The organism is Flavobacterium plantiphilum (genome assembly GCF_046000495.1).
Lineage (GTDB): Bacteria > Bacteroidota > Bacteroidia > Flavobacteriales > Flavobacteriaceae > Flavobacterium > Flavobacterium plantiphilum.
This window is the reverse complement of the sequence record NZ_JBELQA010000004.1, coordinates 230,687-288,357: the sequence shown is the minus strand read 5'-3', so window position 1 is coordinate 288,357 and position 57,671 is coordinate 230,687. Positions and strand designations below refer to the sequence as shown.

The window sequence follows — 57,671 nt, the reverse complement described above, 5'->3', positions numbered from 1 at the left end:
GCAATTACTAATTGCTTCTGCTGATATTTTAATCGAAATTTATATGGCCGAATCTGCTATCCTGAGAACAGAAAAGTTAGCTAAGAAACTCGGAGAAGACAATATAAAAGAACAAATTGCTATGGCTAAATTATACCTTTATAAAGCTGTTGATATCATCACTCAAAAAGGGAAAGAAAGTATTATTTCTTTTGCCGAAGGCGATGAACAACGCATGATGTTAATGGGATTAAGACGTTATACTAAATACACCAATATGCCTAATATTGTAGAAATAAGAAGAACTATTAGTGCTAAAATAATTGCCGAAAACAGATATTGTTTTTAAGTTTTAGCATCATATTAAAGCATAAAAAAACGTCTTACTTTATTGTTAAGACGTTTTTGTTTTTATACTATTTATTCTTTCTTTTCTTCTTCTATGGCTGAAATAGCGCCAAAATAATTAATAGGACTTCGGTTATTGCTTATAATTGACAAAGTAGCACTTCCCTGAGAAGAAACTGAAAGTGTCATGTTAAAAAAATCCTGCTGCCCTTTGACCTCAACATCAATCTGATAGCCTTTTTTAACTTTCTTCACCTCAAACTTTTCTGGTTTTCCTTCAAATTTAAGTCCGGTATCACTACTTCCATATCCCAAACCACTAAAACCTCTGCCAAAAAAAGGCATTTCGCTTTTTATAAAATCCGGTCTAAATCGGACAAAATTAGGATTTGCCGTCAAATCAATAAATCTAAAAATTTGTGAATTGGAATTTTGAGCTACAAATTCAAATGCTTTAGCATCTATTAATTTTTCTATTCCTTTTTGCTTTTCCAGCTTTTGCTCAGTTCTGAGTTGTTTTTTGCTTTTTTCCTGAGCAAAAACAGTAAAAAAACTAAAGAAAAAAACAACAAAAACTATATGTTTATATGATTTCATATTTACTGATTTTAAATTTCACAATACCTTAAATACTGATTTACAACATTCAAATTACTTATAAATGTACTACTTCTAATAAATAAATTGTCATTATAAAAAGTAAAATTTACTTTTTTGAAATAACAAAAATTGTTCCTATTTTAGAAAAAAACAAAAACGCATGAAAATATTAGGCATCGGTTCCCGAATTGCACACTCAGAATACGGAAAAGGAGTAATTACTAATGTATCATCAACCGATTATTGGGTTACATTTATAGAAAACGGCTTAGAAACAATTCCTCTAAATGATAACTTTGAAATCATTGAAGCAGCTGAAAATGAAGTTGACACAGTGAGTTTTTCCGAGGTGGAAAAAAGTTTACGTGATCTTCTGAAAAAATGGTCGGATGTTTCCGAAATTGTACCTATTGGTGATAAGTGGAAAGGCGGAAAAATGATTTTAGAACCCGGACAAGCCGGATTAGCTTCTAAGGAAATACCTATTGACACCTTTTTTCACAAAATTGTAATGGTTCGGGACCGGATTCGGGTAATGGAGCAAAAAATCAATTCCAGTAAATTAGAAGAAAGTGAAAAAATAGACTTACAACAGTATATCACCCGAATTTACGGAAGTTTAACTTCTTTTAATATTTTATTCAAATCACCTACAAACCATTTTGTGGGAGAAAAATCAAAATAGAGTTTAAAGATTAGAATTCTCGCTACAGAAAACATACAATAAAAAATTAACTAAAATTGATTATTAATTAAAGATAACTTCTAAAATAAAACGAGAAAAACATATAGCTTTGTAGCATCAAAATAAGAGTATGATTAACCCTTCTGCATCTGGTTGGATTGATAAGTTTTTTATCACGCAGGAATTCACAAAACAAGATGTTTTGCTGAATACTGATTTATTTTATAAAAAAATCAGAGCAACCGGCTTTATCTATGGGCATATTATTGCATTTGAAACTCCTAATCCTATTGATACCACAGGATGGGTACAAAATGAAAAGCCTAAAGTATCTCTTTTAAATACTTTATACGGTATTTATGTATTAACTACTCATGATTTGGACTGCCAGACTTTTATCAAAAAATGTCTTGATTTTTATGATAAAATGCATCCTCAGGGTTTCAATCTGTTTAAAAAAGTTTTACCTAATGGTTCCGCATCTTTAAATCTGGAAAAAATTATTGATAACCGTGTTCAGACGAATGTTGATATTATCAATAAAAATTTTTCACATATTGTAACTAATGCGCTTCTTTTTATAGACGTTTTAGCTTTCAGACAATATTTAATCCATGGTGAAATACCTGAAAAATATCTGAAAAAAATTGAAGAAGCCGTAATCAGTGTGGTAAGCTTAGCTTTAAAAATAAAAACTAATAAATCGAATTATGATGATTTATTAATCAAACTCTTTGAAGCTTCAGTACGCTACAGCAAGTTTTCTAAAATTAACGCCTTTAATTTAGAGGATCTAAATTTAGACTATTTCAGTGCTGATTTAGAAAAATATTACCTGGTTGATATGGCAGGAATGGCTTTATGGAGTGATGGTATAATTGAAAATGAAGAAATTTATTTTTTACATAAACTGGCTCAAAACACTAAGGTTTCGGGTGATTTTGTATCTGAAAGTATAAAAAACACAGATACTTTTATAAAACAATATCAAAAAGAAATTCCGTATTTTAATTACTCCAATCCGGTAAAACATTTTTATGATCAAACGACACAAAATGTGATTACGCTCATTAGTCGCAATAAAAACAGATTAATCAAAGAAATAGTAGGCAGTAAGGAATTAATGCTTTTATTAGCTTATTCCACCCGTAGAGATTTGAACGAAAAAGAAAAAAAGAAAGTAAAAAAACAATTATTGGATATTTGCAAAACAATTCCATCCCTAACTATTTTTTTACTTCCCGGCGGAAGTTTATTACTTCCTATTCTTATAAAATTTATCCCTACATTACTTCCTTCAGCATTCAACGAAAATTTAGATAATGAATAAAAAAAAATCGCCCTGATGGCGATTTTTTTTCATTATAAAGTCAATTGATAAACTTCATCCAGTTCAAGATTAGAACTAATATTGACATTCAAATCTGTAACAAATCCTGAATTTAATCCGTAAACCCAACCGTGTAAAGTTAAATCCTGACCGTTTTTCCAGGCAGCCTGCACGATTGAAGTTTTAGCTAAATCAAAAACCTGTTCTTTCGCATTGATTTCAACAAAAGCATTAAAACGCTCTGTTTCGTCTTTGATTGAATTCAAATACACATTATGCATACGATAAACATCTTTTATATGTCTGATCCAGTTATCAATAATTCCTATTGATTGATTTCCCATCGCTGCTTTAATCCCTCCACAGCCATAATGTCCGCAAACAATGACGTGTTTTACTTTTAAAACATTCACGGCATAATCCAGTACACTCAACATATTCATGTCAGAATGAACAACCATATTCGCGATATTTCGGTGTACAAAAACTTCACCTGGTTTAGCTCCGATAATTTCATTAGCCGGCACACGGCTATCAGAACAACCAATCCATAGCAATGGAGGTGTTTGTCCTTTAGCCAAATCCGCAAAATAATTAGGGTCTTTCGCTAATGCTTTTTCAACCCATTCTTTATTATTATCTAATATCTTTTTATAAAAATCGACCATCTTACTTTAATTTTATAGGTTTTATTAAACTTGTTTTCTGTCTGCTTTCGACAGAATTTTAAAAAATTTCTTTCTTCACAATAACTCTTTTAGCTACATCATAATAATGCTCAATAGTAACATGATTAGGAGTTTCCTCAGTATTTTCTAACTGATATGCTTTCTTAAAACCTTTCAGCTTGACTTTAATATTTTCATCTACAGCTCTGGTCGATTTAAATTCATTAATTAAATCTAAAATATCATGAGCTATATACACAGTATCATGAGCTGAAATTACCACTTTTGAATTTTCAGGAATTGATTTTAACGTACTTTTAATTGCCGCTTTATTCAGAAACGAAACTTCTTGTGCCAGATCAATATGAATGATATCACCATCCGCATATTCTTCTTTTTTAAAAGTATAAGCTCTTTTTAAATTTCCTTTTAAAACAAATATGATACTAATAATTATTCCCAGCATTACTCCTTTTAATAAATCAGTAGCAACAACAGCAATCATTGTCGCTATAAAGGGAACAAACTGATATTTACCTTTATCCCAAAAATGTTTAATGGTAGCGGGTTTAGCCAGTTTATATCCAATTAAGATTAATATTGTTGCTAAAGTTGCCAACGGAATTTTATTTAAAATTACCGGGATAGTCAGCACACTTATTACCAGTAAAATCCCGTGAATAATTGTTGACATTTTTGATTTTGCGCCAGCATTATTATTAGCTGATGTTCTTACAACAACTGAAGTCATTGGCAACCCTCCTAATAATGAACTAATAACATTCCCTACTCCCTGCGCTTTTAACTCCACATTTGTATTAGTATACCTTTTTTGTGCATCTAATCTGTCGGCGGCTTCAATACACAGTAAAGTTTCAATTGAAGCCACTACCGCTATAGTTACGGCAATGGTCCAGACTTTAGGATTAGTAAATTGTGTGAAGTCAGGAAGTATGATAATTTCTTTAAAATCATCAATGGACTCAGGAACAGGCAAGGAAACCAAATGTTCATTCCCAATAGCTAAAGAACTACCTGCACTAATAAAAATTTCATTTAAGCCTATACCTGCGATAACAGCGATAAGTGCTCCGGGAACTAATTTAAATTTCTTTAAAAACGCTACTTTTTCCCATGAAATGAGTATTATTAAAGAGACAATAGTTACTACTATAGCTCCTAATTGAAAATGATCGAAAACTCTGAATAAGGATGAAAAAGTATTGTCACCATCCATTTGAGAAAACGACTGATCTCCTTCAAAATCTGCATCATAACCAAAAGCATGCGGAAGCTGTTTTAAAATAATTATAATTCCGATACCTCCAAGCATACCTTCGATTACATTTGTAGGGAAATAATTGGAAATACTTCCGGCTTTAATAAAACCTAATATTAACTGAATGATTCCGGCTATAAAAACGGCAGATAAAAAGATATTAAACGCTCCTAAATCGCTAATGGCAGTAAGAACAATTGCTGTCAAACCGGCTGCAGGTCCGGAAACACTAATATGTGACTGGCTCAAATAACCTACCACTATCCCTCCTACTATACCGGCAATAATACCTGAAAAAAGTGGCGCACCCGAAGCCATTGCAATACCTAAACACAACGGTAGTGCTACCAAGAAAACCACTAAACCTGAAGCAAAATCAGATTTAAGATTGGCAAAAAGATTAATTTTTTTTGTCATAATACAATTATATTTATAATATGAATTGAAACTGTATTAGCTAATACAGTTTTTAATACAATTCTAATGTTTAATAAAAGTGTTATGCTCTGTCAGGAGGAGGAGTAAATATGGTTTTGGAAACATTATCATGCTTCGATAGATTTTTAGAAAGAATTAAACTTTTTACAAGTGTTTTTTTGAATTCAAACACTATAGCAGAAGTCTCTACACAAACTAAATTTTTCACTTCTTTTTTTACATGCTCTTCCTCTGACAGACTATAAAACATAGTCGTATCAGTAGACTTTTCTATCAATTTCACAATAGTGGGAGTAGATAAAAAAGCAATGAAAATAAATAAAAAAATGTGAGCTATTAATTTCATAGTGGTAAAATTAAACTTAAAAAAACAAATTAATTACAATGAAACAATATTTTTTCAAAAAAAATAACATTATAAGACATTCATTTTTTTACCAATAAAATTAAAAAAGCCACCCCTCTGAATCATAAATTAAATTGATTGTTTTTATATTTGTATCAAAAACATCTATTTATGACAATTACCCAACTTAAATATGTACTTGCTGTAGCCGAACATAAAAATTTTACACTTGCTGCTGAAAAGTGTTTTGTAACCCAACCTACACTGAGTATGCAAATTCAAAAAATTGAGGATGAACTGAATATCCAAATTTTTGACCGTACTAAAAAACCCATCCAGCTTACTGATATTGGTCAAAAAATTGTAACTCAGGCTAAAAACATTGTAAATGAAGCCGATAGAATTCAGGATATTGTAGAACAACAAAAAGGTTTTATTGGCGGTGAATTCAGGCTGGGTATCATTCCTACCATAATGCCCACGTTGTTGCCGATGTTTTTAAATAATTTTATAAAAAAACATCCCAAAGTAAAACTTATTATTGAGGAACTCAATACCGAAGAAATTATTACCAAACTTAATAACGGTCATTTGGATGCGGCAATTGCTGCAACTCCGTTAATGGAAGAAAAAATAAAAGAAATCGTTTTATATTTTGAACCTTTTGTAGCCTACATCCCTGAAAGCCACCAGCATTTTCAGAAAAAAGAGATTGAAGTTGAGGATTTAAATATTGATGAAATTTTATTATTACAGGACGGTCATTGTTTTAGAGACGGAATTTTAAATTTATGCAAAAACAACAGCCGTAACGAAGGGAATCATTTTCAAATAGAAAGCGGCAGTTTTGAAACCTTAATAAAACTTGCTGATGAAGGTCTGGGAACCACATTGCTACCTTATTTGCATACTTTAGATTTAAAGGAATCAGATAAAATTAAACTTCGCCATTTTGCTGAGCCAAAACCGGCCAGAGAAGTGAGCTTGATTTTTCCAAAAAGCGAATTAAAAATTCAGATTATAGAAGCTTTGAGAAGTACTATTGCAGGGGTAATAAAAGGAGCCATTGTTTTTCAGAATGTTCAGATTATTAGTCCGCTTCAAAAAAAACAGAGTCAAAAATTTTAAACTTTTGACTCTGTTTGACAATTTTTATTTCTCTCCACTACAGAAAGGCATTTTTGCAATTCAGGCTTTTCTTTTGTATAATAGTTAAGCCAGTTTTTAAGATGCTCTAACTCATAAGGCAATAAATTCTTAACAGCTTTTTTTAGCTCTTTGACAAATAAGTCAGGCGCATAACTCACTCTTTCCAGTATCGATTTAGTATAGTCATATATCATTCTTTGCATATCTTGAAATGGGTTTAAAGTTATAGTTAATTAAGATATCGTAATTTACAAAAATTAAGCCCTTTTCTGAAACCTGAAATAGTTAAAAAAGATACAAAGTTACAGTTTGATTTTTTATTTTTTTTAACGACATACACAACCATCATCAGCCATAAAAAAAAAGCTGTTTCATCAATTCGTGAAACAGCTTTAAGTTTTTTATTCAACCCTGTAAAACAAGTATAATTCGGAATTATTATTTTCTAAAAAATTGGTTTTTATTTAAATTACCAAACACTTGAATTTAAATATTCACAATCATTAACGAAGGCTGAAGTTCCGGTTTTTCTATGATAAAAGATGTTAACCATTCTTTTAATTGTTCTAATTCATAAGGCAAGAGTGTTTTTATGGCTTTTTCTAATTCTTTACAAAAGAGAACAGGATCAAAACTAACTCTTTCTAATATCGATTTTGTATAATCAAACATGATTTTTGACATGATGCATCAATAATTTTTAGGTTAAACATCAATTTTAAGGCTTTGTAAAAATATACATTTTGAAGACAGTTTTTTATTTTTTTAACGTATTTTTTTGATTTATATTATTTTCGTTAAAAATTATTTCCCACATTTTTAAACATCACTTAAATGCTCTGAACATTTCTCTTTTACCCGGAGGACCTGCCAGTTTTTCAACTCTGAAACCTACTTCTATCATACTCCTTTTCACTACTCCACGTGCTGCATAAGTGACTAAAACTCCGTTTTCTTTTAATGCATCATACATCTTTTTAAAAATTTCGGTACTCCATAATTCAGGTTGTACTCTGTAACCAAAAGCATCAAAATAAATTAAATCAAATTGTGCCACATCATCAATATCCTGAAAAAACTGTTTCCTCTTAGTCAGCGAGAAAGAATCGCTCAATTTAATTTTCTCTCCCCATTTGCACTGATGCATTTGTTCAAATTCCAGCATTCGATCAGCAGCATTCAGTTCACCCACATAGTTCATCAGCACCACTTCCTCGGGTGGCACAGGATAAGCTTCTACACCGGTATAATCAATTGTCTGTTTGTATTTAGGTGCTTCTAAAAAACTTATAAAACTATTAAGCCCTGTTCCAAAACCAATTTCTAAAATGGAAACAGCTTTGTTTTCAAACAACGAAAGACCGTTTTTTATAAAAACATGATATGCTTCCTGAATAGCTCCGTGTTTTGAATGATAGCTCTCATTCCATTCCTCTAAATGGATTGTCGTAGAACCATCTTTTGTTTGTATAATTTCTCTCTTCAAATTAATTGTTTTTACAATGACTGATAATGTTTCCCAAAATTACTTAAAACATACGGTTTAAAATGGCAAAAAGCATTGATTTATTGCATATTTAACAGAAAAGATTGTGTTTTTTTTTATTTTTTTTTGAATATACGAAAATCATATTCAATAGTAACAATTATTAAAGTTTTAGCAAGCATTTTGTCCTTTTTTATTTAATTTTGCATTAATCAAAGTTTAGTTCATCATAAAGTGAAATTTTATACTTAAGTATACATTCAAAAAAATAAAAACATATTATTATGAGTACCACTCAAACCAGCAAAATTGAAATTCTAAAAGCCCCAAATACAAAAATTAACGAAGTAGATTTTGATAACATTAATTTTGGTTCAGTCTTTACTGATCATTTATTTGAGTGTGATTACAAAAATGGTGAATGGCAAACTCCTACTATCAAACCTTATGCTCCTTTTATGATGGATCCTTCTTCAAGAGTTTTTCATTATGGACAGGCAATTTTTGAAGGTATGAAAGCGTACAAAGATGATAATGATGACATTTGGCTTTTCAGACCGGATGAAAACATAAAACGTTTTAACAGTTCTGCTGTTAGAATGGCAATGCCTGAAGTTCCGGAATCTTTATTTACCGAAGGATTAAATCAGTTATTAAAATTAGACGAAGCCTGGATAAAAAAAGGAATAGGAAATACGCTTTACATCAGACCTTTTATGATAGCAACCGGTTTTGGAGTAGTAGCAAATCCTTCTGATGAGTATAAATTCATGATTATCTTATCTCCTGCAAAAGCTTATTATTCAGGAGAAGTTAAGGTTCTTGTTGCTGAACACTACAGTAGAGCTGCTAATGGAGGAATTGGTTCAGCAAAAACCGCAGGAAATTATGCCGGACAATTTTATCCTACCAGCTTAGCGAATAAAGAAGGATACCAACAAATTATCTGGACTGATGACGCAACACATACCAAACTGGAAGAAGCAGGAACAATGAATGTGTTTTTCAGATTCAACGATACCTTAGTAACCGCGCCAACCAGCGAAAGAATTTTAGACGGTGTAACCCGAAAAAGTCTTATTGATATGGCTAAAAAAGAAGGCATCAACATAGAAGTTCGTCCTGTTTTGATTTCTGAATTAATTGAAGGAATCAAAGACGGTAGTTTAAAAGAAATTTTTGGAGCTGGAACTGCAGCAGTTGTGAGTCCTATAAAAGGATTTGCCTATAAAGAAGAATATTTTGAATTACCTAAAATTGAAGATTCCATTGCATTAAAATTAAAAGAAAAGCTAACAAATATTCAACATAAACTAACCGAAGATCCATTTGGCTGGACGGTTAAAATATAATTTTTTCTTTAAAAGACAGAAAGAAGCGATTTTCAGATTTGAGAATCGCTTCTTTTTTTGCTTAAATATCAGTTAGTATTTTTGAAAAATCCGGTTTAAAATAATTAGGACCTTTCATTACTTTTCCGTCTTCACGATAAACCGGCTGCCCATCTTCCCCCAGCTTACTCATATTACTTCGTTGAATTTCATCAAAAACGGCTTCAATTTTATCCTGAAGTCCGTGTTCGATAATCGTTCCGCATAAAATATACATCATATCACCCAAAGCATCAGCTATTTCTACTAAATCATTATTTTTAACGGCTTCGAGGTATTCTTCATTTTCTTCTTTCATTAAATGATAACGAAGTATTTTTTTAGCCTCTCCTAAGTCGGCAACTGGAACTTCACTGTGTCCTATCCCAAATGCGGTATGAAATTCTTTAACGGAATTGATTTGCTTTTGCATAATTTATTATTAATTAAATGAAATGCAAATTAGCAACTAATCCTAAACATTTACTTATTTTTGTACTAAATTTTTAAAATTATGTTTAGCCAGGGTCAATTCGTATTTGCTGTCTGTTTTCTTATCGCTTTTATCATCGTTATGATTTTTTCTTACCGAAAAGACATTCAGACACATAAGATATTCTACAAAGGGAACTACAAAATCCTAATTGGATTCTTTATTTTTATTGGACTTTTATTTGTTATAAAAATATTTTTCAGACATTAAAAGTACAGCAACTGTTTCTTTTTTATGACTTCCAAAACACAAAATAACACAACCGGTCAAATATTAAAATACAGAATGACAAACCGTTACGATTTTGTTATTTATTTGTATTAATACTTTCATTGCATACCGTTAAAAATGCAAATTTTAAAAAACACACAATTATTTGATTTCCGAATACTGTGCAAAGTCCCGCTTTTTTTAATTTTCAGACTCATAGTCTTGCATATTGATAAAATTTCTAACTTTACATCATAAAATAATCAATTAATTATGAGAATTTTAAAATATATCTTTCTTTTATTACTACTAAGCCTCGTGGCACTATCGATATTTATAGCTACTCAAAAAGGAGATTTCCTTGTAGAAAGAAGTAAGATTATTAATTCTCCCAAATCCTCTGTTTATAATTATGTAAATGATTACAGAAACTGGAGTGATTTTGGTTCCTGGACAAATGATGATGCAGAAATTAAAGTAAATTACCCTCAAAATACTATTGGCAAAGGAGCTTCTTACAACTGGGAAGGAAAAAATGGTGAGGGTGAAATGCGCACTATCCGCATTAAGGAAAACGATAGTATAGTACAGTCCATGAAATTTGAAGGAACACATTCAACCGTATACTGGCATTTTAAAGACACTATCGGAGGAACAAAAGTAACCTGGAAAACTGAGGGAAAAATGAGTTTTCTTTTTAAAATCTATGCTGCTTTAAATGGTGGTACCGACAGGGTGATAGGAGCAATTTATGAAAAAAGCTTAGTTAATTTAGACCGGGCATTAGATTATGAAATCAATACGTTTTCTACTATTGATAATGGAATCGTTAAGAAACCCATGCAAAATTATATTGGACAAACATTTACAAGTGAATTTGCCAAAGTCAATAAAAACTTCAAAATTGTAATCCCGAAACTGATTGCTTTTTGCAAAAAAAATGACATTATAATTAGCGGCAAACCTTTTATTATTTATCATACTTATGATACCGCTAAGGAACTGACTAAAATCACTATCGGAATAGGCATTCGTGAAGCCATATTTCTAAGTGCCGGAAGTGATATCGTTTCCGGACAACTGGATGCTTTTGAAGGTGTAAAAACAACTTTAACGGGAGATTATTCGCATTTAAAAACAGCTTATAACAAAACTGTTAATTATTTAAATCAAAACAAACTAACTCCAAATCCTGTTTTTTCACATCTGGAAATTTATAGTTTAAGTAAAAACGATGTCAAAAACCCGTCAAAATGGGTTACCGAAATTTATATTCCTGTAATGCCTAAGGAGATTCCTCCTGTAAAAACATATTCTCCTGCAACAGCAGCTCCGACCACAACTGCACCAACAACAACGGCTCCTGTAAAAGTGGCACCGCTAAAAGCAAAACCTGCTGAAGAGTCAAAACCAAAAGCAATAGATGAGGAATTTGAATTTTAATTTTTTATCAATTAAACCATCCATTTACTTTTATATCTAATCAACAAAAAACTTTGCTGGACGAAAAGGAATTCATACAACAATTATTAAATCCGAAAACGCAGAATGAAGCTTTTCAGAAATTGTTGCATACCTATCAAAAGCCATTGTACAATCATATTCGGAATATTGTGCTGAATCATGATGATGCGGATGATGTTTTACAAAACACATTTATTAAAGTTTTTGAAAATCTGAAAAAATTTAAAGGAGAGAGCAAATTATTTTCCTGGATGTATCGCATAGCTACTAATGAAGCACTGAGTTTTTTAAATCAAAAAGCCCGAAAAAGCGGTATTTCCTCCGAAACTTTACAAAGTAAAGCCATTGACAATCTTAAATCTGATGTTTATTTTGATGGAAATGAAATCCAAATTGCTTTGCATAAAGCCATTATTACACTTCCTGAGAAGCAACAACTGGTCTTTAAAATGAAATATTTTGAAGAATTAAAATACGAAGAAATTTCAGAAATTCTGGGTACATCCGTAGGAGCCTTAAAAGCATCTTACCATCATGCCGTAAAAAAAATAGAATCTCAATTAACAGCAAATTAAACCTTTTCCATTTGATTCAGTCTAATAGCTATCATGAAAGAATTTAAATTAAATACCATCCCTAAAATTGATTCCGGATTAAAAACTCCGGAAGATCTATATTTTGAGAAATTTTCTGAAACCATTTTAGAGAAAACAACTCATAAAGAGCCTAAAACAATTTCACTGTTCCGGAAAAGGAAAACTATTATTATGATGGTTGCTGCTGTACTTGTATTAGCATTAACAATACCTGTATTTATGAATCAGGCTAATCATTCAGAAGAAATTGATACTGAAACGCTGGAAAATTACCTAAGTTATCAGTCGAATGTAAATCAGTATGATTTAATAAACGCACTTGACGAAGAAGATATTAACAATATCAAACCAAATATTGCTCTGGAAGACAATACAATTGAAGAGCTGCTGATTAGTAACAATAATTTAGAAAATTATATTTTAGAATAATAGTACATAAATAGAGAGAAGATGAATTTTAGAAAATTATTACCCATAATCCTGTTATTTACCTGCAGCTTTTATGCTCAGGAAAGCATAAAAGATAAGAAAGAGCAAATCAGATCCTTTAAAGTAGCGTTTTTCACTTCTGAATTAGACCTGAGTTCACAAGAATCAGCAAAATTCTGGCCCCTTTATAATGCTTATGACGACAAACAATTTGAAATAAGACATAAAAAGATGAAGTTTTTTAAAAGCAAAATGCACGGGGATGCGCTAAACAAAATGAGCGAAAAAGATGCTGCTGCTTTATTATACCAAATGGATGCTGCCGATGAAGAGCTATTCTTGTTACGAAAAAAATTCAGTAAAAATGTGAGAGCTGTTTTACCGGCTGTAAAAATTTTAAAATTAAAAAAAGCAGAAGACGATTTTTATCGAAAATTACTCCAGCAATACGGTGACCGGGGAAAGAAAAAATAATTATTTTTTTTTTTAAAAGCACAAATGCCGCTTCATTAAATTGAAGCGGCATTTTTATTGAATACTATAAACTGATTTTATGCGTTTTAACTCCAAGCCTGAAATAAAACGACACCACTGATAATTGAATTGGCACAGTAATTGAATATTGCAAATTATCACTCTAAAAAACAGTTTGCCATGAAAACTAAAATTATATTCCTTAGCCTTTTAGCTGCTTTGTTTATCACAAAAGCAGACGCCCAGAGCAGCACTACAGTTAATGCAATGAGTAACGAAATTAGCGACAATCTTGATTTAAGAGCTGTTGCATCAATTTTTGGTGACTCTGAAAATCTGGAAGATTTTGAAAGACGTTTAAACGATCCTGAAATACAAATTTCTAATTTAGATTTAAACAATGATAATGAAGTCGATTATTTGCGTGTTATTGAAACTGTAGAACAAAACACCCATGTGGTTATTATCCAGTCGGTATTAGACCGTGATGTTTATCAGGATGTAGCGACCATAGATATTGAAAGAAACAACAACAGTGTGCAGGTACAGTTTGTAGGGAATGAATACCTATACGGAGCCAATTACATTTACGAGCCGGTTTATTATTCCACACCGGTAATCTATGCTTCTTTCTGGAGCGCTAATTACCGTCCTTATGTGTCAAATTGGTATTGGAATTATTACCCATCTTATTTCTATGCCTGGAATCCTTATCCGGTATACCGATACAGAAACAATATTCATATCAGTTTAAATTTCAATAACAGATACAACTATGTAAACTACAGAAGAAGCAACATAGCTGTTTCACTTTACAATTCCAGACGCTCTAATGCCTATGAAAAACGTTATCCTAACTATGCTTTCGCAAAAAGAAATACGAAGTATTCAAATCGTTATGATTTAGACAGAAACAGAAGGTACAGCAGCACCGCAAGCAGAAACACCAGCGGAAGAAGATACAGCAACAGCACTTCAGGAAGAAATTATTCATCTGACAGAAATATTCCTTCCAGAAACTACAGCCAGACTAATAGTAACCGTTCAAAGGAGAATTCAACTAAAAGAACTCCAAGCAGAAGCTACAGCACCAACAAGGCTAACAGTTCAGGAACCAATACAGCCGAAAGAACGCCTGGCAGAAATTACAATTCAAACAGAGCTAACAGAACTTATACCCCGAACAAAACTAACAGCGCATCTGAAAATAAAGCCCAAAGAACAGCAGGCAGAGATTACAATCAAAACCGGGCTAATAGTGCCAGACAAAATACAGCACCGCAACAACAAAGCGCGCGAACTTATACTCCAAGACAGGATAACAGTACGCAAAGAGCAGTACAAAGATCCGGAAACAGCAATCAGAACCGGGGAACAATTTCCAGACCTGCTACTCCGTCAGCGGCTCCTCAAAGAGCTGAATCCGGTAGAAACAAAAGCGGTAATCAGAGAAACAACAACTCATCCGGAAGTAACAACCGAAGAATATAACAAAATAAAATGCGATTATTAAAAACACGATCATTTGGTCGTGTTTTTTTGCTTTTTAAGAATAATAACTTTCGAATTGTTTAAAAATGAGTAAATTTGGGGCGTTTACAAAAATATACATGAGCGCATCACATAAAAACTTACATAGCAAATTAACATTAGGAGGTTTATTAGTTACACTAGGAATTATATATGGCGATATTGGAACTTCTCCATTATATGTAATGAAAGCAATACTGGGAGAACATACCATCGATGCAGATGTGGTCCTTGGAGGAATTTCGGCAGTGTTCTGGACATTAACATTACAAACTACTATAAAATATGTAATCATTACTTTAAATGCAGACAATCATGGTGAAGGCGGAATTTTTGCCTTGTATGCTCTGGTCAAAAAAACAAAGATCAAATGGCTTATTGTCCCCGCCATTATTGGAGGAAGTGCGCTATTAGCGGATGGAATCATCACTCCGCCCGTTTCTGTATCTTCGGCAGTAGAAGGAATCCGTACCTATTATCCTGAAATAAACACCGTTCCCATAGTTATCGGAATCTTATTTGTACTGTTTACTATTCAGCAGTTTGGAACAAAACTCGTTGGAAGATTCTTTGCCCCGATGATGCTGGTATGGTTCAGTATGCTGGGGATATTGGGTATTATCCAGATTGTACATCATCCTGAAGTTTTCAAAGCTATAAATCCTTATTATGCTTACCATTTACTGACTATTCATCCGGATGGATTTTTCGTATTGGGCTTCGTTTTCTTATGTACAACAGGAGCAGAAGCTTTGTATTCTGACATGGGACATTGCGGGAGAAAAAATATCAGAATCAGCTGGATTTTTGTTAAATCTACACTGGTACTGAATTATTTCGGACAAGGAGCTTATCTGATTCATCATAGTGGTGAAACACTACAGAGCTTGGGCGGTAAAAACGGAAACCCTTTTTACTTAATCATGGAAGACTGGTTCCAGCCTTTCGGAATTGTAATTGCAACAATGGCTGCCGTAATTGCTTCACAAGCTTTAATAAGCGGATCATTTACGCTAATAAACGAAGCCATGAGACTGAATTTCTGGCCTAAGGTAAAAATAAAATACCCTACCGAATTACAGGGACAACTGTATATTCCGTCAATCAACTGGTTGTTATTCTTTGGCTGTGTGGGAATCGTTCTCCATTTTGAAGAATCAAGCAATATGGAGCATGCTTACGGTTTAGCGATCATTCTGTGTATGATTATGACGACCATTTTACTTAATTTCTATTTGATTATGAAAAGAGTAAAATTGTATTTTATGGTGCCGTTAATAACCATTTACCTCTTAATCGAATTAAGCTTTTTAGCAGCAAATATTACCAAGTTTACCGATGGCGGATATGTAACTTTAATGATTGCTATTATCTTGATAGGTATCATGTCTATCTGGAATTCAGCCAAAAAAATCAACAAGATTTATACTAAAATTGTAAAAATTGGAGATTACAAAAAAGTATTGAGCGAATTAAGTGCCGATTTAAGTATTCCTAAATACGCCACGCATCTGGTTTATATGACCAATGCAGGCCGTGCAGATGAAATAGAAGAAAAAGTAATGTACTCTATTTTGCAAAAAAGACCTAAAAGAGCCGACATTTACTGGTTTGTTCACGTGAACATCTTAACCGAACCTTACAAAACAGAATACCGCGTTACCGAGATAATGAAAGATGATTTGTATCGTGTGGACTTCAATTTAGGTTTTAGAGAACCCACAAAAATCAATCTTTTGTTCAAAGAAGTAATCAGAGACATGGTTAAAAACGGTGAAGTAGATATTAGAAGCCGTTACGAATCACTGAACAAAAACAACATCATTGGTGACTTTAAATTTGTGCTTTCTGAGAAATTTTTATCGAATGACAACGACTTAAAATGGCACGAAAACATCATTATGAACTCGTATTTCTTTATCAAAAAACTGAGTTTATCTGAAGAAAGCGCTTTTGGTTTAGACAGTAGCTCGGTGAAAATAGAAAAATTCCCGATGATACTGCACACACCGGAAAACATTGATTTAACCCGTTTAGACTCCCGAAGCATTCTGGATTAAGAATCTTTTAAAATTTCAACAACAAAAAGCACTAGTGACATAGTGCTTTTTGTTTTTTTATTAAGCTTTTGAATTATTGCCAACAGGGACACGGAGTTCGTATCAGGACATTTTTTTATTTCGAACGCTCTATTTTACTGGGTGGAGGATAAAAATAGTTCTAATAAGCTAAAAAAAATACTCCAGCCAATATCAGGAAACAATTAAAGCAGTAGCTTAGCTACAATACAAGACCATTCACGGACGTTAATAGCTTATTTTAAAATACTATTAATGATTTTTCATTGTAAGAAATATTTTTATATTTGTAAGTGTACGAAAAAAAATTAATACACAATAATAACCACCAAAATAGGCGCATAACATGCCAATCAAGCTTAAAACTAGTTCAATTTATGCGCATATGAGCTAGTTAGACGAAATACAAAAAAACTGAATGAATATACAAGAAACAAAAAATCAATTCGAAAATTTAAAGTCTTCTTATGACAGTTTGGGAAGAAATGTGATTGAATCACTTAAAATTTTGTTGCAAAATGAAAACATTCAGACACTTTCTATTTATTATAGAGTTAAAAGTTCTGAATCTTTTTTAGAAAAGATTACTCGAAAATCATATGAAAAACCTTTTGATGAAATTGAAGATATTTGTGGAATTAGAATAATATGTTATTACCAAACTGATATTGAAAAGATATCAAATATAATTAATAAGGAATTTAATGTTTCTGAATCCGAAGACAAAGAAACAACTCTTGACTACAATCAATTTGGTTATCGTTCCTATCATCTAATTGCTTCTGTAAATTCAGAATGGGAAAAAACACCAAATTTCAGAGGCCTTTCTAATCTAAAGTGTGAAATTCAAATTAGAACAATTTTGATGCACGCTTGGGCTGAAATTGAACATTCATTAGCTTATAAAACTGAACTTCAAACTCCAATAAAATTTAGAAGAAAACTTCATAGAATTAGCGCAAAATTAGAAGAAGCTGATGAGCAGTTTGAAGAATTAAAAATTGAAAGTAAAAAATACCAAATTGAAGTTAGTGAAAAAGTAAAGAAAACGACCGACGATAAATTGGAATTAAATATAGACACTTTGCAAGCCTTTATGGATGCTAATTTTCCTAGAAGACATAAGAATCTTGATTCTACAGGAGAATTACTCGACCAAATGGTTCACTATGGTATTACTTTAGATGAATTAAGTGGACATTGGAAGAAAATTAAACCAAAATTTTTAGATATTGAAAAAGAATATTTATTAGAGAATAAAGGAGGATTTACCAAATGGGCACAACCCGGAATCGCACGTTTTGTATTGGATTTATTTAATGAGAATTTTAGAAAACGTTTAAAAAGTGAGCAAACAAGAAATAAAATTAATGAATATAAAGAAAAGTACTTTGCCTAACAGCCACTACAACGGATTTGGGCATTAGGTTTAATTTGAAGTTGGTTTTGTATTTGGAAGACTTGGCAAATCCGAAATAGGTTTTAATTTAACCCCAATCCCAATAGCGCGGAAATATTTTCCGTGCCCGCAACAATGAGCAAATAATCAATACAAAACATAACAAACTAGTTTGTAAAGTTACTGGCTGAGATTGCTTCGTTCCTCGCAATGAACTGTACTAAAAACCAATCGCTTGGAAACAGCTAAAACTTAGCAAGATTATAACCAAAAAAAAAGCCCCAAAAAGGGGCTTTTTCAATATTTAAACCTAAGTGCTTATTTACTCAGGTACATTTTTCTTCTGGAGTACAATTCGTAGAATTGGTCGTCTTTTAAGTCATCAATAAACAAGATGCTTTCTCCTGTAGATTTCATTTCAGGTCCTAAAGCTTTGTTTACATTCGGGAACTTACTGAAAGAGAATACCGGTTGCTTGATGGCATATCCTTTTAATTGTGGATTGAAATCAAAGTCCGTTACTTTACTATGTCCTAACATTACTTTAGTAGCATAGTTTACATAAGGCTCTCCGTAAGCTTTAGCAATAAACGGAACCGTACGGGAAGCTCTTGGATTCGCTTCGATAATGTAAACTGTATCGTCTTTAATAGCAAACTGGATGTTGATTAAACCAACTGTTTTCAAAGCGATAGCAATTTTCTGAGTATGGTCTTTAATCTGTTGCATCACAAATTCTCCTAAGTTAAAAGGAGGCAATGTAGCGTTAGAATCTCCGGAGTGTACTCCACAAGGTTCAATATGCTCCATAATTCCGATGATGTATACATTTTCACCGTCGCAAATGGCATCTGCTTCTGCTTCAATGGCACCATCAAGATAGTGGTCTAAAAGCAATTTGTTACCCGGAATAGTTTTCAGCAGGTTTACTACGTGCTCTTCTAACTCCTGCTTGTTGATTACAATTTTCATTCCCTGACCCCCCAGTACATAAGAAGGACGAATCAATAATGGGAAATCCAGCTGGTCAGCAAGCTCAGAAGCTTCATCAGCGGTTTCAGCGATTCCGAATTTAGGGAAAGGAATTTCTAATTCAGTCAGTAAATCAGAGAAACGTCCTCTGTCTTCGGCTAAATCCAGTGCATCAAAACTGGTTCCGATGATTTTCACTCCGTATTTAGATAATTTTTCAGCTAATTTAAGCGCTGTTTGTCCACCCAACTGAACGATTACCCCTTCCGGTTTCTCGTGCTGGATAATATCATAGATATGTTCCCAGAATACCGGTTCAAAATATAATTTATCTGCTGTATCAAAATCAGTTGAAACGGTTTCAGGATTACAGTTAATCATGATCGTTTCGTATCCACACTCTTTAGAAGCCAGGACTCCGTGTACACAAGAGTAGTCAAATTCGATTCCCTGCCCGATACGGTTAGGTCCTGAACCTAATACGATGATTTTCTTTCTGTCAGTAACCACACTTTCATTGTCTACAAAACGGGTTCCATCTGCTTTTTCAATTTCTGCTTCAAAAGTAGAATAGTAGTAAGGTGTTTTTGCTTTAAACTCTGCAGCACAGGTATCAACCAGTTTAAACACACGGTTGATGTTCATGTTCATACGCAAAGCATGTACTTCACTTTCCAGACAACCCATCATGTGGGCGATTTGTCTGTCGGCAAAACCTTTTTGTTTTGCTTCAAGCAAAAATTCTTTTGGTAAAGTTGTTATTGTATATTTAGCAATCTCTTTCTCAAGTGTATGTAATTCTTCGTATTGTTTTAAGAACCACATATCGATTTTAGTGATTTCGTGAATTCTGCTCAATGGAATTCCCATTGCGATAGCATCATAAATCACAAAAACTCTATCCCAGCTTGCGTAAGTAAGTTTTTCAATAATTTGCTCGTAGTTGGTGTATCCTTTACCATCTGCCCCTAAACCATTACGTTTAATCTCTAAGGATTGAGTAGCTTTGTGTAAAGCTTCCTGGAACGAACGTCCAATACCCATAACCTCACCTACAGACTTCATCTGAAGACCTAAAGTTCTGTCAGAACCTTCAAATTTATCAAAGTTCCAACGTGGTATTTTCACAATTACATAATCCAGTGTAGGCTCGAATAAAGCAGAAGTAGATTTTGTAATTTGGTTTTGTAATTCATCTAAAGTATAGCCTAAAGCTAATTTTGAAGCAATTTTAGCAATCGGGTAACCGGTAGCTTTAGAAGCTAATGCAGAAGAACGGGATACACGAGGGTTGATTTCGATTGCCACGATATCTTCTTTATCATCCGGTGAAACTGCAAACTGTACGTTACAACCTCCGGCAAAGTTACCGATACTACGCATCATCAGGATAGCGTAATCACGTAATTTTTGGAATGTTGTGTCTGATAAGGTCATCGCCGGTGCAACCGTAATAGAATCTCCGGTATGGATTCCCATTGGGTCCATGTTTTCGATAGAACAAATAATTACAACATTGTCATTTTTATCTCTTAAAAGTTCTAATTCGTATTCTTTCCATCCCATCAAAGCTTTATCAATTAAAACTTCGTGAATTGGTGATGCTTCCAGACCGGCAGTTAATAATCTGTCAAAATCTTCCGGTTTGTACACAATAGATGCTCCGGTTCCTCCCAGAGTAAATGACGGACGAATAACAAGCGGGAAACCAAATTCCTGAGCAATTTCTTTTCCTCTTAAGTAAGAAGTACAAATTTCAGCAGGAGCTGTAGGTACATCTATTTTTTTAAGCAATGCTTTAAACTGATCTCTGTCTTCAGTAATATTAATGGCGTTTACATCAACTCCTATCAAACGTACTCCAAAATCTTCCCAAATTCCTTTGTCCTGTGCTTCCAAACACAAGTTAAGCGCTGTTTGTCCACCCATGGTAGGCAATACAGCATCAATTTGCGGGTGCTCTTTTAGAATTTCGATAATCGACTTTGTTGTTAAAGGCTTCAAATAAATATGATCCGCCATAGATGGGTCGGTCATAATTGTAGCAGGGTTCGAATTGATAAGAATAACCTCAATTCCTTCTTCGCGAATAGAACGTGCTGATTGTGATCCTGCGTAATCAAATTCGCAGGCTTGACCAATAACAATAGGACCTGAACCTATAATTAAAACTGATTTTATTGAAGTGTCTTTTGGCATTATATGATAATTATTGTTTTAATGAAGTAATTTTTTTTACTCAATTCTGTTGTTTAAAAATGATGCAACTCACTAATAATCTTAATCTTGAGTCTTATTTTACCGACAAGATATAAAAAAAGGCGGTACTAAAAAAAGTAACGCCCTTATTTATGCTTATACAAACATTATTTTTTGTGTCTAGGTTCGCTAGAAACAGTTAATTTATGTCTTCCTTTAGCTCTTCTACGCGCAAGAACTTTTCTTCCATTTGCAGAAGCCATTCTGTCCATAAATCCGTGTTTATTTCTTCTTTTTCTTTTCGATGGTTGAAACGTTCTTTTGCTCATTGCTTTGTATCTTTAAAACTTATTTATATGTATCTTTTATTTTCGAATGGTGGTTATTCTGAAACCGAGTGCAAATATACAAAGACTTTTTTTTCTGGCAAGAAGTTTTATAAAAATATTTTTAAATCCTTTTACTATCTTTGCAAACATAAATTATATACCCACCATGTTAAACAAGAATATCAAACTTATTATCGCCGGACTTATCGTAATTACCAGCATTTGGCAGTTTACAGAAAACAATATCGGAAACGGAATCTTCTTATTATTACTTACTATAATTCCTGTTTTTCTATATTACAGAAACGAATTTATCTTATTGGCTTTTTTAAAATTAAGAAAACAGGACTTTGAAGGTGCTCAAAAATGGCTTTCTTATATTAAAAATCCGGAATCTGCATTGATAAAAAAACAACAAGGCTACTTTAATTACCTTCACGGAATCATGCTTTCACAAACCAACATCAATCAATCTGAAAAATATTTCAAGAAAGCAATCGAATTAGGATTATCTATGGATATGGATTTGGCTGTAGCCAAATTAAATCTGGCAGGAATCGCATTGTCACGCAGAAGAAAACTGGAAGCGACTAACCTGATTAGTGAAGTAAAAAAGTTAGACAAACAAAATATGCTGAAAGAACAAATCGCTATGATGAAAGAACAAATGAAAAGAATCTGATTTTTTCTAAAACAACAATCCCGAAATTTCGGGTCAAAATCCCAAATTCCAAGAGTTTGGGATTTTTTTTATTATTTACAACCTGGGATTTTTTCCTAAAATAATATCCGGCAAATGGGTATTAAACCAACGGTATTTTGTATAAATCACAACATGCGTTCCACCTTTGATTACAATACATTTTTTTATATTCTGAACAGGAAATATGCGGTCTTTATCTCCATGAATGTGAACAACGCGATTATCTGCCGCTAAACGATTCCAAAGAACTACTTTTTCCACCGCCCATTTCAAATAATAAATATCCCGCACGGATAAAAAAGTATCATACAATTGTATCCTGTGTTTTAATTTCTCTGTCAATATTGATTTTGCCAGCTTGTTCAACCCTAAAATCAGCCGCATTGGAATTAATTTATGTGCCAAAGTTGATTTAGCAAATTTGATTCGTTTAGGTAATTCTGATCTTGTTTTTACACTCGAAATAATAATTATTTTTCTAACTTCTATTAAATCCGCAATTTCCTGAACCAGAATCCCACCAAAGGAAACCCCAATTAAAACCGGATTTTTTTCGGTAATCTTCAACACTATCCTTTTAGCATAATCCACCAGAGATTCTTGTGGTTTTGGAATTTCCCATTCTAAATAATAGACATCAAACAGTGCTTCATCCAATTTGATTCGTTCAAAAATCAATGAATTAGCTGCCAGTCCGGGCATGAAATAGACAGGAATTTTACTCATAATCAAATTTACACTTTTACAACAGGAATAAAACTAATATAAGTCTTTTAAGGAATAACACCTAATTTTTGCAAATAACAAAAATCCTGTTTTAAAATCAGAAATCAAAAATGTAAAGTTAAAATTATTTGATTTTGATTATCAATTACTTAACTTTACAATCCCTCATTCAGTTAGAAATCATTGCACAGATAATTTGGCTATAAAAAAGAATAATCTTTATTCATTCTTATATTTTTTAGTCTTTTTCAATAAATAAAAAAAACATGGAAACAATTGCTACTATCGAAATTAAAGACAACTCTTTTGCAAGACAATTTGAAACCACAATCCCCGAAGGACTCGTAACAGTAGAATATTCTTTTCAGGAACGGAAAATATTTTTAACTAAAATTAATACTCCCGAAGAATTTAAAAATGAACAATTCATCGACAACCTGATAAAAACCATCCTGGAAAACGCTATTGAACAACGCTTAAAAGTCGTTCCTACCTATCCCAGAATCGTTCAGTTTTTCAAAAAAAACCCATCATACAAAGAATTACTTCCTCCTGGAATCCGAATTTAATCCTATTTACAATCCAAAAGAAAAAAGGCACAAGAATCAACTTGTGCCTTTACTTTTACTTTTAAAGCGAAATTTATTTTTCAATTTCTCTCATGCTTTCCATTTTCTTGTGCGCTAAGAAACCGGAAATATCTTCAAAATGCTCTACTACTCTTTTGTTTCCAAATTCAAAAACCTTAGTTGCCAGACCATCTAAAAAATCACGGTCGTGAGAAACTAAGATTAAAGTTCCGTCAAAATCACGTAATGCATCTTTAATAATATCCTTAGTTTTCATATCCAGGTGATTGGAAGGCTCATCCAAAATCAATAAATTCACAGGTTCTAACAACAATTTTATCATTGCCAAACGTGTTTTTTCTCCACCGGAAAGCACTTTTACTTTCTTAGTAATATCATCGCCCTGAAACATGAATGCTCCCAAAATATTCTTGATTTGCGTACGAATATCGCCAACAGCAATATTATCTATGGTTTCAAAAATAGTCGCATTTTCATCTAACAATGAAGCCTGATTTTGAGCAAAATACCCTATCTGAGCATTATGACCAATCTCAACACTTCCGCCATCAATACCAATTTCTTTCATGATAGCTTTAATCATTGTCGACTTACCCTCACCATTTTTACCTACGAAAGCCACTTTTTGACCTCTTTCAATAACAATATTAGCATCCTTAAAAACCACATGATCTCCATAAGCTTTAGCCAAATCCTTCACCACAACAGGATATTGTCCTGAACGTGCCGCAGGCGGAAACTTTAATCTTAAAGCCGAAGTATCCACTTCATCCACCTGAACAATTTCTAATTTTTCTAACATTCGAACACGGGATTGAACCGCATCTGTTTTAGAAAAAGTCCCTTTAAATCGCTCGATAAAAGCACGATTATCAGCAATCATTTTTTGTTGCTCGTCGTAAGCTTTTTGTTGGTGAATTCTACGATCTTTTCGCAATTCTAAATAATGCGAATATTTAGCTTTGTAATCGTATATTCTACCCATTGTTACCTCAATAGTACGATTAGTAATATTATCAACAAAAGCCCTATCATGAGAAATTACCACAACTGCCTTAGCCGAATTAATCAGGAAATCTTCTAACCATTGAATACTTTCAATATCCATGTGATTGGTAGGCTCATCCAGTAAAATCAAATCAGGTTTGCGCAATAAAATTTTAGCTAATTCGATTCGCATTCTCCATCCTCCTGAAAACTCTGATGTTTGTCTTGTAAAATCTTCACGAACAAAACCTAGTCCCATCAAGATTTTTTCCACTTCAGCCTCATAATTTACTTCTTCAATAGCGTAAAACTTTTCACTTAAATCAGAAACACGCTCGATTAACTTCATATAGTCATCACTCTCGTAATCTGTTCTAATCGTTAATTGCTCATTGATTTCGTCAATTTCCGATTTCATAGCAAAAATTTCAGAAAAAGCTTTAGAAGCTTCTTCCATCACTGTTGCTCCATCAGTAGTTAATAAATGCTGAGGCAAATAAGCCACAACAGCATCTTTAGGAGTTGAAACACTCCCTGTTGAAGGTTTAGAATTCCCTGCAATAATTTTTAAAAGTGTCGATTTTCCCGCACCATTCTTACCCATAAGGGCAATTTTATCATTTTCATTGATTGCAAAGGAAACATCACTAAAAAGTGTAGTTCCTCCAAACTGAACCGATATATCGTTAATTGTAATCATTATTTTTTATTTATTCGGTTAACCATTTAATTGATTAGCTCTTTTTTTGAAAGCTGCAAAGATAGCTTAATTAAGTAATTTGTTCCTATAAAATAAAAGCTTCTGATTGCAACCCAAAAATTGCAAAAAGAAGCTTGAAAATAGTATCAAAAAATTCGATTAATTCACTTTTGTCTTATTCAGAGTATTCCAGATATGCGCATTAGAAACTCCTATTTCCTCCGGAACAAAAACAGGATCCTTACCGGATTTCTTCTGTTTTTCATAATCCCCTAACGCTTTTAAAGCCGGTTTTTGCAAAAGAATAATTGCCACAATATTAAACCATGCCATTAATCCCACTCCTACATCACCAATTGCCCATGCTAATTTTGCCTGATTCAAAGCACCATACATAATAACAAACATCATAACCACCTTTAGAATATAATAAAACATAGCTGATTCCATCTTTCTGGTCAAATAAGAAATATTAGTTTCTGCGATATAATAATAAGCAATAATAGTTGTGAAAGCAAAGAAAAACAACGCTATTGCAACAAAATAAGACCCAAAACCGGGAAAAACAGTATCCATTGCGCTTTGTGTATAAGCCGGTCCTACCGCTACATTATGTAATCCCTGATATAAAAATTCCGTTGCTCCATTAGTACCAAAATCAGGATTTTGGACATTATACATTCCTGTAATCAAAATCATAAAACCGGTAGCTGAACATACAAATAACGTATCAATATACACCGAAAAAGACTGCACCAAACCCTGTTTAGCCGGATGCGAAACATTTGCAGCTGCAGCAATATGTGGTGCCGTTCCCTGTCCTGCTTCATTAGAATAAATTCCTCTTTTTACACCCCATTGAATCGCCAGACCAAAAACAGCTCCAAATCCGGCTTCTAAATCGAAAGCACTTTTAAAAATTAAACTAACAACCCTTCCCACCTGATCAAAATTAACCCCAATAATTATAAGAGCCAGCAAAATATAACCAATAGCCATAAAAGGCACTACAAACTCCGTAAACTTCGCTATTCTTTTTACCCCTCCAAAAACAATAGCTCCAAACAACACCACCATTCCCAAACCTGAAATCCATGTATCGAAGTTAAAAGCATTTTGAATTCCCTCTGCAACAGAATTAGCCTGAACTCCCGGTAAAAATACTCCTGCCGAAATTACTGAAACAATCGCAAATAATACTGCAAACCACTTCACCCCAAGACCTCTTTCAATATAAAAAGCAGGACCTCCGCGGAATTCCCCTAAATGTTTTTCCTTATAAATTTGCGCCAGAGTAGCCTCAACATAAGCAGTACTCGCCCCTAAAAAAGCAACCGTCCACATCCAAAACATAGCCCCCGGACCACCAAAAGCAATCGCTGTAGCCACACCGGCAATATTCCCCGTCCCCACTCTTCCCGCTAAAGACATGGCTAAAGCCTGAAATGAAGAAACACCGGAATCTGTACTTTCTCCATCAAATAACAAACGCCACATTTCTTTAATATAGCGTATTTGCAGAAAACGAGTTCGTATTGAAAAATAAAGTCCTGTACCCAAACACAAAATGATTAAGCCATTACTCCAAATCACATCGTTTAACATTCCTACAAATTCTTCCATATCTTTATTAAGTATTAATTTACCATCAAAAAAACAACAAAACATCCATTTATCAAACATTTTTATAATAAATAACAAAAAAACATCTTAAAACAAAAAAGCTTTGTTCTTTACAAACAAAGCTTTTTTAATAAATTCTATGATATAAAAAAGGATACAGATTATTCTTTTCTCCATTTTTTAGTTTCTTCAAAAACATGTTCTAAAATAGCGGCTTCTTTTTCATCAAATTCTATATTTCTTCTTCCCATAGCCAACTTCGCTGTTTCGAAAGCTTTTTTGGTCACATAAGTGGTAAATCCTGCTGCTCCGCCCCAGGAAAAACTTGGAACAAAATTTCGAGGAAATCCACTACCAAATATATTTGAACTCACTCCGATAACTGTCCCGGTATTAAACATCGTATTGATTCCGCATTTACTGTGATCTCCCATCATCAAACCACAAAACTGTAAACCCGTCTTTGCAAAACCTTCTGTTTCATAACTCCATAGCTTAACCTCATCATAATTATTTTTAAGATTTGAATTATTAGAATCCGCTCCAATATTACACCATTCTCCTAAAACTGAATTTCCCAAAAATCCGTCATGCCCCTTATTAGAATAATTGAACAGCACTGAATTATTAATTTCTCCTCCTATTTTCGAATAAGAACCTACCGTTGTTGCTCCATAAATTTTGGCACTCATTTTGACAACCGCACCTTCACAAAGCGCAAAAGGTCCCCGGATAACAGTACCTTCCATTATTAAAGTATGTTTACCAATGTAAATAGGACCTGTACCAGCATTTAGCGTAACAAATTCCAATTGAGCGCCTTCTTCAATAAAAATATTCTCCGGCGCAATAACATTTACGCTTTTAGGAATGGGCTGTGATTTTCTATCTTCTGTTAAAAATTCAAAATCCTCGCGAATAGCCGCATCATTTTTAGAAAAAATATCCCAGGTATTCATAACCGTCAAACAGTCTTCACTGTATTCGATAATTTCATAAGAATCAAAATCAACTTCCTCCTGACTATCATTAGTAAAAAAAGCAATTACTTCTTCTCCTTTAAACAAAGCCTGATTTGGTTCCAGATTCGAAACCATTTCAGCCAAAACTTCATTCGGAAGAAAAGAAGCATTAATCATTATATTCTCTTCTAATTCCACCATCGGATATTTATCAGACAAATATTCTTCTGTTAAAGTCGTAATTGTTGAGCCTAAATATTTCTCCCATTTTTGACGTATGGTTAAAATCCCAATAAGAATATCCGCTACGGGACGGGTAAAAGTAAATGGCAATAATGCATTACGAGCAGGTCCGTCAAAAAGTATATAATTCATAAAGCTGTCAATTTGTTAATTGTATTTTTTTTGTAAAATACGAGCCAAAGTTACAAAGTTTTCAAATAGATTAAAATAAAAAAGCCCTCCGAATGGAAGGCTTAAATTATATAAAAACAAATTAAAATTATTTAATATGTTTAGCGTATTTAGTTTTGAATTTATCAATACGTCCTGCTGTATCAATAAGTTTAGATTTACCTGTATAAAAAGGGTGAGAAGTTCTGGAAATCTCCATTTTTACAACTGGGTATTCAACACCATCAACTGTAATTGTCTCTTTAGTATCTGCAGTAGATTTAGTGATAAAAACGTCATCATTTGACATGTCTTTAAAAGCAACTAATCTGTAATTTTCCGGGTGTACACCTTTTTTCATCTTGAATCTTTTTTTATTTGTTTGGCTATAACTTAACTTTGAAGCTTTCCTTTTAACAGAAAAGGTATAAACTAATTATAACTTTTTATTTTATATTAATTTTGAGGATGCAAAAATACAATTATTTTTCAATAAACAAATGTTTATTTCTTTTTTTTATATAAATGGCTAAAAACAGTTTTTTCCACTTCAATATACAGGGAATTACTATATTTGTTGCTTAATTAAAAGCTTTTTAAAATGATTCATGAGACTATCAAAAAAAACGGAGTTACTTTTGGAATTATTACCGGATTAACTTCTGTTTTAATTACTGCTTTGATTTACTCTATTGATTTAAATTTATTTACATCAACCTGGGTTGGAGTTTCTAATTTGGCTATATATCTCATTATTGCCATCATATTATTAAGCAAAACAAAAAAAGAATTTCCGGGCACTTTTACTTTTAAAGATGCTTTTACCACCTACTTTATTTCAGCTCTGATTGGAATTGCAATATCGGTAGTTTTCAATATCATACTATTTAATTTTATTGATCCTGCCGCCAAAGACACCATTAAAGAGCTTACTATTAAATATATGATTTCTGCAATGGAAAAGTTTAATGCTCCTGCTGCAACTATAAATAAAGCCGTTACTGATTTAAAAGAAAACGATCAGTTTTCAATTGCCGGATTATTAAAAGGCTCCTTATCAAATATTGTTTTCTGCACCATTTTTGGTTTAATTATGGCTGCTTTCTTTAAAAGCAAATCCTCATCACAAGAATAAAAAATCGATGAATCTATCTATATTAATCCCTCTTCTTAACGAAGAAGAATCACTTAAAGAACTTTACACCTGGATTATTAAAGTAATGCAGGAACACCGTTATTCCTACGAAATCATATTTCTGGACGACGGAAGCTCTGACAAATCATGGTTTATCATTCAGGAATTTGCTGCCCAGAATCCGCATGTTAAAGGCATTCGATTCATGAAAAACTTCGGAAAATCTCAGGCTTTACACGCTGGTTTTGCTAAAGCTCAGGGCGATGTAATCATCACTATGGATGCTGACCTGCAAGACAGCCCCGAAGAAATTCCGGGATTATACCAAATGATTACCCAGGAAAATTTTGATTTGGTATCCGGATGGAAAAAGAAACGCTATGATTCTGTAGTTGCTAAAAATCTTCCTTCCAAATTATTTAACTGGGCTGCCCGAAAAACTTCAGGAGTTCATTTAAATGACTTTAATTGCGGGCTGAAAGCTTATCGAAATATTGTTGTAAAAAATATTGAAGTTTCCGGCGAAATGCATAGATACATTCCGGTTCTTGCAAAAAATGCCGGTTTTGGAAAAATTGGTGAAAAAGTAGTACAGCATCAGGCCAGAAAATACGGTGAAACAAAGTTTGGAATGGAACGTTTTATCAACGGATTCTTAGATTTAATCACCATTTGGTTTCTCTCAAGGTTCGGAAAAAGACCGATGCACCTCTTTGGAGCTATTGGTTCTTTGATGTTTATCATCGGATTTTTGTTAGCGGGATATATTGGATTTTCTAAATTGTATCATATGTATAACAACATGTCATACAGTTTAGTCACTAACAATCCATGGTTTTTTATTGCCCTAACCACGATGATTTTAGGAACACAATTATTTTTAGCCGGTTTTCTTGGCGAAATCATTTTACGCACGAAGAATAATGAAGAAAGATATAAAATTTCAAATGAAATTAATTTTTCTTAAACAATCTTCTGCTTAAAAAATAATAAAATCCTATATTTATTACATCTAAACCAGTGAGTTGTTTTAAAGAAATACAAGAAACTAAAACAACACAAAACATAAAACTACAACAGTAAAAAAAGCTACAAAAATGGAAATTAAACAAAACATTTTAGACGCCGTCAATGAGTGGAAAAGTCCAGTATTTGACCACGAAACTCAGGAAGCAATTAATAAATTACTAACCGACTCTCCTAAAGAGGCAGAAGAAAGCTTCTACAAAAACTTAGAATTTGGAACCGGCGGAATGCGGGGTGTTATGGGAGTTGGAAACAACCGTATTAATAAATACACTCTGGGAAAAAGCACACAGGGACTTTCTAATTACCTGCATACTGTTTTTCCTAATCAGCCCATCAAAGCCGTTATTGCTTTTGATTGCCGCCACAACAGTAAAACATTAGCTAAGGTAGTTGCTGATGTTTTTTCTGCAAATGGAATTCAGGTTTATCTGTTTTCTGATTTAAGACCTACACCGGAATTGTCTTTTGCCCTAAGACATTTAGGCTGTCAGTGCGGCATTGTTCTTACAGCTTCGCACAATCCACCGGAATACAATGGTTATAAAGTTTACTGGGAAGACGGTGGTCAGATTGTTCCTCCCGAAGACGCAGCAATTATTAATGCTATTGAAAAATTAAATTATAATGATATCAAATTTGATGCTAATGAGAATTTGATTGAATATATTGATAAAGAGGTTGATCAGGCTTTTATCCAATCCACTATTGAAAATGCCAGTTTTGATACTCCTGCTGAAGCAAAAGACAATCTGAATATTGTTTTCACTTCACTGCACGGAACTTCAATTACTGCAATCCCGGAAACTTTTGCGCAAGCAGGCTACAAAAACGTAAACATAGTAGAAGAACAGGCAGTACCTGACGGAGATTTTCCAACAGTGAAGTCACCAAATCCTGAGGAACCGGAAGCTTTAACTTTAGCCTTGGCTTTAGCCGATAAAACCAATGCAGATATCGTTATTGGTACTGATCCCGACTGTGACCGCTTAGGAATCGCTGTTAGAAACAACGAAGGAAAAATGACTTTGTTAAACGGAAACCAAACGATGATTTTAATGACTGCTTTTCTATTAGAAAAATGGAAAAAAGCAGGTAAAATCAACGGAAAACAGTTTGTAGGCTCCACCATTGTTTCTACTCCTATGATTATGGAATTAGCATCTGCTTACGGAGTAGGATTTAAAGTAGGATTAACAGGCTTTAAATGGATTGCTAAAATGATTAAAGATTTCCCTGAATTGGAATTCATCGGAGGTGGTGAAGAAAGTTTTGGATACATGGTAGGCGACGCTGTTCGTGATAAAGATGCGGTTGCAGCTACACTGTTAATTTGTGAAATCGCTGCTCAGGCTAAAGCCAACGGAAGCAGTGTCTACAAAGAATTATTGCAATTGTACACTCAACATGGATTCTATAAAGAATATCTGGTTTCATTAACTAAAAAAGGAATGGAAGGCTTACAGGAAATCAACCAGATGATGATTGACCTGAGAGAAAATCCATTAAAAGAAATTAACGGACAACGTGTAGTAATGGTAGAAGATTATCAATCCTCCGTTGCTAAAAATTTATTAGACGGAGAAGAATCCCCAATACATATGCCTAAATCTAATGTATTGATTTATTATACTGAAGACGGATCTAAAATCTGTGCCAGACCAAGTGGAACAGAACCGAAAATTAAATTTTACATAAGCGTAAACACTGAATTAGATACAGTTGAAAACTTCAACGAAACAGAATCTTATTTAGATCAAAAAATTGCTTCAATAATCTCAGAAATGCAATTAAAATAATGGATGTTAACATAAAAAAACTACTTCCTTTTGTTTCAAATTATAAAAAACACATTTATTTAAATGTGTTTTTTAATATATTTTATGCATTGTTTTCTACTTTGCTGATGGTATCTATGATTCCTACCCTCAATGTACTTTTTGGGATTGATGAAAAAATTTATACCGCCCCAGAATACGAAGGAATCGGAACTATCAAAAACTACACGGGAGACTTTCTGAATTACAAAATGACGACCCTTACCGATGTTTACGGTTTTAAAATCATGTTGTTATTTGTTATTTCAATTATCATTATAACCGCTTTTTTAAAAAACATTTCCAACTACTTTGCTTCCTATCATGTTACACGGTTAAGAACAGGTGTTCTTAGAGATTTAAGAAAAAAATTATACACCACAATCATAAACCTGCCTGTATCTTATTATTCTGAAAAGAAAAAAGGAGACGTTATGGCTCGTATGTTAGGAGATATAAATGATGTTCAGAATTCTTTTTTTCAGGTTTTGGAACTGGTTGTCAGAGAACCATTGACTATCATTTTCTCAATAGTAACTATGTTTATTATAAGTCCGAAACTATCTCTTTTTGTTTTAATTTTTATTCCGGTCGCTGGAATTATCATTTCAAGAATCGGAAAAAATCTGAAGGCTAAATCAATAAAAGCACAAAATGAAAATGGTATTTTTATTTCCATTTTAGACGAAACTTTAGGTGGATTAAAAGTGGTAAAAGGGTACAATGCTGAAGAATCTTTTATTGCTAAATTCAACAGTTCCATAAATCGGCTTTTACATCTTTCTAACAGCATTGGGAATAAAAACAACTTAGCTTCTCCTATGAGTGAGTTCCTGGGTATTGTTACTATTTCAGTGTTATTATGGTTTGGTGCCCAACTAGTTGTTGAAGATCAATCCATCACTTCGGCAACTTTTATTACTTATATCGCACTTGCTTACACCATTTTAACTCCTGCAAAAGCAGTTTCTAAAGCATCTTATCAGGTCAAATCCGGATTAGCGGCAGCAGAAAGAGTTTTCACGTTGATGGATCAGGAGAACACTATAATTGACAAAGCTGACGCTGTTGATAAAGAAACCTTTAATGATACTATCCGATTAGAAAACATCAATTTCAGATACAAAAAAGAAAATGTTCTGGATAACTTTACATTAGAGATTCCTAAAGGAAAAACCATTGCACTGGTAGGACAATCCGGTTCCGGAAAAAGTACTATTGCTAATTTACTAACCCGCTTTTACGATGTCAATGAAGGTAAAATAACGATGGATGGATTAGATATTAAAGACATCAAATTAAAATCACTTCGCGGTTTAATGGGATTGGTTACTCAGGATTCTATTCTTTTCAACGATACCATTAAAGCCAACATTGCTTTAGGAAAACCAGATGCAACTGACGAAGAAGTAATTGAAGCTTTAAAAATTGCCAATGCTTACGAATTTGTAAAAGAATTACCCGAAGGAATTCACTCCAATGTAGGCGATAGCGGAAACAAACTTTCAGGCGGACAAAAACAACGTTTGTCTATTGCACGTGCCGTATTAAAAAATCCGCCAATTATGATTCTGGATGAAGCTACTTCTGCTTTAGACACTGAAAGTGAAAAATTTGTACAAATGGCACTCGAAAACATGATGCAAAACCGAACTTCGATTGTTATTGCTCACCGTCTTTCTACAATTCAAAAAGCAAATAGTATTATTGTAATGCATAAAGGTAAAATTGTCGAACAGGGAACACATGAAGAATTAATAGCTTTAAATGGTACTTATAACAAACTGGTAATGATGCAGTCATTCGAATAAATAATTATAATTTAACATCATTCTATTTGAGGTTCTAAAACAAATAACAACTTTTACAGCACTAAAACATAAGTTTATAAAATGTATCACAACAACCTAAATATCAAACTTCCGGAAGATACAAATACTGTGGTTTGGAAATATTTAGATTTGTCAAAATTTTTAGATTTACTGATTTCTAAAAAGTTGTTTATGTCGCGATCAGACAAATTTGAAGATCAGTATGAAGGTACTTTTAGCGAGCCTACTTATGAAGAAATCAAGAAATTAGCCATTGACAATCCTGATTTTATAAACAACTATAAAATACACCGGGAAAAAGTAGCTATCAGCAGCTGGCACATCAATGAATACGAATCGTTTGCTATGTGGCAAATATTTACTCAAAACAGTGAAGGACTCGCTATTCAGTCTACTATCGGGCGATTACAAAAAGCGCTTAATCCTGAAAACAACTTTAAGCAGTATATAGGCGAAGTAAATTATATTGATTATAAAAAAGAATACATTCCATTTGACGACTTGTTTTTCCCTTTTTTGTTTAAAAGAAAAAGTTTTCAATACGAGCGCGAAGTACGAATTATAAGTGATGTTACCGACAGCAACACGACGCTAAATGACGGATTAAAAATAAATATTGACATCAGCCAATTAATTGAAAAAATCTACATTCATCCCAAATCAGAAAACTGGTATAAGAATCTTGTAATTCAATTAGTGAAAGAATTAGGTTTTGATTTTACAATTGAAAAATCAGATCTGGAAAGCGATATTCTTATATAGGATCATAACTTCTGACTTCCCAGTTTGCATCTAAAAGGTTAATGTAGTTGTAATGTACCACATCATTTTTATCAAACTGACCATTTTTATTAGTATCCTCAACAGTTCTGTAATACAAACGATTAGTTGATTCTATTAAACTCCAGTCAATTAATTCTTCAAAATTAGCTGAAATTTTTGTAAAATGTTCACCGCTGATATCACTCAGATACAATGCTTTGATATCACTGGTATCTAATTTACCATCTCTGTTGGTATCCAGATCATACATAGTATAAACCAGAATTTGCTTTTTAGTCTTATCAGCAATAGCTTTTAAATAAGTAGCAGTTAAAATCAAAGCAGGCTTATCGGTCAGAGTATGTATTGAGTCTGAATCTGTTTTCTGAAATTTTAAATTTTGTAAATAACCTGTTACTTCATCATCTCCTAAGTTAGAAATCGTAAAACTTAAATCTATTACACTCGAAGAACCATATCTGGCTTTAGTTCCTCGCTCATAAACTCTTAAATCCCCTACAGGATGAATTAAATACTGCGTGCCTTCCATCTGAATAGGCAAATCAGCAATCGAAATCTGACTTGAATCTACTTTAGCAACAGACTTATCATTAGTCGTATTATATATCACTTTTGGTTTTTCTACTTCTTTTTTACAACTTACTAAAAGCAAAACGGCAATATTCATTATGGCTATAGACACTGTTTTCATACGAATGTGATATTTAAATATTTTCAAATGTAATGATTTTTAAAAACGGTTTAGGTTTTTTAAACTTAATTTATGACTTAATTTAATGAAATAAAAACTTCCAAAAGCAACTATTTATTACAATTTAGCATTCAGTTTCACATTAAATATTCTTGTAGTCATATAATTAGGAACAGCATATTCATTTTTAGAATACACATCCCTTACCCATGTATTTGTAATCGCATTTTGATTATTAAACAAATTAAATATTTCTAAACCTATGGCCAGCTCTTTAAAACTCCCTAGCCAGCTCTTTTTTATTTTTTTCGAATTTGCATCAATTAACACCTTAGAAAAACCAATATCAACTCTGCGATAATCATTTAACCTGTTTTGATAATTGTATGCATCTGCATAAGAAGGAGATCCTCCGGGCAAACCGGTATTATAAACTAAATTTAAATACAATTTCATCCCCGGAATAGCAGGCATATAATCCTGAAACAGGACACCAAATTTCAATCGCTGATCGGTAGGTCTGGCAATATAACCTCTGTCAGCACTATTTTCTTCTGTTTTAAGATACCCAAAACTAAACCAGGATTCTGTTCCGGGAACAAATTCGCCATTCAATCTTAAATCTAATCCTTGCGCATAAGCTTTAGCGTCATTTGTCGCAGCATAACGGATTCTGACATTCTCTATCGTATAAGTATTAACATCAGTTAGCGCTTTATAATACAATTCAGAAACCAACTTAAACGGGCGTTGCCACATTTTAAAATTATATTCATTTCCTATAACTACCTGAACCGATTGTTGTGCTTTTACATTATCCTGAACCGCTCCGGAAGCATCTCTTAATTCCCTGTAAAAAGGAGGCTGATAATAATAACCACCCGAAATTCTAAAAGTCATATCTTTCTCCCAATCCGGTTTTACTGCTAACTGTGCTCTGGGACTAAAAACAGTTTGAGAATTTCCCGAAGAATTCGTTCCGGAAACACTCCAATTTTGCATTCTTATTCCGGCTGTATACCAAAGCTGAGCCTTTTCTAAATTCGATTTTGCATTCCACTGCAAATAAGCAGAAAACCTATTAATCGTATTATAATTAGTAGCAAAAACACTTTGATAAGGTGCCAGTGGTCCGGTGAAAGAAGTATCTGGCTGGTCTTCTCTGGAAAAGTCCAGAATGGGCGGATTAATTGAAAATCCTGCCGAATCGATTACTTCCCATTCTGCTATTCTATCCCTGATAGATTCCCGCGTATATTTAAGTCCAAATTCTAAATTATTGTCTTTCCAGTTATATAAACCCTTGATTTCAGTATTAATAATTAAAGCATCGAGATCGTTTCTTGCATGATTCAACTGAGTACCAATGCCATTTGTGTAAGAAACACCTTCATAAGTATCCCCTCCAATAGTAGTTTCATTATCTTCTAATCGATATTGTGCCAGAATATCAAAATATTCTTGTTCTAAAGTATGAAAAACAGAAGTAATGAACTTGAATTTTAATTTGTCAGAAAACTGATAAGTACTTTTTAAAGCACCAAAATAAGTATTGTATTTGTCTCTTTCCTGTCCTTCATAATACACTGTAAGCATCATCGGCTTATCAATAGTACCAAATCTGGTTCTCCGTAGCAAAGGCTGATAATCGTATTTATTTTGCGAAATATTCCCTAAAAAACTCCATTGCCATTTATCTGACGCTTTGTAATTTATATTTGTCTGAATATCAATAAAAGAGGGCGTGAAATTTGTTTCTGTTTCCTGACTATTAACTAAAAGACTGTTGTTTCTATAACGAAAACCGGTAACTGAACTCCATTTTTTATTCTTTGAAACGGCATCAACAGCGAGGCTTCCTCCAAGTAAACTTGCCTCTAAAGTGGCGGCAAATTGTGTTGGTTTTCTATACGTAATATCTAAAACTGAAGACAATTTATCACCATATCCAGCCTGAAATCCACCTGCGGAAAAAGTAATATTCTGTACCAGATCAGTATTGGTAAAACTCAACCCTTCCTGTTGTCCGGAACGAATTAAAAAAGGACGATAAATTTCAATTTCATTGACATACACTAAATTTTCATCATAGTTCCCTCCTCTTACCGAATATTGTGTACTCAGTTCATTATTAGAATTTACCCCTGCCAGTGTTTTCAACACATTTTCAACTCCGGGATTAGCTCCGGGAATTTTCTTTATTAAAGTTCCGGGAATAGTAACAATTCCATCTATCTGACTTTTTTTGTCTTTTGATACCACAATCTCCCCTATTTGCTCCTCAGTTTCTTTCATTATTAAGTTCAATTCATAATCTGAAGCACTTTTTAACAGCAGGGAAATGCTCGTTTTTTTATAGGTTACATGGCTAAATAATAAATTTATTTTTTTATTTACAGGAACTTTAATCACATAATTTCCTTTTACACCGGACTGGGTTGTATGCCCCGAAAACGAAATATTCACATTATTCACAGGTCGGTTTTCAGTATCAACTATTGTCCCTTTCACTTTTACCAGCTGTGCAAAAGAGGAAAAACTAATCCAAAACAGAATAAAAACACCACTTAATTTATTGCTATTCAAAGTATCGCAGTATTATTTTTGACTTCTAAAAAAATGAGCCTCAAAAGTTGTTGAATTTCCCACTTGATCCGTTACAATCACTTTTAAATCATTAGCGCCTTCTGCCACAAGTGTATCATCAAAATAATGGGTAATTTTTCTGGTTTTATAATCGTACTCAAATAAAATCCAAGTTCCGTTTAAATAACCATTATAAGATTTTATTCCCGAACCTGAATCACTTATAGAAAGCTGAATAGTTTTCTCATTACTTAACCAGCGACCTTCAATTGATCTGGCAATACTTATTACTGGTGGCGTAGTATCTATTCCTAAAGTGTATTTTCCTAAAGAACGTACTTTAGCACTATAAACATTTCCTTTTACGGTAGTTGAATTATACCCTAATCTGCCGTTTGAACTCAAATCAGCGATATATACTTTATTTTTCTGATCAGCTGAATACTGATCACTTTCTATAGCAATTTCAAAACTGGAGTGTACCGGAACCGAATCATCATGAAGAGTCAAAACGTTTCCGTTTACTGCAAAATCCATTGCAAAATTATCATAAAAAGTTCCTGCAGGAAAAGTAACTGTCATGTTGTTTTTAGAAAAAATATTATCTGTTTTAGCTTTTACAAAATAATTAGAATTATTTGCTTCCTGTTCCACTACAGGACTGGAAGAATCAAAACCAATCGGAATATTTATAATAGTAGTATTTCCAAAAAAATCAGCTACCTCAATGCGATACACTAAATTAATATTAGGAGATACTTTTACAATTCCATTATCCGCATCGGTTTTAATAATACTTAAATTAAAAGGAGTATTCATAAACAGTTTCTGAACTCTTTGATACGATTTTTTATAACGTGAATAATCAATTAAAGCATTAATATAGCGCATTTCATCAAACGAATAAGTATCAAATTGATACCCAAAAACCGCTTTTCCATTAAGATAAGATTGCACTTTGTATACTCCGTTTCTATTAGATGAATTATTATTATAATCATCAGCAGTGATTCCAAATCCAATTTTCCCATTAGATAACACTTTACTCGCTAAATAAGTTCCGTCTTTTTGCAAATTAACATTCAGCAGTAGTGGACGCTTGGATTTATTAACTGTTGCTCCGTCTAAAGGATAGACATAAAGCGCCGAAATTATAGGTTTTTTAGTGTCATTAATTTTTTTATCAAGACCAAAGAACATTGGATTAATAATTTTTTCTGTTTTGGTATCTCTAAATTCAAAATGCAAATGAGGACCTCCTGACGAACCGCTATTTCCGGAAAGAGCAATAAGTTGTCCTTTTTTAACCACTAGCTCATTAGCTTTCGGAAACATTTCCACCTCAAAGGACTGTTCCTTATATTGTGCTTTTTTTATATAATCCGCAATTGCACCGGTAGCAGTCTGTAAATGACAATAAACAGTGGTAAAACCATTAGGATGATTGATGTAAATAGCTTTCCCGTTACCAAATGGTGAAATTTTAATACGCGAAACATACCCATCCGCAGCAGCATGTACTTCTAAACCTTCTTTTTGCAAAGTTCTGAAATCAAAACCCGCATGAAAATGATTCGATCTTAATTCTCCAAAATTCCCTGATAATTGTATCGGAATGTCTAAAGGAGCCTGAAAATAATCTTTGGGATATGCATTCTGAGCTATCACTGCCCTAGAAATCAATAGAAAGAAGATAAATAATCTCATATATGTCGTTTTTGCTAAGATAAAAAAAGTAATTAGGAATACTTTACAAAAAAAGTTTTTTTGTAACCATTTACAATACAACATTTTGATTATTATTTAATAAAAAAAGCGATAAAATATTGTAATAATAAAAACTAATACTAAATTTGTAATATTAAGTAATGAACAGGATTAATTATGAGTGTAATTGCAGAAATAATTGATACTCTTGAAAATAAAGTTGAAAAACTTATTCTAAAATTAAAAAAATTAGAAAAAAATAATCAGGATTTAACTATCGAATTAAATAAAGCTGCTCAGGTCATACAATCGCAATCACAGGAAATTGAAGCCTTAAAAGCACAGTATGAAACACTTAAAATTGCCAATTCATTATTAGGCAGTGACGAAAACAAAAGAGATACGAAGCTTAAAATAAATTCATTAATTCGGGAAATTGATTACTGTATCGCACAGTTATCAGATTAGTATAAACAATGGACGAAAAGCTTAAAATTAAAATATCAATTGCAGACCGGGTTTATCCGCTAACAGTAGATCCCAGTCAGGAAGAAGGACTCAGAAGTGCTTCTAAAAAAATTGATACAATGATAAAGCAATTTGAAGAAAATTATGCTGTTCGCGATAAACAGGACGTTTTAGCTATGTGTGCTTTGCAATTTGCATCGCAGGTAGAGCAAAAACAGATTGACAATGCTATTAATGGAGACGAAACCATTGACAGAATTCAGAAAATTAATGCACTTTTAGACGAAAATCTCTAAAAAATACGTTCTTTAACAACTAAGATACTGCCTACATTAGTTCACAATTTGGTAAACTCAACACTAACAATTTAGAATGAGCGAATCATCGTTACTATAGCAAGCCAATTCAGTTTGGAAGCTTGAACAGCGAGTTAGCTCAAAACTTGTCTTTACGAGTTTATACAAACAACTAATGTAGGCTTTTTTTATATATAAATTTTTAAACAAACATGGACATATTAACGATTATTATTTCGGGAATTATAGGTATTGCAGTAGGTTTTACCATCGCTAAAATCATAGAAAAAAGCAACATTTCTAACCTTATCAAAAACGCTAAAAAAGAAGCTGCTTCTATCTTAAAAGACGCCAATCTCGAGGCTGAAAACATAAAGAAAGACAAAATTCTTCAGGCAAAAGAAAAATTTATCGAATTAAAATCGGAACACGAACAAGTAATTTTGGCTCGTGACAAAAAAGTAGCCGAAGTTGAAAAAAGAACCAGAGATAAAGAATCTCAAATTTCTAATGAATTATCGAAAGCTAAAAAAATAAACGACGATTTCGAGAAAAAAACTGCCGAATTTGAGGCAAAAATTGAAGTTTTAGACAAAAAACAAGCCGAAGTAGACAGACTACATAAAAGCCAGTTACAACAGCTTGAAGTCATTTCAGGACTTTCTGCCGAAGAAGCAAAAGAACAATTAGTAGAAGGCTTAAAAGCTGAAGCTAAAAGCAAAGCTATGTCTCATATTCAGGACACTATTGAAGAGGCTAAACTTACCGCACAGCAGGAAGCGAAGAAAATTATTATCAACACCATTCAACGTGTTGGAACAGAGGAAGCAGTTGAAAATTGCGTTTCTGTATTCAACATTGAATCGGATGATGTTAAAGGAAGAATCATCGGTCGTGAAGGAAGAAACATCAGAGCTCTTGAAGCCGCTACCGGGGTTGAAATCATTGTTGACGATACACCTGAAGCGATTATTCTTTCTTGTTTCGATCCTGTTCGCAGAGAAATTGCCCGTTTATCATTACATAAATTAGTAACTGACGGACGTATTCACCCGGCACGTATTGAAGAAGTAGTTGCTAAAACAGCCAAACAAATTGATGACGAAATCATCGAAGTAGGTAAACGTACGGTTATCGACTTAGGAATTCACGGCTTACACCCGGAGTTAATCAAAGTGGTTGGGCGTATGAAATACCGTTCTTCTTATGGTCAAAACTTATTACAACACTCTCGTGAAGTTTCAAAACTTTGTGGATTGATGGCTGCCGAATTAGGATTGAATGTCAAACTGGCTAAAAGAGCCGGTTTATTACACGATATTGGAAAAGTACCGGATACTGAAAGTGATCTACCTCACGCCTTATTAGGAATGCAATGGGCTGAAAAATATGGCGAAAAAGAAGAAGTTTGTAATGCCATTGGTGCGCACCACGACGAGATTGAAATGAAATCTTTATTATCTCCGATTATTCAGGTGTGTGATGCTATTTCAGGAGCAAGACCGGGAGCCAGAAGACAGGTTTTAGATTCTTACATCCAACGTTTAAAAGATTTGGAAGAAGTAGCTTATGGATTTAACGGTGTTAAAAATGCTTATGCTATCCAGGCAGGTAGAGAATTACGTGTGATTGTAGAAAGTGAAAAAGTTTCTGATGACAATGCCGCTACTCTGTCTTTTGAAATCTCTCAAAAAATCCAAACAGAAATGACATACCCAGGTCAGGTAAAAGTGACTGTAATCAGAGAAACCAGAGCTGTAAATATTGCTAAATAATTACTCAAAATTCTAAATATTAAAAATTCCAAATTCCAACTATGATGATGGGATTTGGTTTTTTTTTACAATCCATTTTAGAATTTACTTCGTTTTCCTTGGATGAAAATTATTGATTACTTCGGTTAAAAAGGTTCTGTCCAAGTGTAAATAGATTTCAGTTGTCGTTATAGATTCATGCCCAAGCATCAACTGAATAGAGCGTAAATCGGCACCATTTTCCAGCAAATGTGTAGCAAAAGAATGCCTGAAAGTATGCGGACTTATTTTCTTTTTCAGACCAATTTCAGACGCCAGATTTTTTATAATGGTAAAAACCATAGCACGGGTTAGCTGCCCTCCTCTTCGATTTAAAAATAACGTATCCGTAAACTCTTTTTTAACAGGAACCTCAGTCCTTACATTATCTTTATAAATGAGAATGTATTTTTGTGTCTGATTAGCAATGGGTACAAACCTATCTTTATTTCCCTTTCCGGTTACTTTGATAAAGCCTTCGTCAAAAAACAAATCGGAAATTTTAAGAGCAACTAATTCTGAGACCCGAAGTCCACAGCTATACAAAGTTTCTAACATTGCTTTGTTCCGCTCTCCTTCATTAGTACTTAAATCGATTGCCGCTATTAACTCATCAATTTCCTCAACCGCTAAGGTATCCGGTAACTTACGCATTGTTTTAGGCGACTCAATCAACTCCATTGGATTATCTTTTCTATAATCTTCAAAAATCAAATAACTAAAAAAGCTTTTTAAACCTGAGATAATCCGGGCCTGAGAACGCCCATTTACCTGACTGGAAATCGTATAAATGAACTGCTGAATTGTTTCTTCGTTGATTTTTAAAGGAGAAACTTCTATTTTATTATCTGAAAGAAACAAACACAATCGTTCCATATCAAAAGAATAGTTTGTAATTGTATTCTTTGACAAGCCCCTTTCTATTTTAAGATAAGATTGAAAACTTTTAATATAAAAATCCCAGTTCATATTACAAATAAACGATATTTATAAGCATAAAAAAAACCCCTTCTTTTCAGAAGAGGTTTTGATTATTTTTTTTTTACAATTTAAAGTTAACTCCTAAATTAACAGAAGAAAAAGTTCCTCCATCAACTGAAATTCCTTTATAGGCAACATATAATCCCGTATTACCCATTTGGTAACCAAATTTAGGCTGGTACAAAAATCCGCTATCAACTCCGTCAGGATTTACACCTATTCCATACCCTAAATCTACTCCTAAGAACCAGTTATTCGTTAAAGTAAATTGCGCAGTAGCTGCTACAGGGATAAAACCAACTGCATCCATACCATCTTTACCTAAATAAGAAGTATAACCAGTAGTTATACCAGCATCTAAACCTTCAGCTACACTCCAGGTATAAGCCAAATCTGCTCCTAGATTTACAGAACTACCATCTTTAATGTCTCCAGTAGGCAACCCTACATGAGCTCCTAATTTGAAAGCTCCACTTTGCGCATTTGCAAATCCAAAAGCAAATACAGCCGCTGCTGTTAAAATGATTTTTTTCATAGTTTACAATTGTTAAATTAGTAATTTATCAGATTAAAATTAACAAAACATCAAAAACCAAAACTAAATCCTACTAAAAACTTATCAACAATACTATTAACAACATTTTAACAGGAAAAACATAAGGCAAAAAAAAGACCATTCTTTCGAACGGTCTTTATAATAATATATTCTAAAAATTTGTTTAGAATTTGTATCCCACTGCTAAAGAAAAACCAGAAGTCTTTAGTTTAGAATCTTCTCCTAAGAAATCTTCCTTAGTAATACCTGTTAAACCAATATTATATCTAAAATCAACTACTACATTCTCAGTTAATTCATATCCTAATCCAAAATTCAAACCAAAATTAACCGTTTCCAAATCATCTTTAATATCTTCTGAATCTCCTTCAAATTTAGCTTTAGCACCAACTAAAAAACCAATTTGTGGCCCTACTTGCAAACTAATTTTTTCAGATGCAAAATATTTAGCCATTACCGGTACATTAATATACGACAAATTAAAATCTACATCTCCTTCCGCAGCCATAGTATTACTTTCATATGAAAACAAAACTTCAGGTTGAACCGCAAATTTATCAGCTACTTTAATTTCTGCAAATCCACCAGCTAAAAAACCAACATTTCCATTAAACTTAATTGTGATATCATCTCCTCCTTCAAAATTAGTTGCTCTTAAGCTTGAAAGATTACCACCAACTTTCAAACCAAATTTAGTTTCCTGAGCATTGGTGATTCCAAATGCGAATACTGCTAAAGCAGACAAAATAATTTTTTTCATTTTTAATATATGTTAAATTTTCCGTGCAAAACTAAATATTTTCTACAAAACAACATAATTTATTGTTAAAAATATAGTAAATTAAAAACATCAGCAATATACTGTTCCCTTAAATAATTTGTGCATCAATACCATACACCTATTTTATCGCTAAAAATATGGTGTTTTTATTACCTAAAAAAACACATCAATATTAATAATATTTTACTTTCTTTGTTTACAAATAAAAATTAAAAAATGAAACATTAATTAAGAATTATATAATATCTGAAGAGTTATAGAGTTATATATTGCACACTCAAATCGATTATAAATATTAAATGAACATTTTATGAAGAAATTAATCTTAGTCGCAATTATGTTTTTAAGCATGACGACGGTATTACAGGCACAGTCAATTCGTTTTGGTATTAAAGGTGGTGCTAATTTTGCAAATCAAAATGGAGATGCAAGTTTTGATGGCATAGAATATAATAAAGAAGGAATCACCAGTTACCACGCTGGTTTAGTGTCTGAAATTAAATTATTTGACAGCTTTGCTATTCAGCCAGAGCTTTTATATTCCACACAAGGTGCTAGTTATAAAGACGCAGTAAATGAATTTAAAAATGAATTAGGCTATCTTTCTATTCCGGTATTAGCTAAATTTTACCTAAGTGAAAGTTTGAGCTTAGAAGTAGGACCACAAGCTTCTTTCCTGTTAAGCGAAAGAAATGATTTTGACGTAGAAGATGCAAAAACTTTTGAATTTGCTGTTGCAGGTGGTTTAGGACTTAATATCACAAAAAATTTATTTATTCAGGCACGATACGGTCTTGGTTTAACCGAAGTTTCCAAGGAAGCTGATATTAAAAATTCAACATTCCAATTATCTGCCGGAATTATGTTCTAAAAAAAATTAGAAAACACAATAAAAACCGTCTCGTTATTTTTTTAACGAAACGGTTTTTTTATTTTTACAAAAAGATAAAAATGAAAATTAGCATTATAAACGGACCTAATCTCAACTTGTTAGGAAAACGCGAACCAGAAATCTACGGAAGTTTAACTTTTGAAGAGTATTTTGAAGACATAAAAATGAAATTCCCTTCAGTTGAATTTACGTATTACCAAAGTAATATTGAAGGAGAACTCATTGACAAAATACAGGAATTTGGTTTTTCATATGATGGAATTATTTTGAATGCAGGAGCCTATACCCATACTTCTGTGGGCATTGGTGACGCTGTTAAAGGTATTACCACTCCGGTTGTTGAAGTACATATTTCAAACACATTTTCAAGAGAAAGCTTTAGACATCAGTCTTATATTTCCGGAAATGCAAAAGGTGTTGTATTAGGTTTTGGCTTAAAAAGCTATGATTTAGCGATACAATCTTTTCTTTAACAAGGAAAAATTATAAAAAAACGAGCCGATTAAAAGATAATCGGCTCGTTTTTTTATATAATAAATTCATTCATCATCAGGCTCTATATGAATTAACACATGGCCTAATTCAGGAATTTCCTTTCGTAATGTATCTTTTAGTTTATGGGCTAACTGATGTCCCTGTTTAACCGTAATTTCCGCATTTACAACAGCATGTAGATCCACATGATATTTCATGCCGGATTTGCGTATAAAACACTTTTCAGTATCTGTTATTCCTTCTACCCTGACGGCTACAGCTCTAATATGCCGGATTAAATCATCATAAAGATGTTCGTCCATAATTTCGCTCAAAGCAGGTCTGAATATTAAATAGCTGTTATAAAGGATAAAGCAGGAAGCAAAAAGAGCCGCCCAGTCGTCAGCCGATTCATAACCTTTACCAAGAACCAAAGCAATTGTAATTCCTATGAAAGCTGCAACTGAAGTTATTGCATCACTCCTGTGGTGCCACGCATCGGCTTTTAAAGAAGAACTATTGGTTTCTATACTCCGTTTCATTACCAGTTGAAAAGAATACTCTTTCCAGATGATTATTGCTCCCAGTACAATAAGTGTCCATGATTTAGGCAGATCATGAGGGGTCTGTATATTCTTAATACTTTCATAAGCTATAACTGTTGCAGAAGTAATTAAAAAACCAACTACCAGAAAAGTAATTAAAGGTTCGGCTCTACCGTGCCCGTAAGGGTGGTTATCATCAGCAGGCCTATTGGAATATTTGATACCAAATAAAACTAAAAGAGAAGCAAAAATATCGGTTGTAGATTCAATTGCGTCAGCAATCAAGGCATAAGAATTGCCAAAAAAACCTGCTAAACCTTTAATAATGGCTAAGCAGGTATTTCCTATAATGCTAAAGTAAGTGGCTTTTATGGCTTGCTGTGCTTTACTCATTTAGTGGTATTTATTCAACCCGAACAATTTTAGCTCCAATAGCTCTTAATCGCTCATCTATACGCTCATAACCGCGGTCAATTTGCTCGATATTCTGTATTGTACTTGTTCCTTTTGCAGAAAGCGCAGCAATAAGTAAAGAGATTCCTGCACGAATATCTGGAGAAGACATCGTTGTTGCTTTAAGAGTTGATTTAAAATCATGTCCTATTACCACCGCTCTGTGCGGATCACATAACATGATTTTTGCTCCCATATCGATTAGTTTGTCTACGAAAAACAGACGGCTTTCAAACATTTTCTGATGAATCAGCACATCTCCTTTTGCCTGAGTAGCCACCACTAAAACAATGCTTAATAAATCCGGTGTAAATCCTGGCCACGGTGCATCGGCAATAGTCAAAATAGAACCATCAATATCGGTTTTTACTTCATATCCGTTTTCGTGTGTAGGGATATAAATATCATCGCCACGACGTTCTAAAGTGATTCCTAATTTTCTGAAAGTATTTGGAATCAGCCCTAAATTATCCCAGCTTACATTTTTTATAGTAAGTTCACTTCTGGTCATTGCAGCAAGACCAATCCAGGAACCTATTTCAATCATATCCGGAAGAATGCGATGCTCACAACCACCTAAACGTTCTACTCCTTCAATAGTTAATAAATTAGAACCTACACCTGTAATCTTAGCTCCCATAGAATTTAACATTTTGCAAAGCTGTTGCAAATAAGGTTCGCAGGCAGCATTGTAAACTGTAGTCGTTCCTTTTGCTAAAACGGCAGCCATAACAATATTAGCCGTTCCGGTTACTGAAGCTTCATCAAGCAACATATCAGTTCCTTGTAAACCGCCTTCCGGGGATTCTACTCCATAAAAATGGTCTTCTCTGTTATAACGAAATTTCGCCCCCAGATTTATAAAACCCTCAAAATGTGTATCTAATCTTCTTCTGCCTATCTTGTCGCCACCTGGTTTTGGAATATATCCTTTTCCAAAACGGGCCAAAAGTGGACCAACAATCATAATAGAACCTCTTAAAGCACCACCTTCTTTTTTGAAAGCTTCAGTTTCAAGATATCCTGTATTTACTTCATCTGATTGAAAAGTATAAGAACCGTGTGCTAATTTTTCAATTTTAACACCCAGATTTCCTAAAAGTGTAATCAGTTTATTGATATCTATAATATCGGGAATATTGTTAATTGTAACTTTTTCAGTAGTTAAAAGTACAGCACATAAAATCTGTAAAGCTTCATTTTTAGCTCCTTGCGGAGTAATTTCTCCTTTTAAACGGATTCCTCCTTCAATTTTAAAAATTCCCATATTATTATTTTAAGATTCTAAGTCACTGAAATTCTAAAGTTTTAAGCTTTTTGATTTTAAAACATCAATTGCTCAAAAATTAGCCATTTAGCAACTTTATTGATTTTTTTGATTGTTTTTAGTATTGTTATTTTTAGAAAACTGCTTGGACTTTGTTCCTTTCATGTTTTTATTACTTTGAATTTTAGGTTGTCCCGGAGCAGAAATCTTGTTGGACATTCTTTTATTGGTACGCAACAAATCACTTGTATTGATAAGCTCTTCTGAACTTTGCAACAGATTTAATTTTCCGCCTGAAAGCTCATATAAGTGTTCAAAAATCACATCGTCCTTTACTGTATCCTTGTTCCAGCTTAAGTAGGATTTTTTCATATGATTAGCAATTACTTTTACCAATGCGCTTTTCATTTCTCCCTCTTCCCATTTGTTGGCAACATCAATCATATATTTGATGTTGTTTCCGTAATAGCGGTACTTGGGGAAATTTTGAGGATATTTTAAAACATCCGGTTTTAATTGCAGGACTTCACGCGAAGGGATAGGATACGGAGAGTCTACATCTAATTTAAAATCGGACATGATAAAAAGCTGATCCCATAATTTATGCTGAAAATCAGGCACATCACGCAAATGGGGATTTAAGGTTCCCATAACCTGAATGATATATTTTGCAGCTTTATTTCTTATTTCGGCATCTTCTATTTCAGTTGCCTGATCTATTAGTTTTTGTAAATGACGTCCGTATTCAGGAATAATCAAATGCGATCTTTCGGCATTATATTCTAAATGATGAACTACATCATTCGCATTTTCTTTTATATATTTCTGATTCATATTTGTTTTTTTGGAAGCTTTAACAAAAACACTTTGTCTGAATTGCTTTTTTTTAAATTATAAAGAAATAATTCCTTCGATAGTAGAGACTTCGATATACTTATCAATAATTGCCTGAGGATTTTCCATCTGAACGTCAACGGAAACACTGGTAAATTTGCCGGTTTTAGACTGGGTTGTTTTTATAACCGCACCTAAACCATCAAAAGCAAGTTCTACCTGTTTAATTTTATCATTATCAGTAGGAACAATAAATTTAAACAAATATATCGCCGGCCAGGTATTGCTTTTTTCTAATTCGCCTTTTAATCTATCGAAAAATTCTTCGGTTTTCTTATCCATTTTGTCTTTAAAAATAAAAGCAAATATACGGTTTCAATTCTAAAATAAGAATTCTGGAATATGAAATTTAGCAAAATCATATTTTGATTCGCCACATTTTTTAAAATCTAAATTAGTTTGAGTAAGTTTGTTGTAAATACAGCTTTTTTTTCGAATTTAAAATTCATTTCACAAAATCATTCGTTGTACAAAAAACCGAATTAACTTTTCCTCAATTGCATGTCTGAAGCTTTACAAATTCTAAAAAAATACTGGAATCACGATCATTTCAGAGAACCGCAGGAAGAGATCATTAAAGCTGTTTTAAACAGTCAGGATACATTTGCACTCATGCCCACCGGTGGCGGAAAATCAGTATGTTTCCAAATTCCGGCGCTGATGCAAAAAGGAATCTGTTTAGTAATTTCCCCTCTTGTTGCTTTAATGAAAGATCAGGTTGCCAACTTACAAAAACGCAATATCAAAGCCATTGCACTCACCGGAGGCATAAAATCAGACGAATTAATTGATTTACTGGATAATTGTCAGTTTGGCAATTATAAATTTCTTTATTTATCACCCGAACGCTTACAATCGGATTGGATTTTAGACCGGATAAAAACCCTTCCAATCAATCTGATTGCTATTGATGAAGCGCATTGTGTTTCGCAATGGGGACATGATTTTCGTCCTGCTTATCTAAAAATATCTAATTTAAAAACATATTTCCCCAAAGTCCCTTTTCTGGCTTTAACCGCCACAGCAACATCCAGAGTAAAAAATGATATTATCACCGAATTAGGATTACTAAATCCACACTGTTTTGAAAAATCTTTCGAAAGAAAAAACATTGCTTATATGGTTTTTGAAATTGAGGACAAACTGTTTAGAATACAACAAATTCTAAGCAAAAATCCACAACCTTCCATAATATATGTGCGAAACCGAAAAGCTTGTTTAGACACAGCCGCCCAACTGAATTCACTTGGATTTAAAGCAACTTATTATCATGGCGGACTTTCGACCAAAGAAAAAGAAAAAAACATGAAGCTGTGGATGGAAGAAGATGTTCAGGTTATGATTGCTACAAATGCTTTTGGGATGGGAATTGACAAAGCCAATGTAAAAACGGTAATCCATATTCAACTCCCTGAAAATATTGAAAATTATTATCAGGAAGCTGGCCGGGCGGGAAGAAACGGCGAAAAAGCATTTGCTGTTTTACTTACCAGTCCTTCGGATATTGTTCAGGCCGAGAATCAGTTTATATACATTCTTCCTGATAAAAAGTTTCTGTTGGAGGTTTTTATCAAAATTTGCAATTATTTCCAAATTGCTTATGGCGAAGGTATTAATGAACAATATTCTTTTAATTTAAATCAGTTTTGTGTGCGCTATAAATTTCCTGTTTTAAAAACATACAACGCTATTCAATTTTTAGACCGGCAGGGAATCATTAGTCTGTCACAGGAATTTTCAGAAAAAATAAGTCTGCAATTTGTCATTCCCTCCAAAGAAGTTATTCGATATACAAGTTTGAATCCCCAGGACGAAGAAATTATCTTAACTATCATAAGAAGCTATCCGGGAATTTATGACATTCAGACTAATTTCAATCTGCCGTTAATTGCCCGGAAGTCTAAACACACTGAAATGGAAGTACAAACCGTTTTAGAAAAATTAAAAGAAAAAGGAATTATTGATTATCATTCTAAAAACAATGACACTACATTAATTTTTAATGAAATTCGAGAAGACGAAAGAACAATAAACCGGGTAGCAAAATATTTAAAATATCAAAACCAACTCAAAAAAGAGCAACTGGAGTCAGTTTTAAATTATACAAGGGAAAATGCTATTTGCAAAAGCAAATTAATCTTAAGCTATTTTGGAGAAGAAAAAAGCAGTAATTGCGGAATATGCTCTTATTGTATCAGTCAAAAAACAAAGAAAGACAGTAAAATTCCATTATCAGATCAAATCTTAGCATTATTAAAAACAGCCGATTTAAGTTCAAGAGAAATTCAGATTAAGTTAAATAATCCCTCTGACGATGTTATCTTTGCAATTCAGGAATTATTAGAAAACAACACTATTCAAATTCTGACTAATAACAAATACAGCATAAAATAATGGAAAAATTACGAATCGTTTTCATGGGAACACCTGACTTTGCAGTGGGAATCCTGGATACTATTTTAAAAAATAACTTCGAAATTGCGGGAGTGATCACCGCAGCAGATAAACCTGCAGGCCGCGGACAAAAAATAAAATACTCTGCCGTAAAAGAATATGCTTTAGCTCATAATTTACATTTACTACAACCTGTAAACCTAAAAGACGAATCTTTTCTGGCAGAATTAAAAGCGCTTAATGCCAATTTACAAATAGTAGTTGCCTTTAGAATGCTGCCAAAAGTAGTCTGGGAAATGCCGGCTTTAGGCACATTTAACCTTCACGCTTCACTTCTGCCTAATTATCGCGGTGCTGCACCTATTAACTGGGCGATTATCAACGGAGAAACTAAAACAGGGGTTACCACTTTTTTTATTGATGATAAAATAGATACCGGCGCAATGATTCTAAGCACCGAAACAGCAATTGATTCCAATGAAAATGCAGGACAGCTTCATGACCGCTTAATGAACCTGGGAAGCGATACCGTAATTAAAACATTAGAATTAATTCAAAACGGATCAATTAGTACCACTATACAAACCGATGATTCTAATATAAAAACTGCTTACAAACTCAACAAAGAAAATTGCAAAATAGACTGGACAAAACCCGCACTAACAATTCATAACCTCATTAGAGGTCTGAGTCCTTATCCAGCTTCCTGGTGTTTTTTTTCAGATAAAAATCAGGAATGGAATGTAAAAATATACGAATCCCAAATAATTTATGAAAATCATGATTATAATCCGGGAAAAATAATCAGCTCCAAAAAAGAATTAAAAATTGCGGTAAAAGACGGTTTTATTCAATTATTAAGTTTACAATTTCCAGGCAAAAAAAAGATGACGACATCCGAACTACTCAACGGAATTACTTTTTCGGAAGAAGCAAAAGCATCTTAAGCCAATAAAAACGGGCAATAAACTGCAAAAACAATTCAAAAACAACAAGGTTATGAACAAAAAAAATAAGTTATCAACAAAATACCGTAAAATCCTTAAAAACACTTGCGAGGTCTGTATTTACTGTTAAATTTGTGTATAACAATTTTATTTTTAACCAACAATTAATAACTTTTATTATGAACAAATCAGAATTAATCGATGCTATCGCTGCTGACGCAGGAATTACTAAAGCTGCTGCTAAATTAGCTTTAGAATCATTTTTAGGAAATGTAGGTGGTACTTTGAAAAAAGGTGGAAAAGTATCTTTAGTAGGTTTTGGATCTTGGTCAGTTTCTCCAAGAGCAGCTAGAGACGGAAGAAATCCTCAAACTGGTAAAACAATTCAAATCGCAGCTAAAAACGTTGTAAAATTTAAAGCTGGAGCTGAATTAGAAGGAGCTGTAAACTAATAATTAGTTACAAATCTTATCCATATAAAAAACCCTCATTTGAGGGTTTTTTTATGCTTTTTAACGAATATGTTTGGTGTTTTTTATTTTTTTTTCTTAAATTTAATAAAAACTAGAACAATCATGATTTCAGAAACATTAATAAAAGGACAATTGCTAATTGCTGAACCTTCTATAATTGGAGATTTGTCATTCAATAGATCTGTGATTTTATTGGCTGATCATGACAAAGACGGATCAGTAGGTTTCATTATCAATAAACCATTAAAATATACTATAAACGATTTGATTCCTGATATCGATTCCCGTTTGAAAATTTACAATGGGGGTCCCGTTGAACAGGATAATCTTTATTTTATACATAATGTACCCGATTTAATCCCCAATAGTATTGAAATTTCAAACGGGATTTACTGGGGTGGTGATTTTGAATCCACTAAAGCGCTTATCAATACAGGAAAAATAAATAAAAACAATATTCGTTTTTTTCTGGGATACACAGGATGGTCAGAAAGCCAGTTACAATCAGAAATGGATGCCAATTCATGGATTATCACTTCTAATAATTATAAAAACAAAATTATTGGAAAATCATCTACCCATTTCTGGAAAGAACAAATCATGGAATTAGGAGGCGATTATCTTATTTGGTCCAATGCTCCGGAGAATCCATATTTGAATTAAGCAACAGTAATGATTTCATTTAATTTTGAAATCAACTGCTTTGAAACATTTACTTTAAAATTCTTTTTTCTATATTTTGTTATAGGCTGAATTCCTTTTATCACATTGGTAACAAATAATTCATCGGCTTTTTGAAGTTCAAATGGCGAAATAACTTCCTCCACCACTTCAATTTCCTCTATCGTTTTAGCCAATTTTAAAATCTGTTTTCGCATCACGCCATTGAGACATCCTTCAGAAACCGGAGGCGTAATCAATTTGCTTCCTATCAGCATAAAAATATTTCCCTGAATAGCTTCAACCACATTTTTACTATCGTTTAACAACAAACAATTATCCAAATCATTTTCACTGGCAAAAATACTTGCCGCTACATTTAATATCCTATTAGTGGTCTTAATTGAAGAAAGTAATTGTTTTGTGATATAAAAATCTTTAAACAAATCCACTTCATACTCTTTTTCTTCAAAAGAATATTTGACAACTTCTAATGCTGTTGCGTGAATCAGAAAACTTACAGTATTATCAACAGGCAAATAGTAGCCGCCATCGTGTCTGAAAACTGTAATACGGGCTCTTGCCGAAGCAGATATAGCTAATTGATTAGTCAGAGAAACGAATTGTTCTTCCAGGTATTCCATGGTAAAATTCATTGGAATCTCCATTCTTACCACACGCATGGAAGCCATTAATCTAAAATAATGATCTTCTAAATACAACACCTTCCCATTTACAATTTTAACGGTTTCAAAAACGGCATCTCCATATAAAAATCCGCGATTTTGTGTTATTGTATTTGAATCTTGCGTTGCTAAAGTTCCATTAAAATTAATCATAAAAAAAGCCCTGAATTTAGTTCAGGGCAAATATAAGTCATAAAATAGAATTTAGCTATACAGAACCTAAGAGATGTTTCAAATCAGAAATTTGGTTTTCCCATAACTGCGAAGCTTCTTCGAGTTCCTCTTCTTCAGCAAAATCAATTACCATCAATGACACATCCTTAGTTAATTCATCAACAAGAATATGCAATTCAAAAAAATACTCTGTATCTTTTCCTGCTGTATCCACCCATTTAAATTTCACTTTTTCCCCTGATTTTTTAGATGCTAATCTTGCTTTTTCTTCCGAATCATTCCAGATAAAAGTAAAAAATTCTCCTCTTGAGTTCACATCATCAGCAAACCATTCAGATAAACCAGAAGGAGTAGAAATATATTGATATAATAATTGTGGCGAAGAATTTATAGGAAACTCAATTTCGTAACGTACTTTAACATCCATAGAGGCAGATTTATTTTTTTTTCGAATATATAGAATATAATGTCTAAAAAAAAACGTTTTTAAAAATATTTTTTTTCTTCATTTTATACTTGCAACTTTTAATTTTATTTCTATCTTTGCACCCGCAATCAGGAACAGTACAAACCTGAACATTTGGCGAGGTAGCTCAGTTGGTTAGAGCGCAGGATTCATAACCCTGAGGTCACGGGTTCAACTCCCGTCTTCGCTACAAAAACAAACCCTTAAACTTCAAATGTTTAAGGGTTTTTTATTGGGATTTCGTTTCCAAAACACTTTCTTTTATAAGTAATAAATTAATCAATTTAAGAACGAATTGAGAGAAAATAAAAATAGAAGAAACACTTTTTAGGTGCTAAAGAGAAAGAATTACATGACTTCACAAAAAAATAACAGTTACTCTTATTAATTACATTCTTTTTTTTTTAACACTGCTTTTCCAAATACCTCTATTTTAGCTCTTCCACAAAATTTTAAAAATACTTTTTACCTAAAAAAATCAAAGAAAAGCATTCCGAAACTTTTAAGCTTAAAATCAAGCTTTTACAAAATGGATCTATACAAACAAAAAGAAATCCTTTTCTTCTTTTTTAAATAAAAATACGTACTTAATCGATATTTTTAAGCTTTTAATCGATTATAAATAAAAAAATAAATATTTTTACAAACCAAAAGACCCCCAAAATCTATGAATCAATTTCCCTTTCTGGATTGTCTTTAAAACACTATAAACAAAATAGTTAATATTAAGTTCAAACTATGGAAAAACTTTACCTAAGCAAAACAAATAAGCATTTTATACACCTGATTATATTTTTAATTCTAATAGTAAAAACAAACAGCATTACTGCTCAAACAGTTACTGCTCCTCAGGTTAATTTTACACAAAGAACTTCCAGTGCAACACCTTCAAAAGTAATTTATAACATCAAAGGTGATTTTACCATGTTAGGAAATACTAACCTAACATTAAACAACTACAGCTCAACAACTAACAATGAAGGAAACTCAATGAAATATGTTGATATTGATGGTGATAGCAATACATGGAATTCCTCTAAGGCTACATTAGAGCTTTCCAATGGTGGTGAAAACAGTGCAAACCCTGACTGTTCTACCGTAATTTATGCAGGATTGTACTGGACCGGAAAATCACAAGATGCAGATACTTTTACGGTATCTAAAGAATTCCCTCTAGAGAACTCAAAAAACATTACCCACAATACAACTACAAACATCACAAATACTAATTATAAATTAACTATAACTAGAGGAGGTACAACAGATTTTTATCCTATCTATACTTTTACAAACTCTTTTGGAAACACCTATTCCTTTCATTTTACCAATAATAATGGAGGAAACAGAGTTAAACTTTCTATAAACGGTGGCGCATTAAATAATATTCCTGTTACATATAACTCTGGAACAGCTACATTTAGCACACCTTACTCATTACCTCTAGACGGTACTATATTAAAAATTAACAGCATCACAAGAAATACATCCCAAACATTAACCGAAACTCAATACCGAAATAATTCTACAGCTAACGTTCAGGTTTTTAATTCCATAAACAAAAACTATGATAAAAAAGTAATTTCATTAAAAGGCCCGGGGGCTAATTCCTACACAATGATAACAGCAAATTCGAATGTCCTATTTCCTGGATCTAATTATAGTGGTATATTTATTGGCTATCAAGAAGTTACTGATTATGTAAAAGCACATGGTGCTGGAGCTTATACCGTTGCAGATATTGCCTTAATTGAAGGTTCGAACTCTAATCCTGGATATTCAGGCGGTTGGTCAATGGTCGTTATTTATGAAAATCCAGTAATGAAAAGCCGCGCTGTCACTCTTTTTGATGGTTATGCATACGTAAATGGACAACGTAGTGATGGTGGTGAATTTGGAAACATTCCTATCTCAGGATTTACAACTGTTGGCTCGGGACAAGTAAACATGAAACTTGGGATTATGGCTGCCGAAGGAGATGTTGCAACAAACTCCGGAAGTGATTATCTGGCCGTGCAAAAATTAAATGCGGATCCAACTGTTTATAATAGTACCAATTATCTAACCTTGAACCATTCCGGAAACACAACTGATAATTTCTTTAATTCTTCTATTTTTCCAGTTCCAGCATCCGGAACCAGCGATCCTATTTGGCAAAACAATACCGGAGTCGATTTTAGCATGTTTACAATACCCAATGATGGAAATACTGTAATAGGTAACAATCAAACTTCTACTACTTTTAGATTTGGCTCTACTTATGAGGTATTTACTATCTTTGGATTTGCTATGTCAGTGGACTCATATGTACCAGACACCCAAGGTTTAATTAGTGTTAATTCTATAAACAATGTCACCAACC

General features: G+C 33.1%; 57 protein-coding genes and 1 tRNA gene (2 of these 58 running past the window's edge). 31 read left to right on the top strand and 27 right to left on the bottom strand.

Features of this window, described 5'->3' with window-relative positions; all coding sequences use genetic code 11:
- On the top strand, positions 1-328 hold the 3' end of the coding sequence (locus ABS764_RS08915; protein ID WP_408081439.1) for an acyl-CoA dehydrogenase family protein. It extends 1,463 nt beyond the left edge of the window; 328 of the gene's 1,791 nt are visible here — the last part of the coding sequence; its start codon lies off the left edge, out of view; it ends in the stop codon at positions 326-328.
- 71 nt (positions 329-399) lie between these two features.
- Here the strand turns inward: ABS764_RS08915 and ABS764_RS08910 are convergent, their stop codons facing one another.
- A complete protein-coding gene (locus ABS764_RS08910) occupies positions 400-924 on the bottom strand; it encodes a DUF4251 domain-containing protein (RefSeq protein WP_408081438.1) in 525 nt (174 codons plus the stop codon).
- Positions 925-1,087: 163 nt separating this feature from the next.
- On the opposite strand from ABS764_RS08910, the gene ABS764_RS08905 reads away from it, so the two are divergent.
- Both ABS764_RS08905 and ABS764_RS08900 read left to right on the top strand, forming a co-directional pair.
- The gene (locus ABS764_RS08905; RefSeq protein WP_408081437.1) at positions 1,088-1,612 is read left to right on the top strand and encodes a hypothetical protein; all 525 of its coding nucleotides are present in this window, start codon (positions 1,088-1,090) and stop codon (positions 1,610-1,612) included.
- Between the two features lie 130 nt (positions 1,613-1,742).
- A complete protein-coding gene (locus ABS764_RS08900; RefSeq protein ID WP_408081436.1) occupies positions 1,743-2,942 on the top strand; it encodes an LETM1-related biofilm-associated protein in 1,200 nt (399 codons plus the stop codon).
- A gap of 32 nt (positions 2,943-2,974) precedes the next feature.
- Here the strand turns inward: ABS764_RS08900 and can are convergent, their stop codons facing one another.
- The 3 genes from can to ABS764_RS08885 all read right to left on the bottom strand — a co-directional run bounded on the left by can (position 2,975) and on the right by ABS764_RS08885 (position 5,673).
- Complete coding sequence (can, locus tag ABS764_RS08895) at positions 2,975-3,610, bottom strand: carbonate dehydratase (protein WP_408081435.1); 636 nt, start codon at positions 3,608-3,610, stop codon at positions 2,975-2,977.
- A gap of 58 nt (positions 3,611-3,668) precedes the next feature.
- On the bottom strand, positions 3,669-5,306 hold the full coding sequence (locus ABS764_RS08890; RefSeq protein ID WP_408081434.1) for a SulP family inorganic anion transporter: 1,638 nt from the start codon (positions 5,304-5,306) through the stop codon (positions 3,669-3,671).
- Positions 5,307-5,388: 82 nt separating this feature from the next.
- Complete coding sequence (locus ABS764_RS08885; protein ID WP_408081433.1) at positions 5,389-5,673, bottom strand: hypothetical protein; 285 nt, start codon at positions 5,671-5,673, stop codon at positions 5,389-5,391.
- Positions 5,674-5,844: 171 nt separating this feature from the next.
- On the opposite strand from ABS764_RS08885, the gene ABS764_RS08880 reads away from it, so the two are divergent.
- Positions 5,845-6,801 (top strand): hydrogen peroxide-inducible genes activator, encoded by a 957-nt coding sequence (locus ABS764_RS08880; RefSeq protein WP_408081432.1) that lies wholly within the window; start codon positions 5,845-5,847, stop codon positions 6,799-6,801.
- On the opposite strand, the gene ABS764_RS08875 is transcribed toward ABS764_RS08880, so the two are convergent.
- From ABS764_RS08875 to mnmD, 3 genes are all read right to left on the bottom strand, one after another.
- Complete coding sequence (locus tag ABS764_RS08875; protein WP_408081431.1) at positions 6,798-7,025, bottom strand: hypothetical protein; 228 nt, start codon at positions 7,023-7,025, stop codon at positions 6,798-6,800. The genes ABS764_RS08880 and ABS764_RS08875 overlap by 4 nt on opposite strands.
- Positions 7,026-7,308: 283 nt before the next feature.
- A complete protein-coding gene (locus ABS764_RS08870) occupies positions 7,309-7,506 on the bottom strand; it encodes a hypothetical protein (protein WP_408081430.1) in 198 nt (65 codons plus the stop codon).
- Positions 7,507-7,648: 142 nt separating this feature from the next.
- The gene (gene mnmD / locus ABS764_RS08865) at positions 7,649-8,308 is read right to left on the bottom strand and encodes a tRNA (5-methylaminomethyl-2-thiouridine)(34)-methyltransferase MnmD (protein WP_408081429.1); all 660 of its coding nucleotides are present in this window, start codon (positions 8,306-8,308) and stop codon (positions 7,649-7,651) included.
- 284 nt (positions 8,309-8,592) lie between these two features.
- Between mnmD and ABS764_RS08860 the strand changes: the two genes are divergently transcribed.
- Positions 8,593-9,660, top strand: coding sequence for a branched-chain amino acid aminotransferase (locus tag ABS764_RS08860; RefSeq protein ID WP_408081428.1), 1,068 nt, complete (start codon positions 8,593-8,595; stop codon positions 9,658-9,660).
- A gap of 61 nt (positions 9,661-9,721) precedes the next feature.
- Here the strand turns inward: ABS764_RS08860 and ABS764_RS08855 are convergent, their stop codons facing one another.
- Positions 9,722-10,111 carry a pyrophosphohydrolase domain-containing protein gene (locus ABS764_RS08855; protein ID WP_408081427.1) on the bottom strand — a complete coding sequence of 130 codons (390 nt, stop codon included), beginning with the start codon at positions 10,109-10,111 and terminating at the stop codon, positions 9,722-9,724.
- Positions 10,112-10,192: 81 nt separating this feature from the next.
- Here ABS764_RS08855 and ABS764_RS08850 point away from each other — a divergent pair, with 81 nt between their 5' ends.
- The 8 genes from ABS764_RS08850 (at position 10,193) to ABS764_RS08815 (ending at position 18,351) form a co-directional block, all read left to right on the top strand.
- Positions 10,193-10,381, top strand: coding sequence for a hypothetical protein (locus ABS764_RS08850; RefSeq protein WP_408081426.1), 189 nt, complete (start codon positions 10,193-10,195; stop codon positions 10,379-10,381).
- A gap of 273 nt (positions 10,382-10,654) precedes the next feature.
- Positions 10,655-11,824, top strand: a complete 1,170-nt coding sequence (locus ABS764_RS08845) for an SRPBCC family protein (RefSeq protein ID WP_408081425.1) — start codon at positions 10,655-10,657, stop codon at positions 11,822-11,824.
- Between the two features lie 53 nt (positions 11,825-11,877).
- Positions 11,878-12,420, top strand: coding sequence for an RNA polymerase sigma factor (locus ABS764_RS08840; protein WP_408081424.1), 543 nt, complete (start codon positions 11,878-11,880; stop codon positions 12,418-12,420).
- Positions 12,421-12,453: 33 nt separating this feature from the next.
- Positions 12,454-12,870: a hypothetical protein gene (locus ABS764_RS08835; protein WP_408081423.1), complete on the top strand. Its 417-nt coding sequence runs from the start codon at positions 12,454-12,456 to the stop codon at positions 12,868-12,870.
- Between the two features lie 21 nt (positions 12,871-12,891).
- On the top strand, positions 12,892-13,344 hold the full coding sequence (locus ABS764_RS08830) for a sensor of ECF-type sigma factor (protein WP_408081422.1): 453 nt from the start codon (positions 12,892-12,894) through the stop codon (positions 13,342-13,344).
- Positions 13,345-13,524: 180 nt separating this feature from the next.
- The gene (locus ABS764_RS08825; protein WP_408081421.1) at positions 13,525-14,835 is read left to right on the top strand and encodes a hypothetical protein; all 1,311 of its coding nucleotides are present in this window, start codon (positions 13,525-13,527) and stop codon (positions 14,833-14,835) included.
- 119 nt (positions 14,836-14,954) lie between these two features.
- Positions 14,955-16,934 (top strand): KUP/HAK/KT family potassium transporter, encoded by a 1,980-nt coding sequence (locus ABS764_RS08820; protein ID WP_408081538.1) that lies wholly within the window; start codon positions 14,955-14,957, stop codon positions 16,932-16,934.
- 436 nt (positions 16,935-17,370) lie between these two features.
- A complete protein-coding gene (locus tag ABS764_RS08815; RefSeq protein ID WP_408081420.1) occupies positions 17,371-18,351 on the top strand; it encodes a GTP pyrophosphokinase in 981 nt (326 codons plus the stop codon).
- Positions 18,352-18,669: 318 nt separating this feature from the next.
- Here ABS764_RS08815 and carB read toward each other — a convergent pair whose 3' ends face one another.
- Together carB and rpmH are read right to left on the bottom strand one after the other, a co-directional pair.
- A complete protein-coding gene (carB, locus tag ABS764_RS08810; RefSeq protein WP_408081419.1) occupies positions 18,670-21,522 on the bottom strand; it encodes a carbamoyl-phosphate synthase large subunit in 2,853 nt (950 codons plus the stop codon).
- Between the two features lie 167 nt (positions 21,523-21,689).
- Positions 21,690-21,851: a 50S ribosomal protein L34 gene (gene rpmH, locus ABS764_RS08805; RefSeq protein ID WP_008464848.1), complete on the bottom strand. Its 162-nt coding sequence runs from the start codon at positions 21,849-21,851 to the stop codon at positions 21,690-21,692.
- A gap of 166 nt (positions 21,852-22,017) precedes the next feature.
- Between rpmH and ABS764_RS08800 the strand changes: the two genes are divergently transcribed.
- On the top strand, positions 22,018-22,533 hold the full coding sequence (locus ABS764_RS08800; RefSeq protein ID WP_408081418.1) for a DUF2892 domain-containing protein: 516 nt from the start codon (positions 22,018-22,020) through the stop codon (positions 22,531-22,533).
- 75 nt (positions 22,534-22,608) lie between these two features.
- Here ABS764_RS08800 and ABS764_RS08795 read toward each other — a convergent pair whose 3' ends face one another.
- Entirely contained in the window at positions 22,609-23,280 is a 672-nt protein-coding gene (locus ABS764_RS08795) for a YqiA/YcfP family alpha/beta fold hydrolase (protein WP_408081417.1), read from the bottom strand.
- Positions 23,281-23,546: 266 nt separating this feature from the next.
- On the opposite strand from ABS764_RS08795, the gene ABS764_RS08790 reads away from it, so the two are divergent.
- Positions 23,547-23,849 (top strand): GNAT family N-acetyltransferase, encoded by a 303-nt coding sequence (locus tag ABS764_RS08790; protein WP_408081416.1) that lies wholly within the window; start codon positions 23,547-23,549, stop codon positions 23,847-23,849.
- Between the two features lie 73 nt (positions 23,850-23,922).
- Here the strand turns inward: ABS764_RS08790 and ABS764_RS08785 are convergent, their stop codons facing one another.
- From ABS764_RS08785 to ABS764_RS08770, 4 genes are all read right to left on the bottom strand, one after another.
- The gene (locus tag ABS764_RS08785; protein ID WP_408081415.1) at positions 23,923-25,557 is read right to left on the bottom strand and encodes an ABC-F family ATP-binding cassette domain-containing protein; all 1,635 of its coding nucleotides are present in this window, start codon (positions 25,555-25,557) and stop codon (positions 23,923-23,925) included.
- A 159-nt stretch (positions 25,558-25,716) separates the two neighbouring features.
- Positions 25,717-27,180 carry an alanine/glycine:cation symporter family protein gene (locus tag ABS764_RS08780; RefSeq protein WP_408081414.1) on the bottom strand — a complete coding sequence of 488 codons (1,464 nt, stop codon included), beginning with the start codon at positions 27,178-27,180 and terminating at the stop codon, positions 25,717-25,719.
- 161 nt (positions 27,181-27,341) lie between these two features.
- On the bottom strand, positions 27,342-28,517 hold the full coding sequence (locus tag ABS764_RS08775) for a GlmU family protein (RefSeq protein WP_408081413.1): 1,176 nt from the start codon (positions 28,515-28,517) through the stop codon (positions 27,342-27,344).
- A gap of 127 nt (positions 28,518-28,644) precedes the next feature.
- Entirely contained in the window at positions 28,645-28,896 is a 252-nt protein-coding gene (locus ABS764_RS08770) for a type B 50S ribosomal protein L31 (RefSeq protein WP_035662670.1), read from the bottom strand.
- Between the two features lie 240 nt (positions 28,897-29,136).
- On the opposite strand from ABS764_RS08770, the gene ABS764_RS08765 reads away from it, so the two are divergent.
- From ABS764_RS08765 to ABS764_RS08745, 5 genes are all read left to right on the top strand, one after another.
- Positions 29,137-29,670 carry a DUF4199 domain-containing protein gene (locus ABS764_RS08765; protein ID WP_408081412.1) on the top strand — a complete coding sequence of 178 codons (534 nt, stop codon included), beginning with the start codon at positions 29,137-29,139 and terminating at the stop codon, positions 29,668-29,670.
- Positions 29,671-29,677: 7 nt separating this feature from the next.
- Entirely contained in the window at positions 29,678-30,637 is a 960-nt protein-coding gene (locus ABS764_RS08760; protein WP_408081411.1) for a glycosyltransferase family 2 protein, read from the top strand.
- 130 nt (positions 30,638-30,767) lie between these two features.
- Positions 30,768-32,495 carry a phospho-sugar mutase gene (locus ABS764_RS08755; RefSeq protein WP_408081410.1) on the top strand — a complete coding sequence of 576 codons (1,728 nt, stop codon included), beginning with the start codon at positions 30,768-30,770 and terminating at the stop codon, positions 32,493-32,495.
- Positions 32,495-34,324 (top strand): ABC transporter ATP-binding protein, encoded by a 1,830-nt coding sequence (locus tag ABS764_RS08750; RefSeq protein WP_408081409.1) that lies wholly within the window; start codon positions 32,495-32,497, stop codon positions 34,322-34,324. The genes ABS764_RS08755 and ABS764_RS08750 overlap by 1 nt, the downstream gene beginning before the upstream one ends.
- 81 nt (positions 34,325-34,405) lie before the next feature.
- Positions 34,406-35,107, top strand: coding sequence for a DUF2971 domain-containing protein (locus ABS764_RS08745; RefSeq protein WP_408081408.1), 702 nt, complete (start codon positions 34,406-34,408; stop codon positions 35,105-35,107).
- Here the strand turns inward: ABS764_RS08745 and ABS764_RS08740 are convergent.
- The 3 genes from ABS764_RS08740 to ABS764_RS08730 form a co-directional block, all read right to left on the bottom strand.
- The gene (locus ABS764_RS08740; RefSeq protein ID WP_408081407.1) at positions 35,100-35,819 is read right to left on the bottom strand and encodes a hypothetical protein; all 720 of its coding nucleotides are present in this window, start codon (positions 35,817-35,819) and stop codon (positions 35,100-35,102) included. The two genes, ABS764_RS08745 and ABS764_RS08740, sit on opposite strands and share 8 nt — an antisense overlap.
- A 117-nt stretch (positions 35,820-35,936) precedes the next feature.
- Positions 35,937-38,405 carry a TonB-dependent receptor gene (locus ABS764_RS08735; protein ID WP_408081406.1) on the bottom strand — a complete coding sequence of 823 codons (2,469 nt, stop codon included), beginning with the start codon at positions 38,403-38,405 and terminating at the stop codon, positions 35,937-35,939.
- A gap of 12 nt (positions 38,406-38,417) precedes the next feature.
- Complete coding sequence (locus tag ABS764_RS08730) at positions 38,418-40,112, bottom strand: M23 family metallopeptidase (RefSeq protein ID WP_408081405.1); 1,695 nt, start codon at positions 40,110-40,112, stop codon at positions 38,418-38,420.
- A gap of 177 nt (positions 40,113-40,289) precedes the next feature.
- Between ABS764_RS08730 and ABS764_RS08725 the strand changes: the two genes are divergently transcribed.
- The 3 genes from ABS764_RS08725 to rny all read left to right on the top strand — a co-directional run bounded on the left by ABS764_RS08725 (position 40,290) and on the right by rny (position 42,651).
- Positions 40,290-40,580, top strand: a complete 291-nt coding sequence (locus ABS764_RS08725) for a hypothetical protein (protein WP_408081404.1) — start codon at positions 40,290-40,292, stop codon at positions 40,578-40,580.
- Positions 40,581-40,588: 8 nt separating this feature from the next.
- The gene (locus tag ABS764_RS08720; protein ID WP_035660797.1) at positions 40,589-40,876 is read left to right on the top strand and encodes a cell division protein ZapA; all 288 of its coding nucleotides are present in this window, start codon (positions 40,589-40,591) and stop codon (positions 40,874-40,876) included.
- Positions 40,877-41,088: 212 nt separating this feature from the next.
- The gene (gene rny / locus ABS764_RS08710; RefSeq protein ID WP_408081403.1) at positions 41,089-42,651 is read left to right on the top strand and encodes a ribonuclease Y; all 1,563 of its coding nucleotides are present in this window, start codon (positions 41,089-41,091) and stop codon (positions 42,649-42,651) included.
- A gap of 84 nt (positions 42,652-42,735) precedes the next feature.
- On the opposite strand, the gene xerD is transcribed toward rny, so the two are convergent.
- The 3 genes from xerD to ABS764_RS08695 form a co-directional block, all read right to left on the bottom strand.
- Positions 42,736-43,638 (bottom strand): site-specific tyrosine recombinase XerD, encoded by a 903-nt coding sequence (gene xerD, locus ABS764_RS08705; RefSeq protein ID WP_408081402.1) that lies wholly within the window; start codon positions 43,636-43,638, stop codon positions 42,736-42,738.
- Between the two features lie 73 nt (positions 43,639-43,711).
- On the bottom strand, positions 43,712-44,185 hold the full coding sequence (locus tag ABS764_RS08700) for a hypothetical protein (RefSeq protein WP_408081401.1): 474 nt from the start codon (positions 44,183-44,185) through the stop codon (positions 43,712-43,714).
- Positions 44,186-44,369: 184 nt separating this feature from the next.
- A complete protein-coding gene (locus tag ABS764_RS08695; protein ID WP_408081400.1) occupies positions 44,370-44,966 on the bottom strand; it encodes a porin family protein in 597 nt (198 codons plus the stop codon).
- A 331-nt stretch (positions 44,967-45,297) separates the two neighbouring features.
- Between ABS764_RS08695 and ABS764_RS08690 the strand changes: the two genes are divergently transcribed.
- Both ABS764_RS08690 and ABS764_RS08685 read left to right on the top strand, forming a co-directional pair.
- The gene (locus ABS764_RS08690; protein ID WP_408081399.1) at positions 45,298-45,858 is read left to right on the top strand and encodes a porin family protein; all 561 of its coding nucleotides are present in this window, start codon (positions 45,298-45,300) and stop codon (positions 45,856-45,858) included.
- An 80-nt stretch (positions 45,859-45,938) separates the two neighbouring features.
- The gene (locus ABS764_RS08685; RefSeq protein ID WP_408081398.1) at positions 45,939-46,352 is read left to right on the top strand and encodes a type II 3-dehydroquinate dehydratase; all 414 of its coding nucleotides are present in this window, start codon (positions 45,939-45,941) and stop codon (positions 46,350-46,352) included.
- Between the two features lie 66 nt (positions 46,353-46,418).
- Here the strand turns inward: ABS764_RS08685 and ABS764_RS08680 are convergent, their stop codons facing one another.
- The 4 genes from ABS764_RS08680 to ABS764_RS08665 form a co-directional block, all read right to left on the bottom strand.
- On the bottom strand, positions 46,419-47,291 hold the full coding sequence (locus tag ABS764_RS08680; protein ID WP_408081397.1) for a cation diffusion facilitator family transporter: 873 nt from the start codon (positions 47,289-47,291) through the stop codon (positions 46,419-46,421).
- 10 nt (positions 47,292-47,301) lie between these two features.
- Entirely contained in the window at positions 47,302-48,618 is a 1,317-nt protein-coding gene (murA, locus tag ABS764_RS08675) for a UDP-N-acetylglucosamine 1-carboxyvinyltransferase (RefSeq protein ID WP_408081396.1), read from the bottom strand.
- Between the two features lie 96 nt (positions 48,619-48,714).
- A complete protein-coding gene (locus tag ABS764_RS08670; RefSeq protein WP_408081395.1) occupies positions 48,715-49,452 on the bottom strand; it encodes a DUF4290 domain-containing protein in 738 nt (245 codons plus the stop codon).
- Between the two features lie 57 nt (positions 49,453-49,509).
- Positions 49,510-49,794 carry a DUF493 family protein gene (locus ABS764_RS08665; protein WP_408081394.1) on the bottom strand — a complete coding sequence of 95 codons (285 nt, stop codon included), beginning with the start codon at positions 49,792-49,794 and terminating at the stop codon, positions 49,510-49,512.
- 219 nt (positions 49,795-50,013) lie between these two features.
- Here ABS764_RS08665 and ABS764_RS08660 point away from each other — a divergent pair, with 219 nt between their 5' ends.
- From ABS764_RS08660 to ABS764_RS08645, 4 genes are all read left to right on the top strand, one after another.
- On the top strand, positions 50,014-51,906 hold the full coding sequence (locus ABS764_RS08660) for a RecQ family ATP-dependent DNA helicase (RefSeq protein WP_408081393.1): 1,893 nt from the start codon (positions 50,014-50,016) through the stop codon (positions 51,904-51,906).
- Positions 51,906-52,853, top strand: a complete 948-nt coding sequence (gene fmt, locus ABS764_RS08655; RefSeq protein WP_408081392.1) for a methionyl-tRNA formyltransferase — start codon at positions 51,906-51,908, stop codon at positions 52,851-52,853. Before ABS764_RS08660 ends, fmt begins: the two co-directional genes overlap by 1 nt.
- 179 nt (positions 52,854-53,032) lie before the next feature.
- Entirely contained in the window at positions 53,033-53,305 is a 273-nt protein-coding gene (locus tag ABS764_RS08650) for an HU family DNA-binding protein (RefSeq protein ID WP_071183513.1), read from the top strand.
- Positions 53,306-53,428: 123 nt separating this feature from the next.
- Complete coding sequence (locus ABS764_RS08645; protein ID WP_408081391.1) at positions 53,429-53,989, top strand: YqgE/AlgH family protein; 561 nt, start codon at positions 53,429-53,431, stop codon at positions 53,987-53,989.
- On the opposite strand, the gene ABS764_RS08640 is transcribed toward ABS764_RS08645, so the two are convergent.
- Entirely contained in the window at positions 53,986-54,825 is an 840-nt protein-coding gene (locus ABS764_RS08640; RefSeq protein ID WP_408081390.1) for an aminotransferase class IV, read from the bottom strand. The two genes, ABS764_RS08645 and ABS764_RS08640, sit on opposite strands and share 4 nt — an antisense overlap.
- Before the next feature lie 55 nt (positions 54,826-54,880).
- Positions 54,881-55,273: an START-like domain-containing protein gene (locus tag ABS764_RS08635; protein ID WP_408081389.1), complete on the bottom strand. Its 393-nt coding sequence runs from the start codon at positions 55,271-55,273 to the stop codon at positions 54,881-54,883.
- Positions 55,274-55,428: 155 nt separating this feature from the next.
- On the opposite strand from ABS764_RS08635, the gene ABS764_RS08630 reads away from it, so the two are divergent.
- A tRNA-Met gene (locus tag ABS764_RS08630) sits at positions 55,429-55,502 on the top strand.
- Between the two features lie 548 nt (positions 55,503-56,050).
- Positions 56,051-57,671 carry the 5' portion of a LamG-like jellyroll fold domain-containing protein gene (locus ABS764_RS08625; RefSeq protein WP_408081388.1) on the top strand. The gene runs 3,287 nt beyond the window's last position, so the window shows 1,621 of its 4,908 coding nt (coding positions 1-1,621); it begins with the start codon at positions 56,051-56,053; its stop codon lies off the right edge, out of view.

What these genes read in the sequence shown, in the direction of transcription:
- murA (WP_408081396.1), bottom strand. Translation starts at nt 48,618, where the DNA reads ATGGGAATTTTTAAAATTGAAGGAGGAATCCGTTTAAAAGGAGAAATT.
- ABS764_RS08830 (WP_408081422.1), top strand. Translation starts at nt 12,892, where the DNA reads ATGAATTTTAGAAAATTATTACCCATAATCCTGTTATTTACCTGCAGC.
- ABS764_RS08685 (WP_408081398.1), top strand. Translation starts at nt 45,939, where the DNA reads ATGAAAATTAGCATTATAAACGGACCTAATCTCAACTTGTTAGGAAAA.
- can (WP_408081435.1), bottom strand. Translation starts at nt 3,610, where the DNA reads ATGGTCGATTTTTATAAAAAGATATTAGATAATAATAAAGAATGGGTT.
- ABS764_RS08875 (WP_408081431.1), bottom strand. Translation starts at nt 7,025, where the DNA reads ATGCAAAGAATGATATATGACTATACTAAATCGATACTGGAAAGAGTG.
- ABS764_RS08775 (WP_408081413.1), bottom strand. Translation starts at nt 28,517, where the DNA reads ATGAATTATATACTTTTTGACGGACCTGCTCGTAATGCATTATTGCCA.
- ABS764_RS08885 (WP_408081433.1), bottom strand. Translation starts at nt 5,673, where the DNA reads ATGAAATTAATAGCTCACATTTTTTTATTTATTTTCATTGCTTTTTTA.
- ABS764_RS08690 (WP_408081399.1), top strand. Translation starts at nt 45,298, where the DNA reads ATGAAGAAATTAATCTTAGTCGCAATTATGTTTTTAAGCATGACGACG.
- ABS764_RS08695 (WP_408081400.1), bottom strand. Translation starts at nt 44,966, where the DNA reads ATGAAAAAAATTATTTTGTCTGCTTTAGCAGTATTCGCATTTGGAATC.
- ABS764_RS08780 (WP_408081414.1), bottom strand. Translation starts at nt 27,180, where the DNA reads ATGGAAGAATTTGTAGGAATGTTAAACGATGTGATTTGGAGTAATGGC.
- ABS764_RS08740 (WP_408081407.1), bottom strand. Translation starts at nt 35,819, where the DNA reads ATGAAAACAGTGTCTATAGCCATAATGAATATTGCCGTTTTGCTTTTA.
- ABS764_RS08750 (WP_408081409.1), top strand. Translation starts at nt 32,495, where the DNA reads ATGGATGTTAACATAAAAAAACTACTTCCTTTTGTTTCAAATTATAAA.
- ABS764_RS08880 (WP_408081432.1), top strand. Translation starts at nt 5,845, where the DNA reads ATGACAATTACCCAACTTAAATATGTACTTGCTGTAGCCGAACATAAA.
- ABS764_RS08905 (WP_408081437.1), top strand. Translation starts at nt 1,088, where the DNA reads ATGAAAATATTAGGCATCGGTTCCCGAATTGCACACTCAGAATACGGA.
- ABS764_RS08760 (WP_408081411.1), top strand. Translation starts at nt 29,678, where the DNA reads ATGAATCTATCTATATTAATCCCTCTTCTTAACGAAGAAGAATCACTT.
- ABS764_RS08700 (WP_408081401.1), bottom strand. Translation starts at nt 44,185, where the DNA reads ATGAAAAAAATCATTTTAACAGCAGCGGCTGTATTTGCTTTTGGATTT.
- ABS764_RS08855 (WP_408081427.1), bottom strand. Translation starts at nt 10,111, where the DNA reads ATGCAAAAGCAAATCAATTCCGTTAAAGAATTTCATACCGCATTTGGG.
- ABS764_RS08755 (WP_408081410.1), top strand. Translation starts at nt 30,768, where the DNA reads ATGGAAATTAAACAAAACATTTTAGACGCCGTCAATGAGTGGAAAAGT.
- rpmH (WP_008464848.1), bottom strand. Translation starts at nt 21,851, where the DNA reads ATGAGCAAAAGAACGTTTCAACCATCGAAAAGAAAAAGAAGAAATAAA.
- ABS764_RS08800 (WP_408081418.1), top strand. Translation starts at nt 22,018, where the DNA reads ATGTTAAACAAGAATATCAAACTTATTATCGCCGGACTTATCGTAATT.
- ABS764_RS08845 (WP_408081425.1), top strand. Translation starts at nt 10,655, where the DNA reads ATGAGAATTTTAAAATATATCTTTCTTTTATTACTACTAAGCCTCGTG.
- ABS764_RS08640 (WP_408081390.1), bottom strand. Translation starts at nt 54,825, where the DNA reads ATGATTAATTTTAATGGAACTTTAGCAACGCAAGATTCAAATACAATA.
- xerD (WP_408081402.1), bottom strand. Translation starts at nt 43,638, where the DNA reads ATGAACTGGGATTTTTATATTAAAAGTTTTCAATCTTATCTTAAAATA.
- ABS764_RS08765 (WP_408081412.1), top strand. Translation starts at nt 29,137, where the DNA reads ATGATTCATGAGACTATCAAAAAAAACGGAGTTACTTTTGGAATTATT.
- ABS764_RS08835 (WP_408081423.1), top strand. Translation starts at nt 12,454, where the DNA reads ATGAAAGAATTTAAATTAAATACCATCCCTAAAATTGATTCCGGATTA.
- ABS764_RS08860 (WP_408081428.1), top strand. Translation starts at nt 8,593, where the DNA reads ATGAGTACCACTCAAACCAGCAAAATTGAAATTCTAAAAGCCCCAAAT.
- ABS764_RS08720 (WP_035660797.1), top strand. Translation starts at nt 40,589, where the DNA reads ATGGACGAAAAGCTTAAAATTAAAATATCAATTGCAGACCGGGTTTAT.
- carB (WP_408081419.1), bottom strand. Translation starts at nt 21,522, where the DNA reads ATGCCAAAAGACACTTCAATAAAATCAGTTTTAATTATAGGTTCAGGT.
- ABS764_RS08650 (WP_071183513.1), top strand. Translation starts at nt 53,033, where the DNA reads ATGAACAAATCAGAATTAATCGATGCTATCGCTGCTGACGCAGGAATT.
- ABS764_RS08790 (WP_408081416.1), top strand. Translation starts at nt 23,547, where the DNA reads ATGGAAACAATTGCTACTATCGAAATTAAAGACAACTCTTTTGCAAGA.
- ABS764_RS08730 (WP_408081405.1), bottom strand. Translation starts at nt 40,112, where the DNA reads ATGAGATTATTTATCTTCTTTCTATTGATTTCTAGGGCAGTGATAGCT.
- ABS764_RS08680 (WP_408081397.1), bottom strand. Translation starts at nt 47,291, where the DNA reads ATGAGTAAAGCACAGCAAGCCATAAAAGCCACTTACTTTAGCATTATA.
- ABS764_RS08635 (WP_408081389.1), bottom strand. Translation starts at nt 55,273, where the DNA reads ATGGATGTTAAAGTACGTTACGAAATTGAGTTTCCTATAAATTCTTCG.
- ABS764_RS08910 (WP_408081438.1), bottom strand. Translation starts at nt 924, where the DNA reads ATGAAATCATATAAACATATAGTTTTTGTTGTTTTTTTCTTTAGTTTT.
- ABS764_RS08660 (WP_408081393.1), top strand. Translation starts at nt 50,014, where the DNA reads ATGTCTGAAGCTTTACAAATTCTAAAAAAATACTGGAATCACGATCAT.
- ABS764_RS08795 (WP_408081417.1), bottom strand. Translation starts at nt 23,280, where the DNA reads ATGAGTAAAATTCCTGTCTATTTCATGCCCGGACTGGCAGCTAATTCA.
- ABS764_RS08785 (WP_408081415.1), bottom strand. Translation starts at nt 25,557, where the DNA reads ATGATTACAATTAACGATATATCGGTTCAGTTTGGAGGAACTACACTT.
- ABS764_RS08670 (WP_408081395.1), bottom strand. Translation starts at nt 49,452, where the DNA reads ATGAATCAGAAATATATAAAAGAAAATGCGAATGATGTAGTTCATCAT.
- ABS764_RS08820 (WP_408081538.1), top strand. Translation starts at nt 14,955, where the DNA reads ATGAGCGCATCACATAAAAACTTACATAGCAAATTAACATTAGGAGGT.
- ABS764_RS08745 (WP_408081408.1), top strand. Translation starts at nt 34,406, where the DNA reads ATGTATCACAACAACCTAAATATCAAACTTCCGGAAGATACAAATACT.
- ABS764_RS08815 (WP_408081420.1), top strand. Translation starts at nt 17,371, where the DNA reads ATGAATATACAAGAAACAAAAAATCAATTCGAAAATTTAAAGTCTTCT.
- ABS764_RS08645 (WP_408081391.1), top strand. Translation starts at nt 53,429, where the DNA reads ATGATTTCAGAAACATTAATAAAAGGACAATTGCTAATTGCTGAACCT.
- ABS764_RS08825 (WP_408081421.1), top strand. Translation starts at nt 13,525, where the DNA reads ATGAAAACTAAAATTATATTCCTTAGCCTTTTAGCTGCTTTGTTTATC.
- fmt (WP_408081392.1), top strand. Translation starts at nt 51,906, where the DNA reads ATGGAAAAATTACGAATCGTTTTCATGGGAACACCTGACTTTGCAGTG.
- ABS764_RS08870 (WP_408081430.1), bottom strand. Translation starts at nt 7,506, where the DNA reads ATGTCAAAAATCATGTTTGATTATACAAAATCGATATTAGAAAGAGTT.
- ABS764_RS08900 (WP_408081436.1), top strand. Translation starts at nt 1,743, where the DNA reads ATGATTAACCCTTCTGCATCTGGTTGGATTGATAAGTTTTTTATCACG.
- ABS764_RS08725 (WP_408081404.1), top strand. Translation starts at nt 40,290, where the DNA reads ATGAGTGTAATTGCAGAAATAATTGATACTCTTGAAAATAAAGTTGAA.
- rny (WP_408081403.1), top strand. Translation starts at nt 41,089, where the DNA reads ATGGACATATTAACGATTATTATTTCGGGAATTATAGGTATTGCAGTA.
- ABS764_RS08890 (WP_408081434.1), bottom strand. Translation starts at nt 5,306, where the DNA reads ATGACAAAAAAAATTAATCTTTTTGCCAATCTTAAATCTGATTTTGCT.
- ABS764_RS08850 (WP_408081426.1), top strand. Translation starts at nt 10,193, where the DNA reads ATGTTTAGCCAGGGTCAATTCGTATTTGCTGTCTGTTTTCTTATCGCT.
- ABS764_RS08665 (WP_408081394.1), bottom strand. Translation starts at nt 49,794, where the DNA reads ATGGATAAGAAAACCGAAGAATTTTTCGATAGATTAAAAGGCGAATTA.
- ABS764_RS08770 (WP_035662670.1), bottom strand. Translation starts at nt 28,896, where the DNA reads ATGAAAAAAGGTGTACACCCGGAAAATTACAGATTAGTTGCTTTTAAA.